This window comes from Hydrogenophaga flava NBRC 102514, from assembly GCF_001571145.1.
GTDB lineage: Bacteria > Pseudomonadota > Gammaproteobacteria > Burkholderiales > Burkholderiaceae_C > Hydrogenophaga > Hydrogenophaga flava.
The window spans coordinates 1-55641 of record NZ_BCTF01000003.1 but is presented as its reverse complement, the minus strand read 5'-3'; the positions used below and the strand labels follow the sequence as shown (position 1 = coordinate 55641).

General features: G+C 66.0%; 51 protein-coding genes, 1 tRNA gene, 1 pseudogene and 1 riboswitch (1 of these 54 only partly in view). Of the genes and pseudogenes, 42 read left to right on the top strand and 11 right to left on the bottom strand.

Annotated elements, in window-relative coordinates; translation table 11 throughout:
• The 25 genes from HFL01S_RS03575 to HFL01S_RS03455 all read left to right on the top strand — a co-directional run.
• Positions 1-766 carry the 3' portion of a branched-chain amino acid ABC transporter substrate-binding protein gene (locus tag HFL01S_RS03575; RefSeq protein ID WP_066254797.1) on the top strand. Its footprint begins 524 nt before the window's first position, so only the last 766 of its 1290 coding nucleotides appear in the window; its start codon lies beyond the left edge, outside the window; it ends in the stop codon at positions 764-766.
• A 15-nt stretch (positions 767-781) separates the two neighbouring features.
• Complete coding sequence (locus tag HFL01S_RS03570; RefSeq protein WP_066254795.1) at positions 782-1960, top strand: pyridoxal phosphate-dependent aminotransferase; 1179 nt, start codon at positions 782-784, stop codon at positions 1958-1960.
• 130 nt (positions 1961-2090) lie between these two features.
• Positions 2091-2357, top strand: a complete 267-nt coding sequence (gene rpsO / locus HFL01S_RS03565) for a 30S ribosomal protein S15 (RefSeq protein WP_066254793.1) — start codon at positions 2091-2093, stop codon at positions 2355-2357.
• Between the two features lie 231 nt (positions 2358-2588).
• On the top strand, positions 2589-4718 hold the full coding sequence (gene pnp / locus HFL01S_RS03560; protein ID WP_066254790.1) for a polyribonucleotide nucleotidyltransferase: 2130 nt from the start codon (positions 2589-2591) through the stop codon (positions 4716-4718).
• Between the two features lie 16 nt (positions 4719-4734).
• On the top strand, positions 4735-5724 hold the full coding sequence (locus HFL01S_RS03555) for an NAD(P)H-quinone oxidoreductase (RefSeq protein ID WP_066255449.1): 990 nt from the start codon (positions 4735-4737) through the stop codon (positions 5722-5724).
• Positions 5725-5742: 18 nt separating this feature from the next.
• Positions 5743-6486: a triose-phosphate isomerase gene (gene tpiA / locus HFL01S_RS03550; RefSeq protein ID WP_066254787.1), complete on the top strand. Its 744-nt coding sequence runs from the start codon at positions 5743-5745 to the stop codon at positions 6484-6486.
• Positions 6487-6519: 33 nt separating this feature from the next.
• A complete protein-coding gene (secG, locus tag HFL01S_RS03545) occupies positions 6520-6915 on the top strand; it encodes a preprotein translocase subunit SecG (protein WP_066254784.1) in 396 nt (131 codons plus the stop codon).
• A 153-nt stretch (positions 6916-7068) separates the two neighbouring features.
• A tRNA-Leu gene (locus tag HFL01S_RS03540) sits at positions 7069-7153 on the top strand.
• Positions 7154-7202: 49 nt separating this feature from the next.
• Positions 7203-7562: an NADH-quinone oxidoreductase subunit A gene (locus HFL01S_RS03535; protein ID WP_066254779.1), complete on the top strand. Its 360-nt coding sequence runs from the start codon at positions 7203-7205 to the stop codon at positions 7560-7562.
• A 27-nt stretch (positions 7563-7589) separates the two neighbouring features.
• Positions 7590-8069 carry a NuoB/complex I 20 kDa subunit family protein gene (locus HFL01S_RS03530; protein WP_066150065.1) on the top strand — a complete coding sequence of 160 codons (480 nt, stop codon included), beginning with the start codon at positions 7590-7592 and terminating at the stop codon, positions 8067-8069.
• A gap of 32 nt (positions 8070-8101) precedes the next feature.
• On the top strand, positions 8102-8716 hold the full coding sequence (locus HFL01S_RS03525) for an NADH-quinone oxidoreductase subunit C (RefSeq protein ID WP_066254777.1): 615 nt from the start codon (positions 8102-8104) through the stop codon (positions 8714-8716).
• Between the two features lie 2 nt (positions 8717-8718).
• The gene (locus HFL01S_RS03520) at positions 8719-9972 is read left to right on the top strand and encodes an NADH-quinone oxidoreductase subunit D (protein WP_066254774.1); all 1254 of its coding nucleotides are present in this window, start codon (positions 8719-8721) and stop codon (positions 9970-9972) included.
• The gene (gene nuoE, locus HFL01S_RS03515; protein WP_174525221.1) at positions 9969-10502 is read left to right on the top strand and encodes an NADH-quinone oxidoreductase subunit NuoE; all 534 of its coding nucleotides are present in this window, start codon (positions 9969-9971) and stop codon (positions 10500-10502) included. The genes HFL01S_RS03520 and nuoE overlap by 4 nt, the downstream gene beginning before the upstream one ends.
• Positions 10499-11866: an NADH-quinone oxidoreductase subunit NuoF gene (gene nuoF / locus HFL01S_RS03510; protein WP_066254770.1), complete on the top strand. Its 1368-nt coding sequence runs from the start codon at positions 10499-10501 to the stop codon at positions 11864-11866. Before nuoE ends, nuoF begins: the two co-directional genes overlap by 4 nt.
• Before the next feature lie 13 nt (positions 11867-11879).
• Positions 11880-14006 (top strand): NADH-quinone oxidoreductase subunit NuoG, encoded by a 2127-nt coding sequence (gene nuoG, locus HFL01S_RS03505; protein WP_066254769.1) that lies wholly within the window; start codon positions 11880-11882, stop codon positions 14004-14006.
• On the top strand, positions 14003-15085 hold the full coding sequence (gene nuoH / locus HFL01S_RS03500) for an NADH-quinone oxidoreductase subunit NuoH (RefSeq protein ID WP_066254766.1): 1083 nt from the start codon (positions 14003-14005) through the stop codon (positions 15083-15085). The genes nuoG and nuoH overlap by 4 nt, the downstream gene beginning before the upstream one ends.
• Positions 15086-15100: 15 nt before the next feature.
• Positions 15101-15610: an NADH-quinone oxidoreductase subunit NuoI gene (gene nuoI, locus HFL01S_RS03495; RefSeq protein ID WP_066254764.1), complete on the top strand. Its 510-nt coding sequence runs from the start codon at positions 15101-15103 to the stop codon at positions 15608-15610.
• Positions 15611-15629: 19 nt separating this feature from the next.
• Positions 15630-16268, top strand: a complete 639-nt coding sequence (locus tag HFL01S_RS03490) for an NADH-quinone oxidoreductase subunit J (protein WP_066254762.1) — start codon at positions 15630-15632, stop codon at positions 16266-16268.
• A complete protein-coding gene (nuoK, locus tag HFL01S_RS03485) occupies positions 16265-16582 on the top strand; it encodes an NADH-quinone oxidoreductase subunit NuoK (RefSeq protein WP_066254759.1) in 318 nt (105 codons plus the stop codon). The genes HFL01S_RS03490 and nuoK overlap by 4 nt, the downstream gene beginning before the upstream one ends.
• Before the next feature lie 4 nt (positions 16583-16586).
• Positions 16587-18629, top strand: a complete 2043-nt coding sequence (nuoL, locus tag HFL01S_RS03480) for an NADH-quinone oxidoreductase subunit L (protein WP_066254757.1) — start codon at positions 16587-16589, stop codon at positions 18627-18629.
• Positions 18630-18642: 13 nt separating this feature from the next.
• A complete protein-coding gene (locus HFL01S_RS03475; RefSeq protein WP_066254754.1) occupies positions 18643-20118 on the top strand; it encodes an NADH-quinone oxidoreductase subunit M in 1476 nt (491 codons plus the stop codon).
• A 35-nt stretch (positions 20119-20153) separates the two neighbouring features.
• On the top strand, positions 20154-21662 hold the full coding sequence (nuoN, locus tag HFL01S_RS03470) for an NADH-quinone oxidoreductase subunit NuoN (protein ID WP_066254751.1): 1509 nt from the start codon (positions 20154-20156) through the stop codon (positions 21660-21662).
• The gene (locus HFL01S_RS03465; RefSeq protein ID WP_066254748.1) at positions 21659-21961 is read left to right on the top strand and encodes a DUF2818 family protein; all 303 of its coding nucleotides are present in this window, start codon (positions 21659-21661) and stop codon (positions 21959-21961) included. The genes nuoN and HFL01S_RS03465 overlap by 4 nt, the downstream gene beginning before the upstream one ends.
• A gap of 9 nt (positions 21962-21970) precedes the next feature.
• Positions 21971-22567 carry an NUDIX domain-containing protein gene (locus tag HFL01S_RS03460; RefSeq protein WP_066254745.1) on the top strand — a complete coding sequence of 199 codons (597 nt, stop codon included), beginning with the start codon at positions 21971-21973 and terminating at the stop codon, positions 22565-22567.
• Between the two features lie 8 nt (positions 22568-22575).
• A complete protein-coding gene (locus HFL01S_RS03455; protein WP_066254742.1) occupies positions 22576-23043 on the top strand; it encodes a DUF1178 family protein in 468 nt (155 codons plus the stop codon).
• Between the two features lie 39 nt (positions 23044-23082).
• On the opposite strand, the gene HFL01S_RS03450 is transcribed toward HFL01S_RS03455, so the two are convergent.
• Together HFL01S_RS03450 and HFL01S_RS03445 are read right to left on the bottom strand one after the other, a co-directional pair.
• Complete coding sequence (locus tag HFL01S_RS03450; RefSeq protein WP_066254739.1) at positions 23083-24411, bottom strand: Glu/Leu/Phe/Val family dehydrogenase; 1329 nt, start codon at positions 24409-24411, stop codon at positions 23083-23085.
• Between the two features lie 132 nt (positions 24412-24543).
• Positions 24544-25521 (bottom strand): dipeptidase, encoded by a 978-nt coding sequence (locus tag HFL01S_RS03445; RefSeq protein WP_066254737.1) that lies wholly within the window; start codon positions 25519-25521, stop codon positions 24544-24546.
• A gap of 196 nt (positions 25522-25717) precedes the next feature.
• Here HFL01S_RS03445 and HFL01S_RS03440 point away from each other — a divergent pair, with 196 nt between their 5' ends.
• The 5 genes from HFL01S_RS03440 (at position 25718) to HFL01S_RS03420 (ending at position 31342) form a co-directional block, all read left to right on the top strand.
• Positions 25718-27310, top strand: coding sequence for an ABC transporter substrate-binding protein (locus HFL01S_RS03440; RefSeq protein WP_066254735.1), 1593 nt, complete (start codon positions 25718-25720; stop codon positions 27308-27310).
• 163 nt (positions 27311-27473) lie between these two features.
• Positions 27474-28502, top strand: coding sequence for an ABC transporter permease subunit (locus HFL01S_RS03435; protein WP_066254733.1), 1029 nt, complete (start codon positions 27474-27476; stop codon positions 28500-28502).
• Entirely contained in the window at positions 28499-29356 is an 858-nt protein-coding gene (locus tag HFL01S_RS03430) for an ABC transporter permease subunit (protein ID WP_066254730.1), read from the top strand. The genes HFL01S_RS03435 and HFL01S_RS03430 overlap by 4 nt, the downstream gene beginning before the upstream one ends.
• A 19-nt stretch (positions 29357-29375) precedes the next feature.
• The gene (locus HFL01S_RS03425) at positions 29376-30353 is read left to right on the top strand and encodes an ABC transporter ATP-binding protein (RefSeq protein WP_066254727.1); all 978 of its coding nucleotides are present in this window, start codon (positions 29376-29378) and stop codon (positions 30351-30353) included.
• Positions 30350-31342: a dipeptide ABC transporter ATP-binding protein gene (locus tag HFL01S_RS03420; RefSeq protein ID WP_218008593.1), complete on the top strand. Its 993-nt coding sequence runs from the start codon at positions 30350-30352 to the stop codon at positions 31340-31342. Before HFL01S_RS03425 ends, HFL01S_RS03420 begins: the two co-directional genes overlap by 4 nt.
• 238 nt (positions 31343-31580) lie before the next feature.
• Here HFL01S_RS03420 and HFL01S_RS03415 read toward each other — a convergent pair whose 3' ends face one another.
• Positions 31581-33368 (bottom strand): ABC transporter transmembrane domain-containing protein, encoded by a 1788-nt coding sequence (locus HFL01S_RS03415; protein ID WP_066254721.1) that lies wholly within the window; start codon positions 33366-33368, stop codon positions 31581-31583.
• Positions 33369-33518: 150 nt separating this feature from the next.
• Here HFL01S_RS03415 and HFL01S_RS03410 point away from each other — a divergent pair, with 150 nt between their 5' ends.
• A complete protein-coding gene (locus HFL01S_RS03410; protein ID WP_169802307.1) occupies positions 33519-34847 on the top strand; it encodes a GDSL-type esterase/lipase family protein in 1329 nt (442 codons plus the stop codon).
• Positions 34848-34853: 6 nt separating this feature from the next.
• On the opposite strand, the gene HFL01S_RS03405 is transcribed toward HFL01S_RS03410, so the two are convergent.
• The 3 genes from HFL01S_RS03405 to HFL01S_RS03395 all read right to left on the bottom strand — a co-directional run bounded on the left by HFL01S_RS03405 (position 34854) and on the right by HFL01S_RS03395 (position 38913).
• Positions 34854-35090, bottom strand: coding sequence for a hypothetical protein (locus HFL01S_RS03405; protein WP_157538754.1), 237 nt, complete (start codon positions 35088-35090; stop codon positions 34854-34856).
• A 155-nt stretch (positions 35091-35245) separates the two neighbouring features.
• On the bottom strand, positions 35246-36346 hold the full coding sequence (locus tag HFL01S_RS03400) for a lipocalin-like domain-containing protein (protein WP_066254715.1): 1101 nt from the start codon (positions 36344-36346) through the stop codon (positions 35246-35248).
• Positions 36346-38913, bottom strand: a complete 2568-nt coding sequence (locus HFL01S_RS03395; RefSeq protein ID WP_066254712.1) for an FtsX-like permease family protein — start codon at positions 38911-38913, stop codon at positions 36346-36348. The genes HFL01S_RS03400 and HFL01S_RS03395 overlap by 1 nt, the downstream gene beginning before the upstream one ends.
• A 94-nt stretch (positions 38914-39007) precedes the next feature.
• Here HFL01S_RS03395 and HFL01S_RS25355 point away from each other — a divergent pair, with 94 nt between their 5' ends.
• The 10 genes from HFL01S_RS25355 (at position 39008) to HFL01S_RS03350 (ending at position 48603) form a co-directional block, all read left to right on the top strand.
• The gene (locus HFL01S_RS25355; protein ID WP_169802306.1) at positions 39008-39178 is read left to right on the top strand and encodes a hypothetical protein; all 171 of its coding nucleotides are present in this window, start codon (positions 39008-39010) and stop codon (positions 39176-39178) included.
• 80 nt (positions 39179-39258) lie between these two features.
• Positions 39259-39360, top strand: a riboswitch (TPP riboswitch).
• Between the two features lie 60 nt (positions 39361-39420).
• Entirely contained in the window at positions 39421-40461 is a 1041-nt protein-coding gene (locus HFL01S_RS03390; RefSeq protein WP_066255441.1) for a thiamine ABC transporter substrate-binding protein, read from the top strand.
• 2 nt (positions 40462-40463) lie between these two features.
• The gene (locus HFL01S_RS03385) at positions 40464-42056 is read left to right on the top strand and encodes an ABC transporter permease (protein ID WP_157538753.1); all 1593 of its coding nucleotides are present in this window, start codon (positions 40464-40466) and stop codon (positions 42054-42056) included.
• Entirely contained in the window at positions 42049-42702 is a 654-nt protein-coding gene (locus HFL01S_RS03380; protein WP_066255444.1) for an ABC transporter ATP-binding protein, read from the top strand. Before HFL01S_RS03385 ends, HFL01S_RS03380 begins: the two co-directional genes overlap by 8 nt.
• A 177-nt stretch (positions 42703-42879) precedes the next feature.
• Positions 42880-43290, top strand: a complete 411-nt coding sequence (locus tag HFL01S_RS03375) for a MarR family winged helix-turn-helix transcriptional regulator (RefSeq protein WP_369407712.1) — start codon at positions 42880-42882, stop codon at positions 43288-43290.
• 49 nt (positions 43291-43339) lie between these two features.
• Complete coding sequence (locus HFL01S_RS03370) at positions 43340-44785, top strand: efflux transporter outer membrane subunit (RefSeq protein ID WP_066254706.1); 1446 nt, start codon at positions 43340-43342, stop codon at positions 44783-44785.
• A 34-nt stretch (positions 44786-44819) separates the two neighbouring features.
• Complete coding sequence (locus HFL01S_RS03365) at positions 44820-46070, top strand: HlyD family secretion protein (protein WP_066254702.1); 1251 nt, start codon at positions 44820-44822, stop codon at positions 46068-46070.
• A 2-nt stretch (positions 46071-46072) separates the two neighbouring features.
• A complete protein-coding gene (locus HFL01S_RS03360; RefSeq protein WP_066254699.1) occupies positions 46073-47677 on the top strand; it encodes a DHA2 family efflux MFS transporter permease subunit in 1605 nt (534 codons plus the stop codon).
• Positions 47678-47731: 54 nt separating this feature from the next.
• Complete coding sequence (locus tag HFL01S_RS03355) at positions 47732-48175, top strand: hypothetical protein (RefSeq protein WP_066254696.1); 444 nt, start codon at positions 47732-47734, stop codon at positions 48173-48175.
• Positions 48176-48255: 80 nt separating this feature from the next.
• A complete protein-coding gene (locus HFL01S_RS03350; protein ID WP_084383075.1) occupies positions 48256-48603 on the top strand; it encodes a heavy metal-binding domain-containing protein in 348 nt (115 codons plus the stop codon).
• Here HFL01S_RS03350 and HFL01S_RS03345 read toward each other — a convergent pair.
• Genes HFL01S_RS03345 through HFL01S_RS03325 form a run of 5 tightly spaced genes read right to left on the bottom strand, consistent with a single transcriptional unit; the run spans position 48575 to position 55220 of the window.
• Positions 48575-49846: a lytic murein transglycosylase gene (locus HFL01S_RS03345; protein WP_084383074.1), complete on the bottom strand. Its 1272-nt coding sequence runs from the start codon at positions 49844-49846 to the stop codon at positions 48575-48577. The two genes, HFL01S_RS03350 and HFL01S_RS03345, sit on opposite strands and share 29 nt — an antisense overlap.
• 16 nt (positions 49847-49862) lie before the next feature.
• The gene (locus tag HFL01S_RS03340) at positions 49863-51227 is read right to left on the bottom strand and encodes an MBL fold metallo-hydrolase RNA specificity domain-containing protein (RefSeq protein ID WP_066254695.1); all 1365 of its coding nucleotides are present in this window, start codon (positions 51225-51227) and stop codon (positions 49863-49865) included.
• Positions 51228-51268: 41 nt separating this feature from the next.
• Complete coding sequence (locus HFL01S_RS03335; protein ID WP_066254693.1) at positions 51269-52015, bottom strand: class I SAM-dependent methyltransferase; 747 nt, start codon at positions 52013-52015, stop codon at positions 51269-51271.
• The gene (locus HFL01S_RS03330; protein ID WP_066254691.1) at positions 52012-52986 is read right to left on the bottom strand and encodes a glycosyltransferase family 2 protein; all 975 of its coding nucleotides are present in this window, start codon (positions 52984-52986) and stop codon (positions 52012-52014) included. Before HFL01S_RS03330 ends, HFL01S_RS03335 begins: the two co-directional genes overlap by 4 nt.
• An 8-nt stretch (positions 52987-52994) precedes the next feature.
• Positions 52995-55220: a glycosyltransferase 87 family protein gene (locus tag HFL01S_RS03325; RefSeq protein ID WP_066254688.1), complete on the bottom strand. Its 2226-nt coding sequence runs from the start codon at positions 55218-55220 to the stop codon at positions 52995-52997.
• A 218-nt stretch (positions 55221-55438) separates the two neighbouring features.
• Here HFL01S_RS03325 and HFL01S_RS03320 point away from each other — a divergent pair.
• A pseudogene (locus HFL01S_RS03320) lies at positions 55439-55641 on the top strand (sulfate transporter subunit); the annotation flags it as partial.

The following is a 55641-nucleotide window of genomic DNA, read 5'->3' as shown; positions in this document are numbered from 1 at the left end:
GATGAGCGTGCTCAAGGAAGACAAGGCGCTCAAGGGCATCTACCTGATCGGCCAGGACTACTCCTTCGGCCAGGCGGTGCTCGCCGAGGCGCGCCAGCAACTGGCGGCCCAGCGGCCAGACGTGAAGATCGTCGGCGACGAGCTGCACCCCATGGCCCGCATCAAGGACTTCGCGCCCTACGCCGCCAAGATCAAGGCCAGTGGCGCGCAGGCCGTGCTCACCGGCAACTGGGGCAACGACCTGACCCTGCTGGTCAAGGCCGCCCGCGAGGCCGGTTTCGAAGGCAGCTTCTACACCTTCTACGGCAACGCCCTGGGCGCCCCGGCGGCCATGGGCGACGCTGGCATCGGCAAGGTGGTGGCCGTGGCGGACTGGTTCCCCAATGTGCCGACGCGCGAGTCCGAGGCCTTCTACCAGTCGTTCCGCCAGCGCTTTCCCAAGCCAGAGGACGACTACGTGCACATGCGCATGCAGCTGATGGTCGAAGCGCTGGCGCAGGCGATTGAGAAGGCCGGCTCGGTGAAGGCCGCTGACATCGCGGCCCAGCTGGAGAAGGTGCAGGTCACGCTGGCGGGCCAGACCGCCCGCATGCGCGCGGCCGACCACCAGTTCCAGCAGCCGCTGGCCGTGGCCGTGATGGACCGGCAGGGTGCGCCGGGCGTGAAGTTCGATGTCGAGGGCTCGGGCTACGGCTTCCGCGTCATCCGCCAGCTCACGCCCCAACAGGCCGAGATGCCGCACAGCTGTAACATGGCCCGTCCCTGATTGATTGGAGTGTTCATGCGGCCGGTGGTGGAGAGTCTGGAAGAGTCGCGCATCCGCGAAGTGGCCAATGCGGGCATGGGCCTGGAAGGCGTGCTCAAGTTCTGGTTCGGCGAGAGCGACGAGGTCACACCCGACTTCATCCGCGAAGCGGCGATTGCCTCGCTGAACGTGGGCGAAACCTTCTACGCCCACAACCTTGGTCTGCCCGAACTGCGCCACGCCATAGCCGGCTACACCCACACCCTGCACCCACAGCAGGCCACCGACCACTGGTTCGACCGCATCGCCGTCACCTCGGGCGGCGTCAACGGCCTGATGCTCGCCTCGCAGACGCTGGTGGAGGCGGGCGACGAGGTGGTCGTGGTCACGCCGGCCTGGCCCAACCTCGTGGCGCAGCCGCAGATCATGGGCGCCCGGGTGCGCACCGTGCCGCTGACGGTGGCCGCCGACGGTGCCTGGGTGCTGGATCTGGACGCCCTGCTAGCGGCGGTGACGCCCGCCACCAAGCTGCTGATCCTCAACGCGCCCAACAACCCGACCGGCTGGACGCTGACCCGCGACGAGCAGGCCGCGATCCTGGCGCATTGCCGCCGCACCGGCACCTGGGTTCTGGCCGACGAGGTCTACGAACGCCTTTACTTCGCCGGCGACACAGCCAACGGCGCGGCGCCCAGCTTCCTGGACGTGGCCGAGCCCGACGACCGGCTGATCGTCGCCCACAGCTTTTCCAAGAGCTTCCTGATGACCGGCTGGCGCCTGGGCTGGCTGCTGCTGCCCAAGGCGCTGACGCACCCTGTCGGCAAGCTGATCGAGTTCAACACGTCCTGCGCGCCGGTGTTCGTCCAGCGCGCCGCCACGGTGGCGCTGCAGCGAGGCGACGAGGTGACGCCGGGGCTGGTGAAGCACCTTCAACTCTGCCGAGACACCCTGGTGCCCCTGCTGCGCGAGGTCCCGGGTGTGCAGCTGGCCGAGCCCAAGGGCGGCATGTACGCCTTTTTCCGCCTCGAAGGCCGGGACGACTGCCTCGCCACCGCCAAGCGCCTGGTGCGGGAAGCGGGGTTGGGTCTGGCCCCGGGCAGTGCCTTCGGGCCGGAAGCCTCGGGCTGGCTTCGCTGGTGCTTTGCCAGCCGCGACCCGCAGCGCCTGGTCCAGGGCGCCGAGCGCCTGCGCCACTGGCTGCGCACTGTGTCCTGACCCGCTGGTCTATAATGCGCGATTGCCGCCCAAAGCGGGTGGCATCTTCACGCCCGTTGTGGCGGCCGGGTTTCCCCAGGGAAAGGTCGGCTGGCTGCGGCGGGTCGCACGTAACCAGACTGGAATCACCATGATCGAAAAAACCGTCAAGGCCGCTGTTGTGGCCGACAACGCCCGCGCTGCCAATGACACCGGCAGCCCGGAAGTGCAGGTCGCCATCCTGACCGCACGCATCAACGAACTGACCCCCCACTTCAAGCAGCACGCCAAGGATCACCACGGTCGCCGCGGTCTGCTGCGCATGGTCAGCCGCCGTCGCAAGCTGCTGGACTACCTCAAGTCCAAGGATGCTGACCGCTACGTCGCCCTGATCGCCAAGCTGGGCCTGCGCAAGTAATCTTGAGCTTGTCGTGACACGCTAAAACGCCTGAGTTGGCTCGCCGGCTCGGGCGTTTTTCACTTTGATTTTTCAATAACGTTTTTCGGACAAGGGGACGAGCAGAGCGAAGCTGTGTCATTCCAAGGGGCTTGCAACGGTGCAGGCCCGCTGGAATGGCATCGTGTTCTGCAGGTTTCCGGCTCCGGGCCGCGGGCGGCGCCAAAGACGCCCATTCAACAGGAGAGACACATGACCATGTTCAACAAAGTCACCAAGACCTTCCAGTGGGGCCAGCACACGGTCCGCATGGAAACCGGCGAAATCGCCCGCCAGTCCAGCGGCGCCGTGCTCCTCGACATGGAAGGCACCGTGGTGCTGGCCACCGTCGTGGCCAAGAAAGACGCCAAGGCTGGCCAGGACTTCTTCCCCCTGACCGTCGACTACCTCGAAAAGTCCTATGCCGCCGGCAAGATTCCCGGCAGCTTCTTCAAGCGCGAAGGCCGTCCTTCCGAGTTTGAAACCCTGACCAGCCGCCTGATCGACCGCCCGATCCGCCCGCTGTTCCCGGACGGCTTCTTCAACGAAGTCCAGGTGGTCATCCACACGGTGTCGCTGAATCCGGAAGTGGACGCCGACATCGCCGCCATGATCGCCACCTCGGCCGCCCTGTCGATCTCCGGCATCCCGTTCAACGGCCCGATCGGTGCTGCCCGCGTGGGCTACATCAACGGCCAGTACGTGCTGAACCCTGGTCAGACCGAGCGCCAGAACAGCCAGATGGACCTGGTGGTCGCCGGTACGCAAGCCGCTGTGCTGATGGTGGAATCCGAGGCCGACCAGCTGTCTGAAGAAGTCATGCTGGGCGCCGTGGTGTTCGGCCACGAGCAGGGCAACATCGCCATCGCCGCCATCAACGAACTGGTGCGCGACGCCGGCAAGCCCGAGTGGAGCTGGCAGCCGCCCGCCAAGGACGAGCCGCTGATTGCCAAGGTCGAAGCCCTGGGCAAGGCCAAGCTGGAAGCCGCCTACCAGATCCGCAACAAGCAGGCCCGCACCCAGGCCTGTCGCGAGGCCTACGCCGCCGTGATGGACGGCCTGAAGGCCGAAGGTACGGCCTTCGACAGCGTGGCCATCGAAGGCCTGCTGTTCAACATCGAAGCCGCCATCGTGCGTGGCCAGATCCTGGCCGGCGAACCCCGCATCGACGGCCGCGACACCCGCACCGTGCGCGCCATCGAAATCCGCAACAGCGTGCTGCCGCGCACCCATGGGTCGGCCCTGTTCACCCGCGGCGAAACCCAGGCCCTGGTGATCGCCACGCTGGGCACCGACCGCGACGCGCAGCGCATCGACGCCCTGTCCGGCGACTTCGAAGACCGCTTCATGCTGCACTACAACATGCCTCCGTTCGCCACTGGCGAAACTGGTCGCGTGGGTTCTCCGAAGCGCCGCGAAATCGGCCACGGCCGTCTGGCCAAGCGCGCGCTGATTGCTGCGCTGCCGACCAAGGAAGACTTCCCGTACACCATCCGCGTGGTCTCGGAAATCACCGAGTCCAACGGTTCGTCGTCCATGGCTTCCGTCTGCGGCGGCTGCCTGGCGCTGATGGACGCTGGTGTGCCGATGAAGGCCCACGTGGCCGGCATCGCCATGGGTCTGATCAAGGAAGGCAACCGCTTTGCGGTGCTGACCGATATCCTGGGCGACGAGGACCACCTCGGCGACATGGACTTCAAGGTGGCCGGCACCACCAACGGAATCACCGCCCTGCAGATGGACATCAAGATCCAGGGCATCACCAAGGAAATCATGCAGGTCGCCCTGGCCCAGGCCAAGGAGGCGCGCATGCACATCTTGGGCAAGATGCAGGAAGCCATGGGCGAAGCGAAGACGGAAATCTCCAACTTCGCACCGCGCCTGTACACCATGAAGATCAACCCCGAGAAGATCCGCGACGTGATCGGCAAGGGCGGCGCCACCATCCGTGCGCTGACCGAAGAGACCGGTACCCAGATCGACATCGGCGAAGACGGCACCATCACCATCGCCTCCACCGACGGCGCCAAGGCGGAAGAGGCCAAGCGCCGCATCGCCGAGATCACGGCCGAAGTGGAAGTGGGCAAGGTCTACGAAGGCCCGATCACCAAGATCCTGGACTTCGGTGCCCTGGTCAATCTGCTGCCCGGCAAGGACGGCCTGCTGCACATCAGTCAGATCGCCCACGAGCGCGTCGAGAAGGTCACGGACTACCTGCAGGAAGGCCAGATCGTGAAGGTCAAGGTGCTCGAGACCGACGAGAAGGGCCGCGTCAAGCTGTCCATGAAGGCGCTGCTGGACCGCAATGGCGGCGGCGAGCAGGCCCAGCAACAGCAACAGTAAGTCGCTGGGCCAAGGCATGCAAGCGGTCGAGATCAGCAGTTTCGGTGCGCCCGAGGTCCTGCGCCTGACGGACCGTCCGGCGCCGATGGCGGGGACGGGCGAGGTGTTGATTCGCGTGCGTGCCTCGGGTGTGAATCGCCCGGATGTGCTGCAACGCAGCGGCTCCTATCCGCCGCCGCCGGGTGCTTCCGACCTGCCGGGTCTTGAGGTGTCCGGCGTCATCGAATCCGGTGATGCCGACGCCATGGCCCAGGCGGGCTTCAAGGTCGGTGACCGGGTCTGTGCGCTGGTGGCGGGTGGCGGCTACGCCGAGCGGTGCGTTGCACCCGTGGGTCAGTGCCTCCCTGTGCCGGCCGGGTTCGACGATGTGCAGGCCGCGGCACTGCCCGAGACCTTCTTCACCGTCTGGAGCAATGTTTTCGACCGTGGCCGCCTGCAGGCTGGCGAAACTCTGCTGGTGCAGGGTGGCACCAGCGGCATCGGTGTCACTGCGATCCAGCTGGCCAAGGCCTTTGGCGCCACGGTGATCGCCACGGCCGGCAGCGACGAGAAGTGCGCCGCCTGCAAGGATCTCGGCGCTGACCACATCATCAACTACCGCACACAGGACTTCTCGGCCGTGGCCAAGGAGCTGACGGACGGGCAGGGCGTGAACGTGGTCCTCGACATGGTGGCGGGCGACTACGTGGCGCGCGAAGTCGAGTGTCTGGCCGAAGACGGCCGCCTGGTCATCATCGCGGTGCAGGGGGGCGTCAAGGCCGGATTCAATGCGGGTCTTGTGCTTCGCCGCCGGCTGGTGATCACCGGTTCCACGCTGCGGCCGAGACCGGTGGCGTTCAAGGCCGCCATCGCTGAGTCGCTTCTTGAGAAAGTGTGGCCGCTGCTGGAGCAGGGCGGGGTCCGGCCTGTGATCCACAGCACCTTCCCAGCGGCTCGTGCCGCTGAGGCCCACACATTGATGGAGTCCAATCAGCACATCGGCAAGATCGTGCTGACTTGGTCTTGATCCCTTTCGGAGACTGAGATGAGCAAGAAACTGATCGCCGGCAACTGGAAGATGAATGGCAGTCTGGCCGCCAACGAAGCTTTGGTTCGGGCCATGCTGGCGGGCATCGGTCAGCCGTTGGCCGAAGTCGCACTGTGCGCACCCGCGCCCTATCTGGCGCAGCTGCAAGCACTGCTGCTGGGCAGTCCGATCGCCTGGGGTTCGCAGGACGTGTCTGCCCACGAACAGGGTGCGTACACCGGTGAGATCAGCGTGTCCATGCTCAAGGACTTCGGCTGCCGCTACGCCATCGTCGGCCACAGCGAGCGCCGCCAGTACCACGGCGAGACCGATGAGATCGTGGCCACCAAGGCGCAACGCGCCCTGTCGGCTGGCGTCACGCCTATCGTGTGCGTCGGTGAAACCCTGGCCGAGCGCGAAGCGAACGAAACGGAGTCGGTGGTCAAGCGCCAATTGGCGGCGGTGATCCACACCGTGGGCCATTGCATCACCGAAATCGTGGTGGCCTACGAGCCCGTGTGGGCCATCGGCACCGGAAAGACGGCCACGCCGGAAATGGCGCAGGCTGTTCACGCCGTCCTGCGGGCCCAACTGGCCGCCGCGACCACGAACCCCAAGCGGGTGCACATTCTCTACGGCGGCAGCATGAATGCGGCCAATGCGGCCAGCCTGCTGGCCCAGCCCGACATTGATGGCGGCCTGATCGGTGGTGCATCGCTCAAGGCCGCAGACTTCCTGCAGATCGTCGCCGCGGCCGGCTGACGATCATTCCCCTCACGCATTTTCGGAGCAGACATGAACGTTTTGATGACCATCCTCCAGGCTGTCCAGATCCTTGCCGCCATCGGCATGATCGGCCTGATCCTCATGCAGCATGGCAAGGGCGCCGATGCCGGTGCCGCCTTCGGCGGTGGCGCGGGTTCTGCGAGCCTTTTTGGGGCTTCCGGAGGCGCCAACTTCCTTTCGCGCACCACGGCCGTGCTCGCAGGCGTCTTCCTGACCTGCACCCTGGGCCTGGCCTATTTCGGCAATCTTGTTCCAACGACGGCTCGCTCTGGAAGCGTGCTGGAAAGCGTTGTGCCCGCGACGCAGATCCCGGCAGATTCAGGTGCTCCGGCTGGTGCTCCTGCCGCACCGGTTGAGGCCCCGGCTGCACCGACCACCGGCGCAGCCCAGATCCCCGGCAAGTAATAGCTGGAGGTGTTTGCGGCCGCTTGAAGGGAGCATGGCGGCCGCCCCGAAAAAGCCCGGGAATTATCGAAAACCCGGATCGTTTCAGGGTAAACTCTATGGGTTGTCGAGAGCGCTCACACCAGCCCTCGTGAGCCAGACAATGCAGACCCAGCCGACGTGGTGAAATTGGTAGACACGCTATCTTGAGGGGGTAGTGGCGAAAGCTGTGCGAGTTCGAGTCTCGCCGTCGGCACCAGACAAAGGCAGGCAGGGCCATCGGGTCCTGCGCATCGAACCGACCCACGATGAATCTTGAACAATATCTCCCTGTGCTCTTGTTCATCCTGGTCGGTGTTGCCGTAGGCGTGATACCCCAGGCATTGGGCTACATCTTGGGGCCGAATCGGCCCGATCCCGAAAAAAACTCCCCTTACGAATGCGGCTTCGAGGCCTTCGAAGATGCCCGCATGAAGTTCGATGTCCGCTACTACCTGGTGGCCATTCTCTTCATCCTCTTTGATCTTGAAATCGCGTTCCTGATTCCCTGGGCGGTTGCGCTGACGGACATCGGTTCTACCGGCTTCTGGGTGGGCGTGATCTTCCTGATCGATCTGCTGGTCGGGTTTGTTTACGCTTGGAAGATCGGCGCCCTGGACTGGGAATGATGCGCCTGCTGGCGCTGTGGAGCACACATGATTGAAGGCGTCCTGAAAGAAGGCTTCATCACCACGAGCTACGACTCGGTGGTGAACTGGGCCAAGACCGGATCTCTATGGCCGATGACCTTTGGTCTGGCCTGCTGCGCCGTGGAGATGATGCACGCCGCCGCAGCGAGATATGACATCGGCCGTTTTGGCGCGGAGGTGTTCCGAGCCAGTCCCCGCCAGTCCGATCTGATGATCGTGGCCGGTACCCTGTGCAACAAGATGGCGCCTGCTCTGCGCAAGGTGTACGACCAGATGGCCGAACCCCGTTGGGTGTTGTCCATGGGGTCTTGCGCCAATGGTGGTGGCTACTACCACTACAGCTATTCCGTGGTGCGTGGCTGTGACCGCATCGTGCCGGTGGATGTCTACGTGCCGGGCTGTCCGCCGACGGCCGAGGCGCTGATCTACGGAATCATCCAGCTGCAGCAGAAGATCCGTCGCACCAACACGATTGCCCGCGCCTGACCGGTGCCAGGACTGAGTCAGAAAGACGGCCCATGAGCGACACAGCTTTCTCCATCCCTGCCGAGACCATTGCTGCCCAAGTAAGCCAACTGCTCGGCGAGCGCGCGCGGTCTGTCACCACAGATCGCGGTGAGGTCACCCTGGTGGTGGCGGCATCTGATTACCTTGAGGTCATGCAGACCTTGCGTGATGCGCCGCAAACGCGTTTCGAGCAGCTCATAGATCTGTGTGGCATTGATTACTCAACCTACGGCGACGGTCGCGGGGAGGGGCCTCGTTTTGCGGTGGTTGTTCACCTGCTGTCGGTGAGTCTCAATCAGAGGCTTCGCGTGCGCGTGTTCTGCGCCGAGGACGACTTCCCGGTGGTGGCGTCGGTGTCCGGTCTCTGGTCGGCGGCCAACTGGTACGAGCGTGAGGCCTTCGACCTGTACGGCATTGTGTTCGAAGGTCACAACGACCTGCGCCGCATCCTGACCGACTATGGATTCATCGGTCACCCCTTCCGCAAGGACTTCCCGCTGTCGGGTCATGTCGAGATGCGCTACGACGCCGAGCGCCAGCGCGTGGTCTATGAGCCGGTGACGATCGAGCCTCGCGAAATCACGCCCCGCGTGATCCGTGAAGACAACTACGGCGGACTGCACTGATCATGGCTGAAATCAAGAACTACACCCTGAACTTCGGTCCTCAGCACCCCGCAGCGCACGGCGTGCTGCGCCTCGTGCTGGAGCTCGATGGTGAGGTGGTGCAGCGCGCCGACCCGCACATCGGGTTGCTGCACCGCGCCACCGAAAAGCTGGCCGAGCACAAGACCTTCATCCAGTCGCTGCCTTACATGGACCGTCTCGACTACGTGTCCATGATGTGCAACGAGCACGCCTACTGCCTGGCCATCGAGAAGCTGCTGGGCATCGAAGTGCCGATCCGTGCGCAGTACATCCGGGTGATGTTCAGCGAGATCACCCGTCTGCTAAATCACCTGATGTGGCTCGGTTCGCACGGCAACGACTGCGGCAGTTCGACCATCCTGATCTACGCGTTCCGCGAGCGTGAAGACCTGTTTGACATGTACGAAGCCGTGTCGGGTGCGCGCATGCATGCGGCCTACTTCCGTCCGGGCGGTGTCTATCGTGACCTGCCGGACAGCATGCCGCAGTACAGGCACAGCAAGATCCGCAATGCCAAGGCGATGGCGGAGTTGAACCAGAACCGCCAGGGCTCGTTGCTGGATTTCATTGACGACTTCACCCAGCGGTTTCCGACCTACCTGGCCGAGTACCACACGCTGTTGACCGACAACCGCATCTGGAAACAGCGCACTGTCGGCATTGGTGTGGTCACGCCCGAGCGTGCCCTCAACCTGGGCATGACCGGTCCCATGCTCCGCGGTTCCGGCATCGCCTGGGATCTGCGCAAGAAGCAGCCCTACGACGTGTACGACCGCGTCGAATTCGATATCCCGGTCGGCAAGACCGGTGACACCTACGACCGCTACCTCGTCCGCATGGAGGAGATGAAGCAGTCCAATCGCATCATCAAGCAGTGCGTGGACTGGTTGCGCGCCAATCCGGGTCCGGTCATCACCGACAACCACAAGGTGGCGCCGCCATCGCGCGAGTCGATGAAGTCGAGCATGGAGGAGCTGATCCACCACTTCAAGCTCTTCACCGAAGGTTTTCACGTGCCCGAAGGCGAGGCCTATGCTGCCGTCGAGCACCCCAAGGGCGAGTTCGGCATCTACCTGGTGAGCGATGGCGCCAACAAGCCCTACCGGTTGAAGATCCGTGCCCCTGGCTTCACGCACCTGTCCACGCTGGACGAAATGGCCAAGGGCCACATGCTGGCCGATGCAGTGGCCATCATCGGCACGATGGACATCGTTTTTGGAGAGATTGACCGATGATCTCGACCCCCGCAAACCACGGCCCGGTGACGGCCATGGAACTGTCCGAGGCCACCAAGGTCCGCTTCGCCCGCGAAGTGGCCAAGTACCCCGCCGAGCAAGCGCAGTCCGCCGTGATGGCTTGTCTGTCGATCGTGCAGCAGGAGCAGGGCTACGTCAGCCATGCTGCCGAGCAGGCAATTGCCGACTACCTGGGCATGCCGGTGATGGCCGTCCACGAAGTGACGACCTTCTACAACATGTACAACCAGCGGCCGGTGGGCAAGTTCAAGCTCAACGTCTGCACCAATCTGCCGTGCCAGCTGCGCGACGGATATACCGCGTTGCACCACCTGGAAAAGAAGCTGGGCATCGCCATGGGCGAGACCACGGCGGACGGCCTGTTCACGCTCCAGCAGAGTGAATGCCTGGGCGCCTGTGCCGATTCGCCGGTGATGTTGGTGAACGACCGCCACATGTGCAGCTTCATGAGCAACGAGAAGCTCGACCAGCTGATCGACGGCCTCAAGGCAGCGGAGGGCAAACAATGAACGCCCAGCAAGTGCTCGCGCAGTTTGCCGCCACGGGCGTGCAGACCTGCTTTCACGGTCGCCACATCGAGCCGCAGATCTACAAGGACCTGAACGGCAGCAACTGGTCCCTCAGGGACTATGAGGCGCGTGGTGGCTACCAGGCCCTGCGCAAGGTCCTGGGCATGGATGGTTCGGCGCCGAACCCTGAAACCGGTGCTGTGGGCATGACCCAGGACCAGGTGATCGCCACCGTCAAGGAGTCCGCTCTTCGCGGCCGTGGCGGCGCCGGCTTCCCGTCGGGTCTGAAGTGGAGCTTCATGCCCCGCCAGTTCCCCGGCCAGAAGTACCTCGTGTGCAACTCGGACGAAGGCGAACCGGGCACCTGCAAGGACCGCGACATCCTCATGTACAACCCGCACATCGTCATCGAAGGCATGGCGATCGCGGCGTACGCCATGGGCATCAACGTTGGTTACAACTACATCCACGGTGAGATCTTCGAGGTGTACGAGCGCTTCGAAGCTGCTCTGGAAGAAGCCCGCGCTGCGGGCTACCTGGGCGACAACATCATGGGCTCGAACTACTCGTTCCAGCTCCATGCCCACCATGGTTTTGGCGCCTACATCTGCGGCGAAGAAACGGCGCTGCTCGAATCGCTGGAAGGCAAGAAGGGACAGCCCCGATTCAAGCCACCGTTCCCGGCCAGTTTCGGTCTCTACGGCAAGCCGACGACGATCAACAACACCGAGACCTTCGCGGCGGTGCCCTGGATCATCCGCAATGGTGGCCAGTCCTACCTCGAATGCGGCAAGCCGAACAACGGCGGTACCAAGATCTTCTCGGTCAGCGGTGACGTGAACCTGCCGGGCAACTATGAAGTCCCGATGGGCACGCCGTTCTCGAAGCTGCTGGAGCTGGCCGGTGGTGTGCGCACTGGCCGCCAGCTCAAGGCGGTGATTCCTGGTGGTTCGTCTTCACCCGTGCTGCCGGCCCACATCGTCATGGACTGCACGATGGACTATGACTCCATCAGCAAGGCCGGCTCCATGCTGGGCTCGGGTGCAGTGATCGTGATGGACGACACCCGCTGCATGGTCGAGTCGCTCAAGCGCCTGTCCTACTTCTACATGCACGAGTCCTGCGGTCAGTGCACGCCTTGCCGTGAGGGCACGGGCTGGCTCTGGCGCCTGGTCGACAAGATCCAGCGCGGTGAAGCCAAACCGGCCGACATGGACCTGCTGGACAACGTGGCCGAGAACATCATGGGCCGCACGATCTGCGCCCTGGGTGATGCAGCGGCCATGCCGGTGCGCGCCATGCTCAAACACTTCCGTCACGAGTTCGCGGCCATGATCAAGGCCGACACCGCGACCTCTGCCTGATCCGGAACACAACATGGTTGAAATCGAACTCGACGGCCAGAAGGTCGAAGTGCCCCCGGGCAGCATGGTCATGCATGCGGCCGAGAAGGCAGGCACCTACATCCCGCACTTCTGCTATCACAAGAAGCTCTCCATCGCCGCCAGCTGCCGCATGTGCCTGGTCGAGGTGGAGAAGGCGCCAAAGCCCATGCCCGCCTGCGCCACGCCGGTGACCATGGGCATGATCGTGCGCACCAAGTCCGACAAGGCCATCAAGGCCCAGAAGTCGGTCATGGAGTTTCTGCTGATCAACCACCCGCTGGACTGCCCGATCTGCGACCAGGGCGGCGAGTGCCAACTGCAGGATCTGGCCGTGGGCTACGGTGGTGGTGCCTCGCGCTACCAAGAAGAAAAGCGCGTGGTGTTCCACAAGAACGTGGGACCGCTGATCTCCATGGAGGAGATGAGCCGTTGCATCCACTGCACCCGCTGCGTGCGTTTCGGCCAGGAGATCGCCGGCGTGATGGAGCTGGGCATGTCCAACCGCGGCGAGCATGCCGAGATCGAGACCTTTGTTGGTCAGTCGGTCGACTCCGAGCTCTCGGGCAACATGATCGACATCTGCCCGGTGGGTGCGCTCACCAGCAAGCCCTTCCGCTACAGCGCCCGCACCTGGGAACTCTCGCGCCGCAAGAGCGTGAGCCCGCACGACTCGACTGGCGCCAACCTGATCGTTCAGGTGAAGAACCACCAGGTGATGCGCGTGGTCCCGCTGGAGAACGACGCCGTCAACGAATGCTGGATCGCCGATCGCGACCGCTTCTCTTACGAGGCCCTCAACGGTGAAGACCGCCTGACCCAGCCCATGCTCAAGCAGGGTGGCCAGTGGCAGGCCGTGGACTGGCAGACTGCGTTGGAATACGTGGCCAACGGCCTCAAGGGCGTCAAGGACAAGCACGGCGCGGCGACCATCGGTCTGCTGGCCAGTCCGCACAGCACGGTTGAAGAGCTGTCTCTTGCCGGTGCCCTGGTGCGTGGCCTGGGCAGCGAAAACATCGACAGCCGTCTGCGCCATGCCGATTTCGGCAACGCAGCGCCGGTCGGTCAGGCGCGGTGGCTGGGGCGCCCGATTGCCGAGCTGTCGCAGTTGCAGCGCGTGCTGGTCGTGGGCTCTAACCTGCGCAAGGACCACCCGCTGTTTGCCCAGCGCATCCGCCAGGCGGCCCGCAAGGGATGCCAGGTCAATGTGCTGGCTGCGCAGACCCCGGACTGGGCCATGTCGCTGAAAAACGTGTTGCTCGCCGACAGCAGCGTCTGGGTCAGCGCTCTGGCCGGAGTCGCTGCCGCAGTCGCAGCGGAAGCCGGCGTGCAACCGCCGGTTGCCGGCAGCATCACCGACGAGGCCCGTGCGGTGGCAAAGTCCCTGCTGGGAGGCGAGCAGAAGGCCATCCTTATTGGCAACGCCGCTGCCCACCACGAAAAAGCCTCCAGCCTGCTGGCACTCGCCAACTGGATTGCTCAGCAAACGGGCGCCTCGGTGGGCTACCTCACCGAAGCCGCCAACACCGTCGGTGCGCAGCTGGTGCGCGCCGTGCCGGGGCAGGGCGGTCTCAACGCCGCGCAGATGCTCGGTGGGCAGCTGAAAGCCGCGATTCTCCTGAACACGGAGCCGGCCTTTGACAGCGCCAAAGGAGCCGAAGGACTGAAGTCCGCCGACATGGTGGTCACGCTCAGCCCGTTCAAAGCCAACATGGACATTAGCGACGTCTTGTTGCCCATTGCGCCTTTCACGGAAACCTCCGGGTCCTTCGTCAACGCAGAGGGCCGGTTGCAGAGTTTCCATGCGGTGGTGCGCCCGCTGGGCGACGCCCGCCCGGCCTGGAAGGTGCTGCGCGTGCTCGGCAACCTGATGGGCCTGCCTGGTTTCGACGCCGACACCTCGCAGGCGGTACTGGCTGCCGCCTTGCCTGGCGTGGCGGGTGGATCGCTGATGGCGGCGTCTCGTCTCAGCAACGCCGATGTCGCTGTGGGACCGGCTGCTGCCGACCAGTCGCCCGCCCATACCTCGCCCTGTGTGGCGCCGATCTACCAGCTCGATGGGCTGGTGCGTCGCGCCACCTCGCTGCAACTCACGAGCGATGCCCGAGGAGCCCGCGCATGATCGACGCGATGTACAACGGAGGCCTTGGCCTCATCAACGCTTCCTGGTGGACCACCGCGGCTTGGCCAGTCATCTGGAGTCTGCTCAAGATCGTTGCCGTGGTGGCCCCGCTGATGGGGGCCGTGGCGTACCTGACCCTGTGGGAGCGCAAGCTGCTGGGTTTCATGCAGGTGCGCTTTGGCCCGAACCGCGTCGGCCCCGCCGGGCTGCTCCAGCCGATCGCCGATGCGGTCAAGCTGCTGACCAAGGAGTTGATCAGCCCCACCGCTGCCAGCAACGGGCTGTTCCGCCTGGGTCCCATCATGGCCATCATGCCGGCCCTTGCCGCCTGGGTGGTGGTCCCGTTCGGCCCCGAAGCTGTGATCGCCAACATCAATGCCGGCTTGCTGGTCATCCTGGCCATCACCTCGATCGAGGTCTATGGCGTGATCATCGCCGGCTGGGCTTCCAACTCCAAGTACGCCTTTCTGGGCGCGCTGCGCGCTTCTGCCCAGATGGTGAGCTATGAGATCGCCATCGGTTTCTGCTTCCTGGTGGTCGTTATGACTGCGGGCAGCCTGAATCTGGGCGACATCGTGGCCTCGCAGGCCAAGGGTCACGGCGTGAACATGGGGCTGGACTTCCTTTCCTGGAACTGGCTCCCGCTGCTGCCCATTTTTCTGGTCTACCTGATTTCGGGTGTGGCTGAAACCAACCGGCACCCGTTCGACGTGGTCGAGGGCGAAGCGGAAATCGTGGCCGGTCACATGGTCGAGTACTCGGGCATGGGCTTTGCCATCTTCTTCCTGGCCGAGTACGCCAGCATGTGGTTGGTGTCCATTCTGGCGGTGGTGATGTTCCTTGGTGGTTGGCTGCCCCCGATCGACAGCGCCCTGTTCAACTGGATTCCTGGCTGGATCTGGCTGGGTGCCAAGACCTTCTTCGTGGTGTCCCTGTTCATCTGGATCCGCGCCACCTTCCCCCGTTTCCGCTACGACCAGATCATGCGTCTGGGCTGGAAGATTTTCATTCCTGTGACGCTGGTCTGGCTGCTGCTCGTCGGCGGCCTGATGCAGACCTCGTGGAACCTCTGGAAATAAGCAAGGCGATCGATCATGTCCACTTCCGCCGTTGCCCCCTTTTCACTGAGCGACTTCTTCAAGAGCTTCATGCTGCTGGAGCTCTTCAAGGGCATGGCCCTGACGGGCCGCTACGCCCTGCGTCGCAAGATCACGGTCCAGTTCCCCGAAGAGAAGACCCCGCTGTCTCCTCGTTTCCGCGGTCTCCATGCCCAGCGCCGCTATGAGAACGGCGAAGAACGATGCATCGCCTGCAAGCTGTGTGAAGCGGTCTGCCCCGCCATGGCCATCACCATCGAAGCGGGTGAGCGCGAAGATGGAACCCGCCGCACCACCCGATACGACATCGATCTGACCAAGTGCATCTTCTGCGGTTTCTGCGAAGAGGCCTGCCCGGTCGACGCCATCGTCGAGACCCACATTCTTGAGTACCACGGCGAAAAACGCGGTGACCTGTACTTCACCAAGGAAATGCTGCTGGCCGTCGGGGACCGATACGAGCCCGAGATCGCTGCAGCCAAGGCGGCGGACGCGAAGTACCGCTGAGCCGGCGAAAGACAAGACCATGGATTACCAGACCGGCTTTTTCTATTTGTTCGCGGCGGTGATGCTGTTCGCCGCCTACCGCGTCATTACCGCGCGCAACCCGGTGCACGCCGTGCTGTTCCTGATGTTGGCGTTCTCGCAGGCTTCCGGCCTGTGGCTGCTGCTCAAGGCCGAGTTCCTTGGGCTGACCCTGGTGCTCGTGTATCTGGGCGCGGTCATGGTGCTGTTCCTGTTCGTCGTGATGATGCTGGATATCAAGCTCGATGGCGACCGTTGGGGCTTCTGGCAGAACTTCCCATTGGCGGCCACGCTGGGGGGGCTGGTGGCCGCTGAGCTGATCGCCGTGCTGTGGGTCGGCTTTCCGAACATGGTGGCGCCGGTGGCGGCACAGAGCGCCGAGGTGTCGAACACCAAGGCCCTTGGCACGCTGATGTACACCGAGTACCTGTACCCGGTCGAGATTGCTGCGGTGATTCTGCTGGTGGCCATGTTCGCGGCCATCGCACTGACACTGCGCAAACGCAAGGACAGCAAGGCCATTGATCCGGGACTGCAGGTTCGCGTGCGCGCCGCAGACCGGCTGGTGGTGGTGCCCATGGCTGCAACCAAAACACCTGCTGCCGCCAGCGCAGTTGCCGCGGAGGAGGGCAAAGCATGAGCTTCACCAGTCTGTCACTGGGTCATTTCCTGTCGGTGGGTGCAGTCCTTTTCGCCCTGTCCGTCATCGGCATCTTTCTCAACCGCAAGAACATCATCGTGTTGCTGATGGCCATCGAGCTGATGCTGCTGGCGGTCAATATGAACTTTGTCGCGTTCTCCCACTACCTTGGAGACCTGCACGGACAGGTGTTTGTGTTCTTCATCCTGACGGTGGCCGCCGCCGAGTCGGCCATTGGCCTGGCCATTCTGGTGCTGTTGTTCCGCAGCAAGTCCACCGTCAGCGCAGAAGAACTCAACACCCTCAAGGGTTAAGAACATGAGCACCACCCTTTCCGCAACGACCCTGCTGGCCGTGCCGCTGGCGCCGCTGGTCGGCTCGGCCCTCGCTGGCATTCTGGGCACCACGTTCGGCGGCAACGTGATCGGCCGCCGCGCCTCGCACTCTCTGACGATTCTGGGTGTGCTGGTGGCGTTCATCATCTCGGCCATGACGCTCAAGAGCGTGGCGCTGGACGGCGCCCGCTTCAACGCAACTATCTACGAATGGATGGTGGTCGGTGGCCTCAAGATGGAGATCGGTTTTCTCGTCGACGGCCTGACCGCCATGATGATGTGTGTGGTGACCTTCGTCTCGCTGATGGTCCACCTCTACACCATCGGCTACATGGAAGAGGATGCTGGCTACAACCGCTTCTTCGCCTACATCTCGCTCTTCACCTTCTCCATGCTGATGCTGGTGATGAGCAACAACCTGCTGCAGCTGTTCTTTGGCTGGGAAGCGGTGGGTCTGGTGTCGTACCTGCTGATTGGCTTCTGGTTCAACAAGCCGACAGCCATCTTCGCCAACATGAAGGCCTTCCTGGTCAACCGCGTCGGCGACTTCGGTTTCATCCTGGGCATCGGCCTGATCGTGGCCTACGGCGGCTCGCTGAACTACAGCGAGGTGTTCGCCAAGGCGCCCGAACTGGCCAAGCTGGGCTTCCCTGGTACCGACTGGATGCTGGTCACTGTGATCTGCATCTGCCTGTTCATCGGCGCGATGGGCAAATCGGCCCAGTTCCCGCTGCACGTCTGGCTGCCCGACTCCATGGAAGGCCCGACGCCTATTTCCGCGCTGATCCACGCCGCCACCATGGTGACGGCCGGCATCTTCATGGTCTCGCGCATGTCGCCCCTGTTCGAGCTGTCGGACACCGCGCTGAACTTCATCATGGTGATCGGTGCCATCACGGCGCTGTTCATGGGCTTCCTGGGCATCATCCAGAACGACATCAAGCGCGTCGTGGCGTACTCGACGCTCTCGCAGCTGGGCTACATGACCGTGGCGCTCGGTGCCTCGGCCTACTCGGTGGCCGTGTTCCACCTGATGACCCACGCCTTCTTCAAGGCCCTGCTGTTCCTCGCAGCTGGCTCGGTCATCATGGGTCTGCACCACAACCAGGACATCCGCTGGATGGGCGGCGTGCGCAAGTACATGCCCATCACCTGGATCACCTCTTTGCTGGGCACCCTGGCCCTGATCGGCACACCGCTGTTCGCGGGTTTCTATTCCAAGGACGCGATCATCGAGGCGGTGCATTTCAGCAACCTGCCGGCCGCCGGTTTCGCGCACTTTGCCGTTCTGGCGGGTGTGTTCGTGACTTCGTTCTACTCGTTCCGTCTCTACTTCCTGGTGTTCCACGGCAAGGAGCGCTACGACCAGAATCCGGACGCCCACCATGGGCACGATGATCACCACGCGCATGACGATCATGGCCATGGTCACCATGGCGACGGCAAACCTCATGAAACCCCTTGGGTGGTGACGGTGCCGCTGCTGCTGCTGGCCATTCCTTCGGTGGTGATCGGTTTCATGACCATCCAGCCGATGCTGTTTGGTGATTTCCTCAAGGACGCCATCACGATCAACTCTGCCGCTCACCCGGCGGTAGCGAAGTTCGCCGAAGAGTTCCACGGACCTCTGGCCATGGCTCTGCACGCCTTCTCCACCGCACCGTTCTGGCTGGCGCTCGCCGGTGCCGTGACGGCCTGGTACATGTACCTGGTCAACCCCGCGGTGCCTGCAGCCATTGGCCGTGCGCTCAAGCCGATCATCACGATTCTGGAGAACAAGTACTACATGGACTGGTTCAACGAGAACGTGCTGGCGCGCGGCGCGCGTGCGTTGGGCACCGGCCTCTGGAAGGGTGGTGATCAGGGCGTGATCGAGACCGGTGTTGTCAACGCCAGCTGGAAGCTCGTGGGTGGCTTCTCGTCCGTGGTGCGTGGTTTCCAGAGTGGTTACCTCTACCACTACGCGCTGCTGATGATCGTCGGCGTGTTCCTGTTCATGACGTATTTCGTGTGGCTCGCCAAGTAAGGAGAACAAGAAGATGGGTTTGCTGAGCCTCGCGATCTGGACGCCGATCTTTTTCGGCGTCGTCTTGCTCGCCCTGGGACGTGATGACCAGGCCAATGTGGTCCGCTGGATCGCCCTGATCGGCGCGCTGGTGTCGCTGGCGGTGACGATTCCGCTCTACACCGGTTTCGAGCTGGGCACGGCTGCGATGCAGTTTGTGGAGAAGATGCCCTGGATCGAGCGCTTCAATATCCACTACCACCTGGGCGTGGACGGCATCTCCCTCTGGCTGGTGCTGCTGACCGCGTTCATCACCGTGATCGTGGTGTTGGCCGGCTGGGAAGTGATCACCGAACGCGTGAACCAGTACATGGGCGCGTTCCTGATCCTCTCGGGTCTGATGATCGGTGTGTTCTCCGCGCTGGATGGCATGCTGTTCTACGTCTTCTTCGAAGCGACGCTGATCCCGATGTACCTGATCATCGGCATCTGGGGCGGCCCCAACAAGATCTACGCCGCCTTCAAGTTCTTCCTGTACACGCTGATGGGTTCGCTGCTGATGCTGGTGGCCCTGATCTACCTGTACAACCAGTCGGGTGGCAGTTTCGATCTCGCGGCCTGGCACAAGCTGCCGCTGGGCAGCACTGCTCAGACCCTGCTGTTCTTCGCCTTCTTTGCCGCCTTCGCGGTGAAGGTGCCGATGTGGCCGGTGCACACCTGGCTGCCCGATGTGCACGTCGAGGCGCCCACCGGTGGCTCGGCCGTGCTGGCCGCCATCATGCTCAAGCTGGGTGCCTACGGCTTCCTGCGTTTCTCCCTGCCCATCCTGCCCGATGCCTCCCATCAGTGGGCCTGGCTGATCATCACCCTGTCGCTGGTGGCTGTGATCTACGTCGGTTTGGTGGCCATGGTGCAGAAGGACATGAAGAAGCTGGTGGCCTACTCGTCGGTGGCCCACATGGGCTTCGTGACGCTGGGCTTCTTCGTCTTCAGCGACCTGGGTGTCTCCGGCGCTATCGTCCAGATGATCGCCCACGGTTTCGTCTCGGCCGCCATGTTCCTGTCCATCGGTGTGCTGTACGACCGCGTGCACTCGCGCAACATCGCCGACTATGGTGGTGTGGTCAACACCATGCCCAACTTCGCCGCGTTCGCGCTGTTGTTCACCATGGCCAATTGCGGTCTGCCGGGCACCGCGGGCTTCGTGGGTGAGTGGATGGTGATTCTGGCGGCCGTCAAAGCCAACTTCTGGATCGGAGCCGCTGCGGCATCTGCGCTGATCTTCGGGGCGGCCTACTCGCTCTGGATGTACAAGCGCGTTTACCTGGGCTCGGTGGGCAACCACCATGTCAAGGAGCTCACCGACATTGGTCGCCGCGAGTTCCTCATCATGGCCTTGCTCGCCATCGCGGTCCTGTACATGGGCGTGCATCCCAAGCCGTTCACCGACGTCATGGACGCATCGGTGGCAGAACTGCTGCGCCATGTCGCCATCTCCAAGCTGCCCTGATTGCTGCCTGAGCCCACACACGAACGAGTCTTCACATGATTGATCAACTCAGCTTGGTGGCGGTGTACCCCGAGATCTTCCTGTTGGTGATGACCTGCGTGATTTCGCTGGTCGACCTGACCGTCAAGTCGCCGACCCGTCGCCCCACCTATCTGCTCACTCTGCTCACACTGGCCTGTGTGGCCTTCCTGCAGGGCAAGAACGCCCTGGCCGGTCACTCGATCAGTGGCTTCGGCGGCATGATCGTGAGCGATCCGATGGGCCTGTGGCTCAAGTGCTTTGCCGCCATCGCCATGTTCGTGACGCTGGTCTATGGCCGCGACTACGCTTCCAGCCGCGACATGCTGCGTGCGGGTGACCTGTTCACGCTGTCGCTGTACGCGCTGCTGGGCATGTTCGTGATGATCTCCGGCCACAACTTCCTGGTGATCTATCTTGGCCTGGAGCTGTTGACTCTGTCGAGCTATGCCCTCGTGGCCCTGCGCCGAGACGATGGCAAGGCAATCGAAGCGGCCATGAAGTACTTCGTGCTGGGTGCGCTGGCCAGCGGTTTCCTGCTGTATGGCTTGTCGCTGGTCTACGGTGCTACCGCCTCGCTGGATGTGGCTGACGTGATGAAGGCCATTGCTGGTGGCCCTGAAACCCTCAAAGGTTCGTCGCAGGTGCTGATGCTGGGCCTGGTGTTCGTGGTGGCCGGTCTGGCGTTCAAGCTGGGTGTGGTGCCCTTCCACATGTGGGTGCCGGACGTGTACCACGGGGCTCCCACTTCGATCACGCTGATGGTGGGTGGTGCGCCCAAGCTGGCCGCCTTTGCCATCGTGATCCGCCTTCTGGTGGAAGGTATGGCCCCGCTGGCGGTGGACTGGCAGCAGATGCTGGCGGTGCTCGCTGTGGCTTCTTTGCTCATTGGCAACTTAGCGGCCATCGCCCAGACCAATCTCAAGCGCATGCTGGCGTTCTCCACGATCGCCCAGATGGGCTTCATGCTGCTGGGTCTGCTGGCCGGTGTAGTGCATGGGGACAAGGGGTTGGACACGGGTAATATGGTCAACGCCTACAGCGCCACGATGTTCTATGTCATCACCTATGTGTTGACCACCTTGGGCACGTTCGGCGTGATCCTGCTGCTCGCGCGCGAAGGCTTCGAGTCCGATGAGATTGCCGATCTGGCTGGCCTGAACCAACGCAGCCCGTTGTACGCCGGTGTGATGGCCGTGTGCATGTTCTCCCTGGCCGGTGTGCCGCCACTGGTGGGCTTCTACGCCAAGCTGTCGGTGTTGCAGGCCCTGCTGGCCTCGTCGCAGCCGGTCTACATCGGTCTGGCGGTGTTCGCTGTCGTGATGTCGCTGATCGGCGCGTTCTACTACCTGCGTCTGGTCAAGGTCATGTACTTCGACGCGCCCACGCAGACCGCTGGCATCACCGTCGGCATGGACGTGCGCTCGGTGCTGTCGGTCAACGGTGCGCTGGTCCTGGTGCTGGGCCTGGTCCCGGGTGGGCTGATGGCCCTGTGCGCCCAGGCCATTGCCTCACTGCTCACGTGAGCCCATCGGCTTCTGTCTGGCTGGTGCTGCTCGCGGCCGTACTGGCCGCCAACCTGCCCTTTCTCAACCAGCGCTGGTTCGGGGTGTTGCCGCGTTCGGCGCCCAAATCCCTGGGCATTCACCTGCTGGAACTGGTGATCTGCTACGGCCTGGTGGGAGCCCTCGGCCTGGCGCTTGAGAAGGCCGATGGCCAGATCTATCCCCAGGGGTGGGAGTTCTATGCCACCACGGGCGCGCTGTTCCTCACGCTGGCCTTCCCCGGCTTTGTCTACCGCTACCTGTACAAGCGCCACGGTTGAGGACGCTCCATGAGCCAGGATGCCCACCTGCGTGAAGAGCCTGTCTCCCGCGCCGAGCTGCTCAAAGGCCACTTCCTTCACGTCGTGCGCGACACCGTCCGCCTGCCTTCTGGACAAGAGGCGACGCGCGAGTACGTGCTGCACCCCGGGGCGGTCATGGTGATCGGACTGCTGGACGATGGTCGTGTGGTCATGGAGCGCCAGTTCCGGCATCCCATGCGCAGCGTCATCGTCGAGTTTCCGGCGGGCAAGCTGGACCCGGGGGAGGGCAGCTTGGCCTGCGCCCGGCGTGAACTTGCCGAAGAAACGGGCTACAGCGCAGCGGAGTGGGCGTTCGCGGGCAGGCTGGCCCCGACCATTGCCTACTCCGACGAGATCATCGACATCTGGTTTGCCCGTGGTCTCTCGCTGGGAGAGCGCCGTCTGGACGAAGGTGAATTCCTGGACGTGTTCACCGCCACACCCGATGAAGTGAATGCCTGGTGCCGCGACGGCAGCATCATCGACTGCAAGACCCTGGTGGGCGCCCTCTGGCTGCAGAACGTGCTGTCGGGCGCGTGGTCTCTGGACTGGACGGGGCGTATGCCGGCCGCCGTCGCACGATAATTTCGCCCATGAAGGTTCTGAACCTGCAATGCGCGCACCAGCACGATTTTGAAGGCTGGTTCGCCTCCGAAGACGACTTCCACCAGCAGCTCGAACGTGGCTTGCTGAGCTGCCCGCTGTGTGGTGATGCGCAGGTGCGCAAGATGCTGTCGGCGCCCCGGCTCAACCTCGGGCGCACGCGTGAAGAGACGCCCGTGGCAACACCTGCTGGCGACGGCTTGGTCGAGATGGGTCGCACGGCCCCCGGCTCCGAACTGCAAGGGCGACTGTTGCGCGCCGTGCGCGAGCTGATGAGCAAGACCGAGGATGTCGGCGAGCGCTTCGCCGATGAGGCGCGCGCCATGCACCATGGCGAGCTGGAACAGCGCAACATCCGGGGCCGCACCACACCCGAGGTGGCGATGGAGCTGATCGAGGAGGGCATCGAAGTGATGCCCTTGCCGACGTTGCCGGCTCTGAAGGAAACGCTTCAATGAAAAAGCCCCGCGACGCGGGGCTTTTTCGTGAAGGCCGGATCAAGGGTACAGGCCGCGCAGGTCGCGTGCGTGCAGGATGCGCTTGCAGGCCACGATGAAGGTGGCTGTGCGCAGGCTGACCTTGTTCTCTTCGGCCACTTGCCACACGGCAGCGAACGCGCCCTTCATGATGCGAACCAGGCGCTCGTTGATCTCGTCCTCGCTCCAGAAGAAGCTGGAGAAGTCCTGCACCCACTCGAAGTAGCTCACCGTCACGCCGCCGGCATTGGCGATCACGTCGGGCAGCACCAGGATGCCCCGGTCGTGCAGGATGTCGTCGGCCTGCGGCGTGGTCGGACCGTTGGCGCCTTCGATGATCATCTTCGCCTGGATGCGGCCGGCGTTGGCTTCGGTGATCTGTTGTTCCAGCGCGGCCGGAATCAGGATCTCGCAAGGCACGCCCCAGAAGGCGTCGTTGTCGATCACCTCGCCACCGGTGAATCCGGCAACCGAGCCGACCCGGGCCACGTGGGCGAGCAGGGCGGGCACGTCCAGGCCGGACTCGCGGTAGATGCTGCCACCGTGGTCTTGCACCGCCACCACCTTGGCACCGGCTTCGGCGAACAGCTTGCCGGCGACGCCGCCGACGTTGCCGAAACCCTGCACCGCGACACGGGCCTTGGAGATGTCCAGGCCGATGTGCTTGGCGGCCTCAACGCCCACCGTGAACACGCCGCGGCCGGTGGCCTCGCGGCGGCCGAGCGAACCGCCGAGGTCGACCGGTTTGCCGGTGACCACGCCGGTGGCGGTGGAGCCTTCGTTCATGGAATACGTGTCCATCATCCAGGCCATCACCTGTTCGTTGGTGTTCACGTCGGGCGCGGGGATGTCTTTGGTCGGGCCAATGATGATGCCGATCTCGCTGGTGTAGCGGCGCGTGATGCGCTCGAGCTCACCGGTGCTCAGCTGGCGCGGATCGACACGGATGCCGCCTTTGGCGCCGCCGTAGGGCACGTTGACCGCAGCGTTCTTGATCGACATCCAGGCCGACAGCGCCATCACCTCGGACAGCGTGACGTTCTGGTGGAAGCGCACGCCGCCCTTGCCGGGGCCGCGGCTGGTGTTGTGCTGCACGCGGTAACCCTCGAAGTGGGCCACGGTGCCATCGTCGAGGTGGATGGGCACGTCCACGATCAGGGTGCGCTTGGGGCGCTTGAGGGTGTCGACCCAGCGGGCGAGGCTGCCCAGGTAGGGCGCGACACGGTCGACCTGTTGCAGGTAGATGCCCCAGGGGCCGAGGTTGTTGGGGTCCAGGTAGGACGGCAAGGCGTTGGTGAAGGCTGCCGGGCTGTTGGCCGCGGCGCCGGCCGGGTGCGGTGCTTGTGACATGTGCGAGGTGTCCTTGTGGGTTGTCTCATCGTTCCACGGTGGAGCCGATGGGCGGGACTGTACGGACCGGGTACCGCTGCTGTCCAAGGCCGAGTTGCCATCCCTTTATGCATCAGGTGCATAACCTGGATTTCAGGCGGGTGATCGCTCCCAGACCTGCCGGGCCACCCGCGCCATGTTTCCACCGAGGATGCCGTCGATGTCGGTGCCGTTCATGCCCGTTGCACGCAGGGCTTCGGGCAGCTGTTTCCATGTGTCGACCGGCGCGTACCGCAGCTGCCGGATGCCTTGGCCGTAGCCCTCGCGGACTGGCCACCAGTGCTCCGGATCAAAGGGCGGGGGCGGGTCGTCGTCGAGGCCGGGCTCACCAAAGCCGATGTCCAGGCCCAGGCCGACATGCCGGGTTCCGACGAGCTCGGCGACGTGCAGCATGTGGCGCACGATGTCGCTCGTGGCTGGCGACTCGACGCCGAGAAAACGGGAGACACCGGAGATGCACACCACGCCGCCAGTGGCCGCGCAGGCACGGATCTGTTCGTCGGTGATGTTGCGACCGTGTTCGACCAGGGCCAGCGGATTGGCGTGGCTGAACACGACCGGCTGGGTCGAGTGGGCCATGATGTCCAGCGTGGTCTGGCGCTCGGTGTGCGAGCAGTCGATGACCACCCCCGCTGCGTTCATCGCTTCGACCATCCGGCGTCCCAGCGCCGTCAGGCCTTGCGGTGTGTCGTGACAGCCGCCGGCCACGCTGTTGTTGCGGTTGTAGGCGAAGTGGATCTGGCGCACGCCGAGGTCGCGGTACAGCGCCACCATCTCCGGCCGTTCCAGCAGCGGCAGGGCGCCTTCGAGGTCGAAGCCAACCGCGGGTTTTCCCTCGTGACGCGCGCGTTCGATGTCGGCTACCGTGTCTGGCAGGACGTATCGATCAGGCTCGGCAAGGAGCCTTGCGCGAAACGCCGCAATCACCGGCATGATCTGCGACAAGGGGTTCATGTCCATGCCCACATTGATGCTCACGTAGTGCACGCCCGCGGTGCGGTAGTGCTCCAGTGGTGCAAAGTTGGCGTCGGGGTGCAGGGGCAGGCAGGTATGGGCTTCCCAGCGAATCATGGGGTTCCTTGGGGGTTGTTGCGCTTTGAGCGAGGTGGCACCGATTTTGCAGTTCTTGATGCGGGTCAAGTGGACCTGTGGTTCGGCACCAGTGGCACCAACGCAGGTGACAGCGGCACAGGCATTTGTCTTGATAATGATTTTTCACCCGACGGGCGAGCACTCCGCTGCGCCCGCATAACTTGAGGAAGACCCTATGTTTGAAGTGAAGAAACTGGCGCTGGCGCTGAGCCTGACAGCCGTTGCCGCCGCGTCGCACGCCGCAGGCACGCTCATTTACTGTTCCGAAGGCAGCCCGGAAGGCTTCGACACCGCGCAGTACACGGCAGGCACCACCTTCGACGCCGCCGGCCACGCACTCTTCAACCGCCTGACCCAGTTCAAGAAGGGTGGCACCGACGTCGAACCCAGCCTGGCCGAGTCCTGGACCATTTCCGCCGATGGCCTGACCTACACCTTCAAGCTGCGCAAGGGCGTGAAGTTCCACACCACCGAGTACTTCAAGCCCGGCCGGGACATGACCGCGGATGACGTGATCTTCACCATCGAGCGCATGGTCAACAAGGAGCACGCCTTCAACAAGGCCTACCCGGCCCAGTTCCCCTACGCGTCCGACGTGGGTCTGGAAAGCAACACCGAGTCAGTCACCAAGACCGATCCCCTGACCGTGGTCGTGAAGCTCAAGAAGCCCGATCCCGACCTGCTGGTCAAGCTGGCGATGCCGTTCGCCTCCGTGCTGTCCAAGGAGTACGCCGACAAGCTGCTCGCCGAAGGCAAGGCCAGCATGATCAACCAGCAGCCGGTGGGCACCGGTCCGTTCGTGCTGCGCCGCTACGAGAAGGACGCACAGATCCGCTACGTGAAGAACAAGGACTACTGGAACGCCAAGGGCGTTCTGGTGGACAACCTGATCTTCGCCATCACCACCGACGCGTCGGTGCGCTTCCAGAAGCTCAAGGCCGGCGAGTGCCACATCATGTCCTTCCCCAAGCCGCAGGACATCGCCGCGATGAAGGCCGACCCCAACCTCAAGGTCGACACCGCCCCGGGTTTCAACATCGGCTACCTCTCGTACAACACCGAGAAGGCGCCCATGAACAAGCTGGAAGTGCGCCAGGCGCTGGACATGGCGATCAACCGCAAGGCCATCATCGACGCGGTCTACCAGGGCCAGGGCCAGGAAGCATCCAACCCCTTCCCGGCCTCGCTGTGGTCCTACAACAAGAGCCTTAAGAATGCCGCCTACAGCCCGGAGAAGGCCAAGGAGTTGCTGAAGAAAGCCGGAGTGGCCGAAGGCACCGAGATCACCCTCTGGGCCATGCCGGTGCAGCGCCCGTACAACCCCAACGCCAAGCTGATGGCCGAGATGATCCAGGCCGACTGGGCCAAGGTCGGCATCAAGGCCAAGATCACGCAGTACGAGTGGGGTGAGTACCTCAAGCGATTGAAGGCCGGCGAGCACGACACCGGCCTGATCGGCTGGACCGGCGACTACGCCTCGCCCGACAACTTCCTGGGCGTGCTGCTGACCTGCGAGGCCGTGGGTGGTTCCAACTACGCGCGCTACTGCAGCAAGGACTTTGATGGCTACACCCTCAAGGCCCGCAACAGCACCAACCAGAAAGAGCGCACCGAGCTGTACATGAAGGCGCAGGAAGTGTTCAAGAAGGACCTGCCCTGGACGACCATCGCCCACTCGACGGTCAACCAGCCGATGCGCAAGAACGTGTCCGGCTTCGTCATCAGCCCCTTCGGCGACTACAACTTCGAGGGCGTTGGCGTCAAATAAGCTCCCCCCGCGCCGCCTGCGGCGTCACCCCCCAGGGGGCAACGCGTGCGGCCCGGCAAAGCCGGTTCCGCCGCGTTCTCGAAAGGGGCACGATTTCCTCTGACAGGCGTCTCATGGCGCCTGTCTTTTTTCGCGTTTGCATAACAACAAGGAGCGTTCTCTCATGCTGAGATACCTTCTCCAAAGACTGCTGGTGCTCATACCCACCTTTCTGGGCATCACGCTGCTGACCTTCTCGCTCATCCGGATGATCCCGGGTGATCCGGTGGAGGTCATGATGGGCGAGCGCACGCTCGACCCCACATTGCACGCCGCGGCACTGCAGAAGCTGGGCCTGGACCAGCCGCTGTATGTGCAGTACGGCCGCTACCTGGCCGACCTTGCGCAGGGCAACCTGGGCCAGTCGCTCAAGACGCAGGCCAGCGTCTGGACCGAGTTCAAGTCGCTGTTCCCGGCCACGCTGGAGCTGGCGCTGTGCGCGCTGCTGATCGCACTGGTGTTCGGCCTGATCGCGGGTGTGCTGGCGGCCGTCAAGCGCGGCACCTGGCTGGACCACACGGTGATGACCGGTGCGCTCACCGGCTACTCGATGCCGATCTTCTGGTGGGGCCTGCTGCTGATCCTGATCTTCTCGGTCGGCCTGGGCTGGACGCCGGTGTCCGGGCGGCTCGACCTGATGTTCGATGTGCCGCCGCAGACCGGTTTCATGCTCATCGACGCCTGGCTGGCCGAACAGGCCGACCCCGAGCTCAACGCGGGCGCCTGGTGGGACGCGGTGCGCCACCTGATCCTGCCGGCCATCGTGCTGGGCACCATCCCGCTGGCGGTGATCGCGCGCATGACGCGCTCGTCCATGCTGGAGGTGCTGCGCGAGGACTATGTGCGCACCGCGCGCGCCAAGGGCCTCTCGCCCACGCGCGTGATCTTCGTACACACGCTGCGCAACGCGCTGATTCCGGTGCTCACCGTGGTTGGCCTGCAGGTCGGCACGCTGATGGGCGGCGCGGTGCTGACCGAGACCATCTTCTCCTGGCCGGGCATCGGCAAGTGGCTGATCGAGGCGATCGGCCGGCGCGACTACCCGGTGGTGCAGAACGGCATCCTGCTGGTCGCCACGCTGGTGATCCTGACCAACTTCACCGTCGACCTGCTCTACGGTGTGGCCAACCCACGCATCCGGGTGACCTCATGAACTTCAAGGAATTCTGGAGGGCGTTTTCGCTCAACAAGGGGGCGGTGGCCGGTCTGCTGTTCATGGCCATTGTGGTGCTGCTGGCGCTGTTCGCGCCACTGGTGGCGCCGCACAGCCCGGTCGAACAGTACCGCGACCATTTCCTGCAGGCCCCCGTCTGGGCCGGTGGCAGCTCGCAGTTCCTGCTGGGCACCGACGAGCTGGGCCGCGACCTGCTCTCGCGGCTGATCCACGGCGCGCGGCTGTCGCTGCTGGTCGGCCTGGTGTCGGTGGTGATGGCGCTGATCCCGGGGGTGATCCTGGGCCTGGTGGCGGCCTTCGCCGGCAAATGGGTCGACTCGACCATCATGCGCGTGATGGACATTGTGATGGCGCTGCCCTCGCTGCTGATGGCGGTGGCCATCATGGCCATCCTCGGCCCCGGTCTGGTCAACGCCATGATCGCGATCGCGCTGGTGTCGCTGCCGGCCTATGTGCGCCTGGTGCGCGCCTCGGCGATCAGCGAGCTCAAGCGCGACTACGTGACGGCCGCGCGCCTGTCGGGCGCGCGCACGCTGCGCCTGATGTTCGTGACCGTGCTGCCCAACTGCACCGCGCCGCTGATCGTGCACGCCACCATGAGCTTCTCGGCTGCCATCCTCGAGATCGCAGCGCTGGGCTTCCTCGGCCTGGGCGTTCAGCCGCCGCTGCCCGAGTGGGGCACCATGCTCGCTTCGGCGCGCGACTACATCGAGAGCGCCTGGTGGGTGGTGACGCTGCCGGGCCTGACCATCCTGCTGTCCGTGCTGGCGATCAACCTGGTGGGCGACGGTCTGCGCGACGCGCTCGACCCCAAACTCAAGTCGGCCTCATGAACGGGCAAGGAACACCAACATGAGCCTTCTGGACATTCAACAACTGAGCGTCGAATTCGGCGCCAAGGGCCGCGGTTTTCGCGCGGTCGATTCCCTCGACCTGCAGCTGAACCAGGGCGACGTGCTGGGCATCGTCGGCGAGTCGGGTTCGGGCAAATCGGTCTCGATGATGGCGATGATGGGCCTTCTCGCGGGGCAGGGGCGCGTGAACGCGCAGCGCCTGCACTTCGACGGCCAGGACCTGCTCAAGATCAGCGACCGGCAGCGGCGCAAGATCCTGGGCAAGGACATGGCCATGATCTTCCAGGACCCCATGACCTCGCTCAACCCCTGCTTCACGGTGGGCTACCAGCTTGAAGAGGTGCTGCGCGAGCACATGGGCCTGCGCGGCGCGGCGGCGCGCGCGCGGGCGCTGGAGCTGTTGCAGATGGTCGAGATCCCGGGCGCGCAGAGCCGGCTGGACAGCTACCCGCACCAGTTCTCCGGCGGCATGGCGCAGCGCGTCATGATCGCGATGGCGATCGCCTGCAACCCCAAGCTGCTGATCGCCGACGAGCCGACGACGGCGCTGGACGTGACCATCCAGGCGCAGATCATGGAGCTGCTGGTGCAACTGCAGCAGGCGCACCACATGGCGCTGATCCTGATCACGCACGACCTGGCGGTGGTGGCCGAGGTGGCGCAGCGCGTGGCCGTGATGTACGCAGGGCAGGTGGTCGAGCAGGGCCCGGTGGACCGGCTGTTTGCCACGCCCTCGCACCCCTACACCGCGGCGCTGCTGCAGAGCGTGCCCGAGCACAGCCGCGGCGCGCGCCGCCTGCACACGCTGCCGGGCATCGTGCCCGGGCAGCACGACCGGCCGGCCGGTTGTCTGCTGTCACCGCGCTGTCCGAAGGTGCAGCCGCGCTGCCAGAACGAACGCCCCGGGCTGCTCGCCCACGAAGGCACCGAGGTGCGGTGCTTCTTCCCCCTCGTGACCGAGGAGGTGGCGCAATGAACAACGCAAATCAAACGCCGATGAATCCGTCCGCTGCACCGGTGATGCAGGCCGAGTCGCTGACCCGCCATTACGGCGTCTCACAGGGCGCGTTCAAACCGGCGCTGACCGTCAAGGCCCTGGTCGACGTGTCCTTCTCGCTGGCCGCCCGGCAGACGCTGGCGGTCGTGGGTGAATCGGGCTGCGGCAAGAGCACGCTGGCGCGCCAGCTCACGCTGATCGAGGAGCCGACCGCGGGCCGCCTGCAGGTGGGCGGCGAATGGGTGGTGCCGGGCGACCGCGCGCAGTACAAGCGGTTGCGCAGCCAGGTGCAGATGGTGTTCCAGAACCCCTATGCGTCGCTGAATCCGCGCCAGAAAATCGGTCACCAGATTGCGGAGCCGCTGCTGCTGAACACGACCATGTCGGCGGACGAGCGAAAGCAGAAGGTGCAGGCGATCCTGAAGCTCGTGGGCCTGCGCCCCGAGCACGCCGACCGCTACGCCCACATGTTCTCGGGAGGCCAGCGACAGCGCATCGCGATTGCGCGCGCGATGGTGCTGCAGCCCAAGATCCTGGTGGCGGACGAGCCGACTTCCGCACTGGATGTGTCGATCCAGGCGCAGGTGCTGAACCTGTTCATGGACCTGCAGGAGCAATTGCAGACGGCGTATGTGTTCATCTCGCACAACCTGGCGGTGGTGGAGCACATCGCGGACCATGTGATGGTGATGTACCTGGGGCGCGTGGTGGAGTCGGCGCCGAAGGCGGCGCTGTTTGCGGGCGCGCTTCACCCGTACACGCAGGCGTTGCTGTCGGCGACGCCGTCGATCGATCCCGCGCAGCGGCAGAAGAAGATTCCGATCACGGGCGAGCTGCCGAGTCCGCTGAACCCTCCCTCTGGCTGTGCGTTCCACAAGCGGTGTCCGCGCGCGGATGCGCGCTGCTCTGCCGAGTTGCCGTTGCTGCGCGAGGTCGAAGGGCGGATGGTGGCTTGTCACCACGTCTGAGCTTCTTTGGTCTGACGGTTTTCCTTCGGCGCTCTGGCCTTGCTGGCAAGGGCAGGTGGTGCGGGTGGTCGTTCTCCGTCCCACCTCGCGGGTGTCTGTGCGGGTACGCCTGCTGCATTTCGTCAACGACTCTGTGGTGATCCGCCGTGCGGGCAACCGCGAATGGGGACTGCGCCCGCCCACCCGCACCACCTGCCCTGCGCGAGGCGCAGGCAAGGAACTCAAAGAAGCAAAAGACTCAGGCAGAAAACTGCAACGCAGCGAGCCGCGCATACACCCCACCGAGCGCCACCAGCTCGGCGTGCGTGCCTTGCTCCACCAGCCGCCCGTGGTCCAGCACCAGGATGCGGTCGGCCTGCTGCACCGTCGCCAGGCGGTGTGCGATCACCAGTGTCGTGCGGTCCTTCATAGCCGACTCCAGCGCCGCCTGCACCATGCGCTCGCTCTGCGCGTCCAGCGCACTCGTCGCCTCGTCCAGCAACAGCAGCGGCGGGTTCTTGAGCATCGCACGCGCGATCGCGATGCGCTGCCGCTGGCCGCCCGACAGCCGCACGCCGCGCTCGCCCAGGAAGGTGTCGTAGCCCTCGGGCAGGCGCACGATGAACTCGTCGGCAAAGGCTGCCTTGGCCGCGGCGCGCACCTCGTCGTCGCTGGCGCCGGGTTTGCCGTAGCGGATGTTCTCCATCGCGCTGCTGGAGAAGATCACCGGGTCCTGCGGCACGATGCCGATGCGCTCGCGCAGCGCCTGCAGGTCCATGTGCTGGATCGGCGTGCCGTCCAGTGTGATGGTGCCTGCGGCCGGGTCGTACCAGCGCAGCAGCAGGCCGAAGACCGTGGTCTTGCCGGCGCCGCTGGGGCCGACCAGGGCCACGGTCTGTCCCGGACGCACGTCCAGGCTCAGACCGGACAGCGCGGGCTGGTCCGGGCGCGAGGGGTAGTGGAAGGTGATGCCGTCAAAGCGCACTGCGCTGCCGCCGGTCGGCCACGGCACCGACACCGGTTGCGCCGGCGACTGCACCGGCGACTCCAGCACCAGCAGCTCCATCAACCGCTCGCTTGCACCGGCCGCGCGCAGCAGGTCACCGTAGACCTCGCCCAGCACCGCCACCGCGCCGGCCAGGATGATGATGTAGACCACCGTCTGGCCCAGGTGGCCGGCGCTGATCTGGCCGGCGATCACCGCCTGCGTGCCCTGGTACAGACCCCAGAGCAGCAGGGCCGCGGTGCTGATGATGATGAAGGCGATCAGCGCGGCGCGCGCCTTGCTGCGCCGCACGGCGGTGAGGAAGGCGCTGTCGGTCGAGGTTGAGAAGCGCTGCGCCTCGCGGTCTTCGGCGGCGTAGCTCTGCACCACCGGGATCGCGTTGAGCACCTCGGCGGCGATGGCGCTGGAATCGGCCACGCGGTCCTGGCTGGCGCGCGAGAGCTTGCGCACCCGCCGGCCGAACCACATGCTGGGCGCCACCACCAGCAGCAGGATCAGCAGCACCTGCGTCATCACATAGGGGTTGGTCCAGATCAGCATGCCCAGCGCGCCGATGCCGGTGACGGCGTTGCGCAGGCCCATCGACATCGACGAGCCGACCACGGTCTGCACCAGCGTGGTGTCGGTGGTCAGGCGCGAGAGCACCTCGCCGGTCTGCGTGGTCTCGAAGAACTGCGGGCTCTGGCGCAAGACATGGCTGTAGACCGCGTTGCGCAGGTCGGCCGTGACGCGCTCGCCGATCCAGCTGACGAAATAGAAGCGCACTGCCGACGAAAGGCCCAGCAGCACCGCCACGCCGAACAGCTGCAGGAAATGGCCGCGCAGTTCCATGGTCTGGTCGCCGCGGTCGGCCGACACCAGCCCTCCGTCGATCAACTGGCGCAGCGCCAGCGGGGACAGCAGGGTGGCCACGGCGGCCAGCGTCAGGAACAGCAGGGCCCCGGCGATCTGCCAGCGGTAGGGCCGAAGGAACGGCAGCAAGCCGCTGAGGGATGTGGGGGTGGTGGCGCGGGGGCGGTCTGCCGACAAGGGGGTGCTCATGGTGTGCAGTGTGCCCCGATAATTCGAAGCTCATCGACAGGCGCGCAACAGGTTGGTTGTATGCGGCTGTCCGTTGCGCCATCTGGACAAGTCTCTCTCATGCCTGCTTCCCGGTTTCCCCTTCTCTCACGTGTTGCCCTTGGTCTTGTGGTGGCCCTGCTGTCAGCCTGCGGCGGAGGCGCCGATCAGGACACGGAGCCGTCCACCAACTCTGCGACCAGTGCTGACGCGCCGTCTGGCACCCCATCGTTGCTGGACGAGTGGGCGCGCCATGCAGATTCGGGGCAACCGTTGGTGGTGGATGGCGAAGACGCCACAGAGGCCCACCTCGGAAAAGCCGCTCGACTCAACAGTGAACAGCTGGGCGAGTTCCAGCGCAAGTCCGCCTACGCACAGAAGTCCGGTGTGCTGACGCCCAAGGCCTTCACCGGGCTGGTGTCTGTCTACCGCTTTCTCAACCGGCAGACCGGTGCCCACTTTTACACCAGCAGCGAGTCGGAGCGCGACACCGTCATTGCCACGATGCCGCAGTTCGTGTTTGAGGGTGCAGCCTTCCTCGTCAGTCCCGTCGCACAAGATGGCCTGCTGCCGGTGCACCGGTTCTTCAACACGGTCAATGGCGTGCATCTCTACACCATCAGCGAGGACGAGAAGAACTACATCCAGGCCAACCTGCCGCGCTATGTCTACGAAGGCGTGGCCTACCACGCCAGCCCGGTCGGCGGTGTCGGGCTCAAGCCGCTGTTCCGCTTCTACCGTTCCGACCGGGGTTTCCACTTTTTCTCCGCCGACCACAACGAGCGGGACAATGTGATCGCCAACCTGTGCGCTTACCGCTACGAGGGCTCCTCCTACTATGTGATGGACCCCGCGGCTGTGACCGAGCCGCCGGCGGCCACGCCCAATGCGGTGGTGCTGGTGGTGGGCGATTCCCTGTCCCAGGGCTACGGCGTCAGCATCAACGGCAACCCCTACAGTTTTGTGTCACCGGGCAAGGTGTGGACCCAGAAACTAGCCACGGAGATCAGGGCCCGTACAGGACGGGCCTGCAACCGGCTGGTCAATGTCAGTGTGGGCGGCATGCGCACCGACCACGGGCTGGCACGCATCCAGGGGTGGTTGAACCAGTACGCGCCCACCCACGTCATCCTTGCGCAGGGGGCCAACGACGCCTGGCAAAACCGCGGGGTGTGGTCCATGGAGGCCAACCTGGGCGCGATGGCACAGGCCAGCCTGGCGGCGCACGCCAGGGTGTATGTGATGGACTTTGCCTTCTACCCCAAGGGCAGCGCGTACCGCCAGGGCATGACTGAGATGTACCAGCGCGTCGCGACCAACAATGCGGGCACCTACTTCGCCGGATCGGGTGGCATTCCGTTCACCAGCACCTACTACCACCCGGACCAGGTGCACCTGAAGGACGCTGCGCAGCCGGCCATCCTGGAAAACGTCTGGCAGACGCTCTTGCCGTCGTTTTGATTGCGTTCAGTGGGGGGCTGGTGACCGGGCCAGCACCCGCGAATGGGCGCGCTCCAGTTCACCAATGAGGTCGTCGATCTGTTCCATGAACTGGTCGCGGCTGGCGTACGGGTGGCGGGTGATCAGCTCGGTCGAGCGGTCGGCCAGCTCGGGTTCACCGGCCTGGCGGGCCCAGCGGCGCACCTCGCAGTAGGCCAGCAGGGCAAGGCGGCCCATGTCGCCGGTGCGGCGGGCGTGTTGCATGTCGCCGAGGAGGTCCTCAAGGCCGACTTGCAGGGGAGCAGTGGTGGTACCCATGGTGCAGTGCAGCATTATGGGTAAAACCGTTATGGGTTGCAACGAGTGAGCGCGTTTTAGGGGTTTCTCCCTTTTTGCGACGGTCTGACGCACGCATGTGCTCAGAGCACCAGGCGTTTCGCGTAGCCGGTCATCTCCAGGTAGCCGCGGCCGACGTGTTTTCCGTTGCTGTCGAACAGGTTGGACAGGCCCTCCCAGTACACGGTGCCGGTGCTGCCCTGGGCGTCCAGCTCCTGCGGGTCGATCACTGCCTTGACGGTGTAGAAGTCGGCCGGGGTGCGCACCATCCATTCGACGGGATAGCGCGCGCGGGTGCGCGGGCTGGTCCAGTGACGCTGTGGCACCCAGTCCAGCTCGCCGGGCCGGAAGCGGTAGATGTCGGTGGGGCTCTGCGCGCTGCCGGCGGCGCGGAAGGAGCCGCCCGCCCAGAGCTTGCTGCCGTCCTGGCGGCGCAGCTGGAAGGCGGTGACGCAGTGGCCGTCGAACAGGTTCATCCCGAACCAGTCCCAGCCCACGGCGTCGGGGTGCATCAGCGCTTCGCTCCACTCGTGGTCCAGCCAGGCCGTGCCCTGGACTTCGAAACGCTGGCTGTTGACGCCGAGCGTCCCTCGCACCGCCAGCTGCGGGTGGCTGACATAGAAGCTGGCCTGGGATGGCTCGGGCCCTTTGCGCGAGAAACCCTTCTCGCCCTGCAGCAGCCAGGCCTGTGTGGGCGTGGCCTCCAGGTCGATCTGCAGCTCGTCGCCTGGGGCGCGGGTGGTGTAGCGGCCATCGGCCTCTCGGCGCAGGAACCAGTCGCGGATGGCCACGTGGGTGTCTTCGGCGCTGGCGAATACCGCGCGCTCGGTGCGCGCCGGTGGTTCGCCGTTCCAGCGCGCCAGGCGCTGGTCGTGCAGCAGCCGGCCGCTGCGCACGTCGGTGATGGCGGCATGCGCGAACAGCAGCTGGCGCGCGGCCAGGCGGCCGGGCAGGGCTTCGGTGCCGTCGACGCGGCTGCGGAAGAAGGTGATCTGGAAGCCGAAGTCCCGCCCCGATGCGTCCTTCGCGTGGCCGGTCAGGTACCACCACTCGGTGCGGGTCTCGTTGTGGGTGCCGTGGTCGCGCGGGAACACGAGCGGGCGCGGCACCAGGTCGCGCGCGAACGCAGGCCACGGCACCGCCAGGCCGGCCGCGATCAGCGCCCGGCGTGTGAGACCGTTCATCACCAGTCCTCCTTGACGGCTTGCACCGCGTCACGGCCGGCGGCGGCGCGCCCGGCCAGCCAGGCCGTGACCGTCCCGGCGGCGATCACTGCGGTGCACAGCGCCAGCAGGCGCCACCAGGGCAGCGAGAGCTGCATAGTCCAGTGGAAACTCTGCGGGTTGACCACGTGCACCAGCACCACGCTGACCGCCAGTCCCAGCATCAGACCGGCCAGCGCACCTAGCGCGGTCCACGACAGGCCTTCGAGCGCGACCACGCCAAGGATCTGCCGGCGTGTCAGCCCCAGGTGCGCGAGCAGCCCGAACTCCTTGCGCCGCGCCAGCACCTGGGCGCTGAAGCTTGCGGCGACGCCGAACAGGCCGATGCCGATTGCCACCGCCTGCAGCCAGTAGGTGACGGCGAAGCTGCGGTCGAAGATGCGCAGCGAGGTGGCGCGGATCTGGCCCGCCGAGGCGAACTCGATGAGGTCTTGCGCACCCGCGGACTGGGCCAGCGCACGGATGGCCTCACGCACCGTGTCTTCGTCGGCGCCGGGTGCCAGGTGCAGCGCGAGGTCGTTGACGCGGCGGTCACCCGACAGCCGCTGGTAGTCCGCCAGATCAATGACCACGCTGCCTTGCTGGCGCGCGTAGTCGCGCCACACGCCGGCCACGAAGAGTCGCGTGCCGGAAGGCAGCGCCGGGAACGCCGGGGCGAGCGCGTCCAGCGAGCCGCCCGGGCGCGCGCCGTGCAGGTCCACCATGGCCTCGCTCACGTAGACCGTCACCGCACCCGCCGGCGGGGGTACCGCGTCGCCCACGAGCGGGAGGCGCTGGCCGGGCTCGCCGGTGTCGTCGTGCACCAGCGGCCGTGCCAGCAGGGTCACCGCCGGCCGGGCCGGGTCCACCAGCACCTCGGTGGCGCGCAGCGGGTCCACGCGGTCGACGCCCGGCACCGCGCGCACCGCGGCCACGAAGTCCGCCGGCAGGGTCTGCCCTTGCGCGCCGCTGCCCGCGCTGCGCACATACAGCGGCGCCGGCAGCACGCCGTCGAGCCACTGCGCCACCGAGTCGCGGAAGCTCGCCACCATCACCGTCAGCGCCACCGACAGCGCCAGACTCGCGACCATGCCACTGGTGGCCACGGCGGCGGTCTCGCGCAGACGCCGCGAGCGTTCGACCGCCAGCAGGGGCAGGGCCAGCCTGGCCGCACGGGGCGCCACGCGGTCCAGCAGGGCGCCCACCGCCAGCGGCAGGGCCGCGATGCCGCCCACCAGCAGCAGGCCCACCGACACATAGGCCGCCAGCGGAATGCCCGCGACAGGCGGTGCCCAGGCCAAGGCGGCGGCCAGGACCATCAACCCCAGAGCAAGCCGGTGGTTTCGACGGGACATCGAACCGGAGGCCCCCAGCCCCTTGAGCGCCAGCGCAGGCGCCATCGCGGCGGCGGTGCGCGCCGGCCACCAGCCGCCGGCCAGCGCGGCGACCACGCCCAGCGCACCGTAGAGCAGGGCGGCCGGCGTGCTCCAGTGCAGCGCGGGTGCGACGCCCGAAAAGTAGCCGCCGCCCAGATCACCGCCCAGCAGCCGCAGCGCGGCCACGGCCAGGCCGGTGCCCATCGCCACGCCCAGCGCGCTGCCGATCAGGCCCAGCAGCGCCGACTCGGCCAGCACCAGGCGCAGCCGTTCCGGCGCCGACAGGCCCAGCACGCCCAGCAGCGCGATCTGCTGCTGGCGCCGTGCGACCGACAGCGACAGCACCGAGAACACCAGGAAGCCGCCGGTGAACAGCGCCACCAGCGCCAGCACGGTCAGGTTGACCCGGTAGGCACGCGAGAGGTTGTCGGCGCGCTCACCCGCCTGGCCCGGCGGCTGGGCGATCACGTGGGGCGGCAGGGCGAGGGCGCGCACCAGCGACGGGGCATCGGTGCCGGGCTGCAGCCGCAGGTCGATGCGGCTGACCTCTCCGATGCGGTCCATCAGCGCCTGCGCCGCCGCAATGTCCATCACCAGCAGGGGCGCACCGGGTGCGTTGACGCTGCCGGCCACCCGAAAGGTCGCGCGCTCCAGGCCGCGCTGCACCTGCAGCGTGGCCGGCAGTTCGCCCGAGGGCGCCAGCACCTGCTGCGCCGCCGGGTTGAGGAACACCGCATCGGGGGCGAACAGCTCGAAGCGTCCCCGGCCCGCCGGATCGTCGCCCGGTGTGGGCAGCGGCATCAGCGCGGGCGAAACGGCGGCCACCGACAGGGCGTCCACACCGACCAGCCGCACGCCCTGGCGCTGGTCATTGGCCAGCAGCACCGAAGTGGACACCTCCAGCACCGGACTCGCTGCGGCCACGCCTGGGGCCTGCGCCACAGGCTCCAGCAACGCGTCGTCCAGCCCGCCCTGGCGCGCGCGCAGCGAGAGGTCGGGCTGGCCGTTCACCGCGCTCACCGCCCCGGAAAACTCCGCCAGCGCCGACGCATTGATCAGCTGCACCGCCAGCGCCAGCGCCACGCCCAGCATGACCGCCACCACGGCCGCGGCCGTGCGCCAGGGGTGGTGGCGCAGTTCCTGCAAGGAATAGGTCTTGAGCAGCGCAAACATCGTGCGAGCTTAGCGCTGCGGCCAGGGCCCCCATGGGGGACGTGGGCATGTGGTCCAATACGGGGTTTCCAACCAACTTCCCCTTGAGACCGACATGGGCAACAAAATCTTCACCGAAGCCGACCGCAAAGCCACCCCCCGTCCCACCGCCGCCAACGGCGTGGTGCTGCCCACGCCCGGCCGTGGCCAGCGCGTGAGCCTGGAGCGTGGTGTCGCCACGCGCAGCAAGAAGAACCCCGGCAAGCGTTCGAAGAAGGGCGGCTGATCGCCCGGAGGGTTTGTCCCTCGTCAGAAAGGCCCCTCGCGGGCCTTTTTCTTTTTCCGGCCCCGGCCGACTAAAATTCGTGCCTTCACCGGGGGTGCCGGTCCCGACGGGACGCGGCTGAGAAATACCCCTCTCACCTGATCTGGGTTGTGCCAGCGTAGGGAGCGTGACAAGCCGGTCCGCCGTTTGCCGTGGTCCGTCCTGCTCAAGCCCTCGCGGGCGTATTGACAAGGCGGATGCACATGCAACGGCGGTTTCTCTTTTCGGCGCTCTTCTCCCTCTCTTCGTTGTCGCTAGCGGGCCTGGCCCAGGCGCAGGCCCCCATGCCCCTGCGGGTGCTGACCCACAGCTCGTTCGACCTGCCCAAGGAGCTGCTGGCGCAGTTCGAGAAGGACTCGGGCGTGCGGCTGCAGATCGTCAAGGCCGGCGATGCGGGCGAGATGACCAACAAGCTGATCCTGACAAAATCCAAGCCGATCGCCGATGTCGCCTACGGCATCGACAACACCTTGCTGCCGCGCGCGCTGGCGGCGGGCGTGATCGAACCCTACACCGGCCCGGCGGCGCAGCGCGCGGCCGCAGTGACCCTGGAAGGCGGCGTGGTGCCGGTCGACTTCGGCTACGTCAACCTCAACATCGACAAGGCCTGGTTCGCGAAGAAGGGCCTGGCGCTGCCGGCCTCGCTGGACGACCTGGCCAAGCCCGCCTACGCCAAGCTGCTGGTGGTGCAGAACCCGGCCACTTCGAGCCCCGGTCAGGCCTTCCTCTACGCGACCATCGCCGGTCTGGGCGAGGAGGGCGCGTTCCAGTGGTGGGGCCGGATGCGCGGCAACGGCGTGAAGGTGGTCAAGGGCTGGACCGAGGCCTACTACACCGAGTTCACGCGCAACGGCGGCACGCGCCCCATCGTCGTAAGCTACGCCAGCAGCCCGGCGGCCGAGGTCTTCTACAGCAAGGAGAAGATCACCGAGTCGCCCACAGCCAACCTGTTCCTCAAGGGCGGCGTGTTCCGCCAGGTCGAGGGCGTGGCCCTGGTCAAGGGCGGCAACCCCGCCGCGCGCGAAGCCGCCGGCAAGTTCATCGAGTTCCTGCGCTCCGCCCCGGCGCAGCAGGCGCTGCAGACCACGATGTGGATGTACCCGGCCGAGGCCGGCGCGGCGCGGGTGGACGTGATGAAGACCCATGCGGTGGAGCCGACGGCGTTTGACAACCCGAACCCTGCCGACATGACTGCGAAGGGCAAGACCTGGCTGCAGCGCTGGACCAAGACCGTCCTGAAGTGAGGATGACCCGCCGCTGGCTGCTGCCTGCGCTGCCGCTGGTGTTTCTGGCGGTGGTTCTGGTGGCGCCGGTGCTGCGGCTGCTGGCCGAGGGGCTGGCGCCTGGCGCGGCCGACGGTGTCGAGCCGCTGCGCTGGCTCGACGTCTGGCAGGACGATTATCTGCGCTGGCGCGTGCTGTGGTCTTTCGCGCAGGCGGGCATCACCTGTGCGCTGGCGCTGCTGCTGGGCCTGCCTTGCGCCTGGGTGCTGGCGCGGCGCGAGTTTCCGGGGCGGGCGCTGGTGCTGCGCCTCTTGATGCTGCCCTTCGTGGTGCCGACCCTGGTGGCGGCCATGGGCGTGCTGGCGCTGTGGGGGCCGCGCGGACTGATCGGCGGGCCGCTGGCCGACGCCGGCATCGAACTCACCGACACGCCCTGGCTGCTGCTCTACGGCAACCTGTTCTTCAACCTCTGCCTGGTGGTGCGCGCCGGGGTCGACGCGCTGGAGCAGGTCGGCGCGCAACGGCTCGCAGCCGCGCGCACCCTGGGCGCCACGCCCTGGCGCGCGTTCTGGCGCATCGAATGGCCGGCCATCGCGCCCTGGCTGGCGTCGGCGCTGTGCCTGGTGTTCCTCTACTGCTTCGCGGGTTTCGGACTGGCCCTGGTGCTGGGCGGCCAGCGCTACGCCACCGCCGAGGTCGAGATCTACACCCTGGTGGCGCACGAGCTGGAGCTGGGCCGCGCGGGTGTGCTCGCGGTCTGGATGATGGTGCTGACCGGCGCTGTGGCCCTGGCCTACGCCTGGCTGGAGCGGCGACTGGCGGCGCCGGCGCGGGTCACGCCCGTGCTGCGGCAGCGGCCGGCCACGGTGGCGCAGTGGCTGGGCGTGGCGGGCGCGATGGGCTTGCTCGCGCTGGTCTGTGTCGCGCCGCTGGCGGCCATCCTCTGGCATGCCGCGTCGGCGCTGTTCGTCGGCCAGGGCGCGGCCGTGCTCACCGACCCCGACACCCTGGCCGCGCTGGGCAACACGCTGCGCTTCTCGGTGCTGGCCGTGGTCTTCGCCACCGCGCTCGGCCTGTCACACGCCTTCGCCCTGCAGGCTTCGGTGACCTGGCGCGCGCTGGCCTTCCTGCCCTTTGTTGTCTCGCCGGTCAGTGTGGCCTTCGGGCTGCTGCTGCTCTATCCGGACTGGAGCGCAAGCCTGGTCGTGCTGCTGGCGGCCTACGCGCTGCTGGCCTGGCCCTTCGTCACCAAGTCCGTCACCGCCGCGCTCGACGGCCTGCCGGCCCACTGCGCGCAGGCCGCAGCCACGCTCGGCGCCACGCCATGGCGCGTGTTCCGGCGCGTCACGCTGCCGATGATCGCGCCTGCGCTGCGGCGCGGCATGGCCTTCGCGGCCGCCACCGCGCTGGGTGAGTTCGCGGTCACGCTGTTTCTCTCGCGGCCCGAATGGACCACGCTCACCACGCTGATCCACCAGCACCTGGGCCGGCCCGGCGCCGCGCAGCTTGACGCCGCTTTCGTGCTCGCGGCGCTGCTGATGGCGCTGGCGCTGCTGGCCTTCCTGCTGATCGAGGGCCGCGACCGCCGCGCCGGGGACAATGCCCGCCATGCTTGAACTGCGCGACATCCACAAACACTGGCACGACGCACCCGAATGGCCGCTGCTATCGGGCGTGAACCTGCGCGTGGACGCGGGCGAGACGGTGGCGCTGCTCGGCGCCTCGGGCAGCGGCAAGAGCACGCTGCTCAAGATCGTGGCCGGGCTCGAAGCGCCGGAGCAGGGCAGCGTGTGGTTCGACGGCGTGGACATCACCGGCTGGCCGCCCGAGCGGCGGGGCTTCGCGCTGATGTTCCAGGACTTCGCGCTGTTCCCCCACCTGAATGTGCGCGACAACGTGGCCTTTGGCCTGATCGAGCAGCGCGTGCGCAAGGCCGAGGCGCGCGAGCGCGCGCAGGCCATGCTGGCACGCTTCGGCCTGGCCGGTCACGGTGACGCGCGCGTCTGGACCCTTTCGGGCGGCGAGCAGCAACGGGTGGCGCTGGCGCGGGCGCTCATCACCCGGCCCAGAGCGCTGCTGCTGGATGAGCCTTTCAGTGCGCTGGATGCCCACCTGCGCGAGCAACTGCGCGACGAGTTTCGCGAGCGTATCGCCGAGGCCGGCATGACGGCCATCCTCGTCACGCACGACGCGCAGGAGGCCCGGGCCATGGCGCAACATGCGTGGACCTTGCGCGAGGGGCGCCCGCAGTCCCTGTGGTGAGCGTTCGACAGAGGCCCTGACGTTGTTCGGGTTATAAGGTGCCTGGTCATTAATTGACTAGGCAGTTATATACTTGGGCCCCCATCGTCGACCGCCGCTGCCATGCCCAGACCTCCGAAACCCGTCCAGTTTTACAAGGCGGAAACCTACAACGCCGAGGAAAGCCTGGGCTTTCTCATGAAGCGGATCTTGCTGTCCGTCGTTCAGCAGGTGGACAAGCGGCTGGTCGAGCACGACCTCACCACCGCCCAGTGGGGGCCTCTCAAGCACCTGCAGCTCAATGGTGGGCGCAGCACGGTGGCTGAGCTGGCCCGCTGGACGAATTCCGATGGCGGCGCCATGACACGCCTTCTAGACCGTCTGGAGAAAAAGGGCCTGTGCAAGCGGGTACGGTCGACCGAAGACCGGCGGGTGGTGATGGTCGAGCTCACACCGGAGGGCGAGGCGGCGCTGGTGCATGTGCCACAGGTCCTGTCGGACGTGCTCAACGCCCACCTGGCAGGGTTTTCAAAGTCGGAATGGGAGTCCCTCAAGGGTTACCTGACACGCATGGCCGAGACCGGGGATGCATTGCGCGATGCCGGGTGAAGGCGGCACCGGTTCGCCGTTTTTTTTGGCTAAAAAATTGACTAAGCAAATGAAGCCTGATCAGTTAATTGCTTTCCGCCTCGGCTCCGCCGCGGTGGTTCTGGCTGCGGCTGGCCTTCTGGCTGGCTGTGCCAGCACGGAAGGGATTTCCGCATCTGCACAGCCGCTGAACGCCTCCGACGTGGGTTTGGCGCAGACCGCGGCGCCCGCCCCGCTGGCCACCGACTGGTGGAGGGCCTGGGGCGACGACACGCTGTCGGCTCTCATCGAGCAAGCCCTGCGATCGCAGCCCAGCCTGAAGGTGGCGCAGGCAAGGCTGGCCCGGGCGCAGGCCGCGGTGGAGGGCGAGCAGTCCACCAGCGGCCTTCATGTGAATGCGTCGGCCGACACCACCCGCGAGCATTTCAGCGCCACGAGCATCTACCCGGCTCCGCTGGGGGGCTCCATCCGGACCCTGGCGAACGTGCCGGTGGCCGCCCAGTGGGAGTTCGACTTCTTCGGGCGCCACCGGGCCGCCCTGGACGCAGCGCTGGGCCAGACCCGCGCTGCGCAGGCCGACCTGCAGGCGGCCCGCAACCTGCTGGCCAGCCAGGTGGCACAGACCTGGGTGCAGCTGGGACGGCTGCAGGCGCAGCGCGAGGTGGCGCAACGCACCTTGACCCAGCGGCAGGAAATGCTGGCCGTGATCCGCCAGCGCGTGGACGCGGGGCTCGACACCCGTGTCGAACTGCGCCAGGGGGAGGGGGCGTTGCCCGACGCGCGCCAGCAGATCGAAGCGGTCGATGAACAGATCGCGCTTGCGCGCCATGCGCTGGCCGCGTTGGTGGCACAGCCACCGAACGCATTCGAGACACTCAGGGTGGACCTGTCGCGGTTGCAGGCCGGTGATCTGCCAACCGGGGTGCCGGCGGACCTGCTGGGCCGTCGGCCCGACCTGGCCGCCGCGCGCTGGCGCGTGGAGGCCGCCACGCGCGGAGTGGACGTGGCCCGTGCGCAGTTCTATCCCAACGTCAACCTCACCGCGTTCATCGGTCTCTCCAGCATCGGGCTGGACCGTTTGATCGAGGCGGACAGCCGCCAGTTCGGCGTGGGGCCGGCGATCCGCCTGCCGATCTTCGACAGTGGGGCCCTGCGCGCCAACCTGCGGGGGCGCACCGCCGAGCTGGACGCCGCCATCGAGGGCTACAACAGCGCGCTGCTGGAATCGGTGCGCGACGCAGCCGACCAGCTCAGCAGCCTGCAGTCGGTGCAGCGCCAGCAGGCCGAGCAGGCCCAGGCCCTGGCCGCCGCCGAATCAGCGTACGACATCGCGCTGCAGCGCTACCGCGCCGGGCTGACCGGCCACCTCACCGTGCTGACCGCCGAGACCACGCTGCTCACCCAGCGACGCCTGGGCGTGGACCTGCAGGCCCGAGACCTGTCCGCCCGCATCGGTCTGGTGCGTGCACTGGGCGGTGGCTTCACGGACGACACCCCCACACCTTCGCGAGGCTGAGAACGCGTGCTCCCAACGCTCAAGGAAACCCGACATGAACACCCCCAACACCACCACTCCTGAACCCCAGGGCAACAGCGCCCGCCGCCGCAAGGCACTCACCGGCGTGGCCGCCGCCGTGGCGCTGGCAGCCGTCGGCTACGGCGCCTACTGGGCGCTTGTGCTCAATCACTACGAAACCACCGACAACGCCTACGTGCAGGGCAATGTGGTGCAGCTCACCCCGCAGGCTGGTGGCACCGTGGTGGCCATCAATGCCAACGACACCGACCACGTCAAGGCCGGCCAGTGGCTGGTCCGCCTGGACCCGGCGGACGCCAAGGTCGCGCTTGACCAGGCCGAGGCCCAGCTGGCCCAGACCGTGCGCGAGGTGCGCACGCTGTATGCCAACAACCGCACCCTGGCCGCGCAGATCGCCTTGCGCGAGGCCGACCTGGCCCGCGCACAGAGCGAGCAGGCCCGGTTGCAGGACGACGTGAACCGCCGCCAGCCGCTGGTGGCCACCGGCGCAGTGGGGCGCGAAGAGTTCAACCACGTCAGCGCCCAGCTGGCCGCGGCCCGCAGCAGCGCCGAGGCGGCGCGCTCGGCCCTGCTGGCCGCGCGCGAACAGCTCGCGTCCAGCCAGTCCCTCACCGAGGGGGTAGCCTTCGACCAGCACCCGAACGTGCAGCGCGCTGCGGCGCGGGTGCGAGAGGCCTTCCTGGCGCTGCGCCGGGTGGAGGTGCAGGCGCCTGTGGACGGCTATGTGGCGCGCCGCAACGTGCAGCTTGGCCAGCGTGTGCAGGCCGGCGCACCGCTGCTGTCGGTGATCGCACTCGACCGGGTCTGGGTCGAGGCCAATTTCAAGGAAAGCCAGTTGCAGAAGCTGCGCCTGGGCCAGCCGGCCGAGCTCACCGCCGACGTGTACGGCGCCAGGGTGGTCTACCACGGCCAGATCGATGGCCTCGGCGCCGGCACCGGCGCCGCCTTCGCCCTGCTGCCGGCGCAGAACGCCACGGGCAACTGGATCAAGGTGGTGCAGCGCGTGCCGGTGCGCATCAAGCTCGATGCCGCCGAGCTCCAGCAGCACCCCTTGCGCGTGGGCCTGTCGATGGAAGCCCGTGTGGACGTGAGCCAAACCGATGGCAGCGTGCTGGCTGCCGACACCCGCACCGAGCCGCCGGCCGAGACCAAGGTGTTCGAGCAGGACAGCCGCGAGGCCGATGCCCGCGTGCATCAGATCATCGCGACCAACAGCGGCGGCGCCCGTGTCCACGCCGCCGCGGCGGGTGGCAACGGAGCCTGATCATGTCGGCCGCCGTCACCGCGCAGCCGGACGCCGCTGCGCCACCACCACCGCCTTCGCCTCCCGCGCGGCCGGTGGCCTACCCGCCCCTGCAGGGGCGTGAACTGGTGCTGGGCACATTGGCGCTGTCGCTGGCCACGTTCATGAACGTGCTCGACACCTCCATCGCCAACGTCTCCATCCCCGCCATCGCGGGCGACATGGGCGTGAGCCCGGCACAGGGTACATGGGTCATCACCTCGTTCGCGGTGGCCAACGCCATTGCCGTGCCGCTGACCGGCTGGCTCACGCAGCGCTTCGGTCAGGTGCGCCTCTTCACCATGAGCGTGCTGCTGTTCGTCGTGGCGTCCTGGCTCTGCGGCCTGGCGCCCAACATCGAGCTGCTGATCGCCTTTCGCGTGCTGCAGGGCCTGGTGGCCGGTCCCATGATCCCGCTGTCGCAGACCCTGCTGCTGGCCAGCTACCCGCCGGCCAAGGCCGGCATGGCGATGGCCATGTGGGGCATGACGGTGCTGGTTGCGCCGGTGGCCGGCCCACTGCTGGGGGGCTGGATCACGGACAACATTTCCTGGCCCTGGATCTTCTACATCAACATTCCTGTGGGCCTCTTTGCCGCCGCGCTGACCTGGTCGATCTATCACAAGCGCGACCCGGGGCCGCGCCGCGTGCCGCTGGACGTGGTGGGTCTGTTGCTGCTGGTGCTGTTCGTCGGGACGATGCAGATCATGATCGACAAAGGCAAGGAGCTCGACTGGTTCGAGTCCGGCGAGATCATCGCCCTGACCGTTGTGTCGGTGGTCAGCTTCCTGTTCTTCCTGGCCTGGGAACTGACCGACCAGCACCCCATCGTCGAACTGCGCCTCTTCGCGCGCCGCAACTTCCTCACCGGCACGCTGTCGCTGTCGGTGGCCTATGGTCTTTTCTTCGGCAACGTGGTGCTGCTGCCGCTGTGGCTGCAGCAGTTCATGGGCTACACCGCCACCTGGGCTGGGCTGGCCACGGCGCCGGTCGGGCTGCTGGCGATCGTGCTCTCGCCCTGGGTCGGCAAGAACGTCAGCCGCATCGACCCACGCAAGCTGGCGACGGTAGCGTTCGTGGGCTTCGGACTGGTGCTCTGGATGCGCTCGCACTTCAACACGCAGGCCGACTTCACGACGATCCTGATCCCGACGGTTCTACAAGGCGCTGCCATGGCGTTCTTTTTCATCCCGTTGCAGGCCATCGTGTTTTCGGGGCTGACGCCGCAGCAGATGCCCTCGGCCGCCGGGCTGTCGAACTTTGTGCGCATCACCGCGGGTGCGGTCGGCACCTCGCTGTTCACCACCCTGTGGGACAACCGCGCCGCCATGCACCATGCACAACTGGTTGAAGCCGTGCACAACGGCAGCGCCACCGCCGTGGGCACCCTGGACCAGCTCATGGCCTCCGGCATGAGCCGTGAGCAGGCGCTGGCCAGCATTGATCGCATCCTCAGCCAGCAGGCCTACACCCTCGCGGTGACCGACCTGTTCTATCTGTCCTCGGGCCTGTTTTTCCTGCTGGTCGGCGTGGTGTGGCTTTCCAGGCCTTCGCGCGGTGCTGCGGGCGGCGGGGGCGGGGCGCACTGATGCCGGCAGCAGGTGCAGCGCGGCAGGGCCGCCGCGCTGCATGAGAATGGCGGCATGGACGCATACCTGCTCATCGGCAACGCCAACACCCGCAAGACTTCCGTCATCCGCAGCCTCACCGGCTGCTTCAACCGCAGCGTGCGCGACATCCAGCTGCAATCGGGCAAACCGGTGCGCTTCTATGCCCGCGTCGGTGCGCTGCAGAACACCCGCACGACGCTGGACGATTTTGTCCAGGAGGTGAACCGTTCGCGCTGCCAGGCGGTGCTGTTCGCCCTGTTGCCGAATGCCGTGCACACCGACCTCATGGGCTACCCCGACGCCCTGACCTATGTGGCCGGTCTGCGCGAGCGGGGCTGGCGCATCAAGGGCGTGGCGGTGCTGGGGCAGGACGGTGGCGGTGTGCGTGCGACCAACCTGCGCCAGTACATCCAGGCCGGCACCGCGCCGGTCAACGTCACGGCCCGCGAGGTGCGCGCCCAGTTCGGCTGGCTCTGATCGCCGCACCCGGGCCGTGTGGTCACAATGATCGGGCACCGTGCCGCACGGTGCGTTCTCAACTCAAACGGAGTACACAGATGGGCTGGTTTTCCAAAAGCACCGATGGCTTTTTCCTCTCGACGACCACACCACCGGACATCAAGCAGAGCCAGTACCTGGGCGTGGTCAATGGCGAGGCCATCATCGGCGCCAACATCTTCCGCGACATGTTCTCGTCCGTGCGAGACGTGGTCGGCGGCCGGGCTGGGGGCTACGAGCGGGCGCTGTCGGGTGCTCGCGATGCGGCGCTGGAAGGCCTGATCGAGGCCGCGAAAGAGCTGGGCGCCAACGGCGTGATCGGCATCGACTTCGACTACGAGGTCATGGGCGAGACCAACGGGATGATGATGGTGGCCGTCAGCGGGACGGCGGTGAAGCTGGGGTGATTTCCTCGGCAGGCGCGGCAGGCAATGAAGGCGGCGTCTCCCCGCGCAGCGCTTGCAACAACTTCATCCCCCCACGCCCGTTGACCTCTTGGCCCAGCCGCTCCTGCTCGGCGCGGATCGCACTGCGGCTCTTGTCGCCGAGCATGCCGTCGACCAGCCCCACCTCGTGGCCGGCTAGCAGCAGCAGGACCTGCAGTTCGCGCCGTTCGGCGCGCGAGAGGCCGGGGTCGTCGGTGGGCCAGGGTGTGGTGAACGGACCGGCGCCGCGCAGCCGGTCGCTCAGGTGGGCAATGGCCAGGCCGTAGCTTTCGGCGGCGTTGTAGCTGTAGATCGCGTCGAAGTTTTTGAACACCAGGAAGGCCGGGCCGGTGGGGCCGGCGGGCGTCATCAGGCCAGCGCTGCCCAGGCTCGCGGGCAGCGCCGAGCCGTCAACCTTGCGCAGCCCGCGCGCCGCCCATTCGCTGACCGGCCGCTTGCTGCGCCGGCCTTCACCGTCGGTGCTGAAGCCGGGCGGCAGCTGCACCTCGAAGCCCCAGGTCTGGCCGCTCTGCCAGCCGGCCTTGCTGAGGAAATTGGCGGTGGAGGCGAGCGCATCGGCGGTGTTGTCCATCAGGTCGCGCTTGCCGTCGCCGTCGCCGTCCACGGCCAGGCGCTCGAAGGTGGTGGGCATGAACTGCGTGTGGCCGAAGGCGCCCGCCCAGGAGCCGAGCAGGCGCTCGGGCGTGATGTGGCCGGCCTGCAGGATGCGTATGGCCGAGTACAGCTCGCCCTGGAAGAAAGTCTGGCGCCGGCCGTAGCACGACAGCGTGCCCAGCGCCTGCACCAGCGGGTACTTGCCCTGGCTCTGGCCGAAGTTGCTCTCCACCCCCCAGACCGCGACCACGGTGGCGGGGTCGACGCCAAAACGCTGCTGCACACGTTCAAGCACCGCTGCGTGCTGCTGCAACATGGCCTGGCCCTGCTGCACACGTTCGTCGTCCACCAGGCCGCTGAGGTAGTCCCAGATCGGCATGCTGAACTCGGGCTGGTAGTTCAGCTTGTCGATCACGCTCATGTCGGGCGTGAGGTCGCGGGTGAGGAAGCGGGAGGTGGTTTCCGACACGCCGTTGCGGCGCGCGTCGTCGCGCAGGCCGTCGAGGCACTGGGTGAACTCGGGCGGGATGGCGGTGGGTTCGGTCTGCGCGAAGGCGGGCAGGGCGATGGCCAGCGCGGCAGCCGGCAGAAGCGAGGAGAGACGGTTCATGAAAACGGAAAAGGAATCAGACAGCCCAGGTGGAACCGTGTTCGGGAACGAGAGCGCGCCAGCCGAGTTCGCGCTCGATGCGCTGGCGCAGTGCGTCGGAGGCGCCCATGTCGCCGTGGGTGACGAACACGCGGTGCGGTGCGTGCGGTGAGGCGCGCAGCCAGTCCATGAGCTGGCTGGCGTCGGCGTGGGCCGAGGCGGACTGCAGCTGCACGACCTCGGCGCGCACCTGCACGTCCTGCCCGTGAATGCGGATGGCCTTGTTGCCGCGGGACAGCGAGTCGCCGCGCGTGCCCGGTGCCTGGTAACCGGTGAGCACCACCATGTTGCGGTGGTGGCCCAGGTACAGCGCCAGGTGGTGCAGCACGCGGCCGCCGGTGGCCATGCCGCTGGCCGAGAGGATCACCTTGGGGCCGTGCTGCTGGGCGATGGCCTTGGACTGGTCGACCGAGGTGATCATCTTCGCCACATGCTCCATGTCGCGGCACTGCGCGGCGTTCAGGCGGTGTTCGCCCAGGTGGCGGTCGTAGAGGTCGGTGGTGTGCACCGCCATTGGACTGTCCAGGTAGATCGGCAGGCTGTGTGGCAGCACGCCGTTGGCCTTGAGCAGGGCGATGGCGTGCAGGATCTCCTGCGCGCGGCCGACGGCGAACACCGGCAGCACCGCGGTGCCGCCCCGCGCGGCCACGCGCTGCAGGGCCGGGCCGAGTTCGGCCAGCACATCTTCGTCGGGGTGCTCGCGGTCGCCGTAGGTGGACTCGATCACCACCGCGTCGGCGGCCAGCGGTTTTTCGGGCGGCAGCATCAGCATGTCGTCGGGCCGGCCCAGGTCGCCCGAGAACAGGATCTTCTTGCCGCCCACTTCCAGCAGCAGGCAGGCGGCGCCGAGGATGTGGCCGGCGCGGAGGAAGCGGGCTGTCCAGCCGTGCAGCGGCTCGAAGGCACGGTCCATAGGCACGGTGTGCAGCAGCTTGAGCGAGTTGAGCGCGTCGGCCTCGGTGTACAGCGGCAGGGCGGGCGCGTGTTTGCTGAAACCCTTGCGGTTGGCGAAGGCCGCGTCTTCTTCCTGGATGTGGCCGCTGTCGGGCAGCAGGATCTGCGCGAGGTCGCGCGTGGCCGGCGTGCACCAGACCTTGCCGTGGAAACCTTCCTTGGCCAGCAGCGGCAGGTAGCCGCTGTGGTCCAGGTGGGCGTGGGTCAGCAGCACGGCGCCGATGTGGTTGGGCTGCACCGGCAGCGGGTCGCGGTTGCGCAGGCGCAGCTGCTTGTAGCCCTGGAACAGACCGCAGTCGACCAGCAGGCTCTGGCCGTTGAACTCGACGAGGTACTTGGAGCCGGTGACCGTGCCCGCGGCACCGAGGAAGCGGATGTGGACGTTCATCCGAGGCATGTTACCCCGCAGATCGTGTCGTGCCTCGCGTCTCAGCCCTGCTTGCGCAGACAGGCGTAGTAGGAGAGTCCCCAGCTTCGCGCTGTGCCGGGGTGGGTCGCTCGGACTTCCCACCGGAAGACAGCCAGCAGCAGGCGACTGACCAGACCCTGGCGCGGGACGGGTTGCTTGTCGATCTGCTTTGCAGGCGCGATGCGTGTCTTCAACACCCAAGCCAGCCGGGACGCGATGGCCAGGGGGAACAACAGGGTGTTGAAGTGACTGTCGGCCAGCAGTTCGAGGCCGGGTGGAACGACCGAGCGGAAGGCCTTGCGTGTGTACCGGCGGTGGTGCCCCAGTGCCACGTCGTGCCGTGTGAAGAACCAGGGGTGCGCGGGTACGGTGATCAGCAACAGGCCTCCCGGGTTCAGTTGTTCCTTCATCCACTCCAGCGCCATCCGGTCATCCTCGATGTGTTCAATGACATCGAGAGCACAGACGATGTCGTAGCGGCGGTCGAGTCGGCTCGGAATGCCCGCGTGAATGACGGTTCGCACGTCGTCGCGCTGGCGCAGCGCCTGAACACCCATGTCTGCGATCTCCATGGCGTCCACGCTGCCGAACTGCCTAAGTGCGGGCACGTTCTGTCCGGCCCCCGCACCCACTTCCAGCACTTCCAGCGCACCACGTGCGCTCTCGGGGATGAAGAACCCGAGCACACGCGCCACCATCTCGCTGCGGCCCGCGTGCAGCCAGCCCGTCGACTCTTCGACATAGCGGCCATAGGCTTGTGCTTTCATGGCGTGGCGTCCGGCGACTTTGCCGGGAGCGGTGGCACCGTTCGTTCGGCCACGAAGATCGCATGGTCCCTGGGTTGGTTGAGTTTGATGAAGAACTCGGCAATCACACCCAGCGACACGAGCTGGACCGACATCACCGACACCAGTACACCGAACATCAGCAACGGCCGGCTGCCGATGGGCCCAAGCCCCAGCAGCCAGAGAATGGACAGGTAGAGCAGCACACCAAAGCCCAGCAGACCCAGCAGGATGCCCAGCCCTCCGAACAGGTGCCCGGGCTTGTTCAGCCAGCGCGTGATGGCAACCACAGTGATCAGATCCAGCGCGCCGCGTGCGTAGCGCTCCCATCCGTAGTGCGAACGTCCGTGGGTTCGGGGGTGGTGCTCGACAGCCAGCTCGGTGACCCGGAACCCCAGGTCGTGGGCCAGCACCGGGATGAAGCGGTGCAACTCACCGTAGAGCACGATGTGGTCGATGACCTCGCGGCGGTAGCACTTGAAGCCGCAGTTGAAGTCGTGGAGGCGAATGCCCGTGATGGTCGATGTCACCCGGTTGAAGAACCGGGAGGGCAGGGTCTTGGTCCGGGGGTCGTGGCGCACCCGTTTCCAGCCGGAGACGAGATCAAAGCCTTCTTTGATCCTGGCGACGAAACGCGGGATTTCCTTGGGGTCGTCCTGAAGGTCGGCATCCATGGTGAACACCAGCTTTCCACGGCTTTCGCGGAACCCGGCCGACAGTGCGGCGGCTTTGCCGAAGTTGCGCCGCAGCCGGATGCCTCTCACCACGCCATGGTGTCGCAGCGCCAGCTCGTCGATCACTGACCAGGTTCGGTCCGTACTCCCGTCGTCCACGAGGAAGATGTCGAACGAGTGCATCTCAGGCTCCTGGCGTACGGCCTCGCAGATCTGCTCGACCAGGGTGGCGAGCGTGGCCTCTTCGTTGTGTGCGGGGATGATGAAGCTTGTGTCCATGGGGCATCCTATCGGGTGTTCGCTGCGCCAGCGGAAAGCGTCAGCCCCTGCAGCCCGAGCCCCAACGCGCGGGGGTCCTTGCCCAGTGCAAGTTCTGCGGGCGAGGCGGGACGGCGGACGCGGAAACCGAGCACCACCTGACCTTCAGGGAACTGCTCGACCCGCAGCCGCAGTGTCTGAGCGTTCGTCTGTCTGAATTCCCAGATCTGCACCAGGCGCCCGTTCACCGACACCTCCACCGATTGCAACGGATGCGCCAGTGTGACCAGGGCATGGGCCTGCAGGGTGATGTCCAGCGGCGGGCTTGCGCCAGGGGGCAGGGGAATCAGCAGCTCGGCGTAGACGCCCTGTGTCCACTGGCCCCAGGGTTCGACTTCTCCCCAATGGAACCGGCTGGCGATGCCCTGTGACGAGAACATCGCTGGCGTGATGAACTGGTCCATCCTGGGGGACCCTGTCAGCGGTGGGGTCTCGAAACCAACCGATCCAAAGCGCTCCTGTTCGCTGCCCGTGGCTGCGCCCCACTTGACCGAGAAGCTGTCCCAGCGGATGGGGCGTTGTGAGAACAGATCGTAGGCATGGCCTTGCAGCATGTCTGATGTGATCGGCAGCGGCTTAGGCGCGCCTGGCGTGACCCACCCCTCCCAGAGCAGGAAGGCCCCTTTGTGGACCTGTGCATGTGTGCGCGCGGACGCGAACAGCATGACCATCGGCAGCGCTTGGTTCGCGTCGTGCTGGTGCACGACGAAACGGCCACTCGCCCCTTTAGGGCCCATGACCTGCAGCCCCTGCTCGAAGCCACTGGTGAGGAACACGCTCGCGGTTCCCGTTGGGTTTGTTTGAGTGAATTGCCGGTCCGACACAGGTAGCGAGGGAAGCAACGAAGGCTCCAGCGGAAACCACGCCAGCGGAGGACGGAAGAGGGCACGGGATGGGTCGGCAACCGTGGCGGCAGAGGGCGGCAGCGTCGAGTGCTGCAACACCAAAGTGAGCAACACAGCGGTGGTACCCAGCCAGGGGTGTGCCCGCCCGACCTTCGTGGTCCCAGACTGGTCGTCAGCGCGGCCGACCAGCAGCGCCAGTGGCAGCAAGGGCAGGGACTGCATCAGGTAGCGGGATCCGTAGCTCTGCCCGCCACCGAATCCGTTGGTGGGGAAGGCCAGGGTCTGCAGCAGATAGTGGGCGAGGAAGCCCGCCAGCAGCCAGAGCCCCGCGCGATGGCGCCGGGCCAGCACGCCAACCATCAGGGCCACCGCGACCGGGAAGTAGGGCAGCAGTCCTGTCTGTCGACCCCAGAAAAGATCAAACAGCTTTTCTGGCACGAGATGAAGGTTATGCACCAAGGTGTTTGACAGGGCGGCCATGTCGAAAACGTGTCCAAACGCGTTAGGGGCTGGGGGTACCCAGCCCTCCTCCAGCGGAAATGGCGGATCGGCCAGGACGAATCGCAGACCCTGGTAGCTGAGCAACTGGCCGTCCAGGGACATCTGCAGGGCAGCAGGAAGCAGCCATCCCAGCGCCAGGCCGACACCCAGTGCGACCAAGGTAGTGACGCGGCTGTGGCGTGCTGCGAGCAGCAGAAAGGGAAGCAGCAGTGCGAACGTGGGCTTCTCGGACACCGCCAGCCCGAGCAGCACGCCAGCCATCGCGCGGGCCGCTCCATCGTTTCGGGTCAGGAGCAGATAGCCACCCGCATAGAGCAGCAGCGCGATCAGCAGGTCCGGGTGCGCCACCATGGACCAGGCGATGAAGGGCCCCAGCAGAAACAGGGCAGCTGTCATCAGGTGCGGCAGATGTGTTCCGTAGCTGGTGCCGATGCAGCGCAAGGTCAGGCGGACCATGATGGCCAGCGCCAGCAGGTTGAGCACCACCAGGCCCGATGTGCCCATGAGGCCGTAGAAGGGGGCGGCCAGCAACGCGTACAGCGGCGGCTTCGCGAAGAACAGATCGCCTTGCGCATTGAGCTTCAGAAAGCTGCCCCGCGGGCCACCGGCGGCGGGAAACCGGGCGTTGAAGCGATCCAGATCTTCCAGCGTGTACCTGAGGTCGTGGTCATGCCACAAGCTCATGGTGGCCATGATGTGCGACGACTGGTCGCCAAAGGGTTGCCATTCGGCATCGGACCGATGGTTGGTCAGGGCGCTGACCAGCACCAGCGCCGCCAGTGCCACCCAGAAGAGTGGCCGTAGGGGAAGGTGCAGGAGGTGAGGCGGCCAGATCGCGCGGACATTCATGCGGCTGATGGTAGTCGCCGCATGTACATCGCCTCTGATAGGGCTTCCGTGGGCGCTGCTCAGTTGATTTGGTAATAAACAACTGAAAACGTATTTTTTCCAGTTTTGAAGACTGGCGGTCCTGACCCACTGCATTGATCGCCCAATCCGGAGCAACACCATACGCGCCCGCCCCTCAGTTCCCTCATTCCCTCTTCACCGCAGCCGCCCTGACCGCCGACACGGGTGTGCGCGGTTCGTCGGTCACCTTCGTGCAGCGCAACCAGGGCGACGTGTTCATCAGCTGGGAGAACGAGGCCTACCTGCTGGAGAAGGAGTTCGGCAGCAAGGTGGACTTCGTCTACCCCTCGCTGTCCATCCTGGCCGAACCGGCCGTGACCGTGGTTGACAAGAACGTGGACAAGAAGGGCACCCGCGCGTT

What these genes read in the sequence shown, in the direction of transcription:
- HFL01S_RS03340 (WP_066254695.1), bottom strand. Translation starts at nt 51,227, where the DNA reads ATGAACGTCCACATCCGCTTCCTCGGTGCCGCGGGCACGGTCACCGGC.
- HFL01S_RS03425 (WP_066254727.1), top strand. Translation starts at nt 29,376, where the DNA reads ATGAGCCTTCTGGACATTCAACAACTGAGCGTCGAATTCGGCGCCAAG.
- nuoH (WP_066254766.1), top strand. Translation starts at nt 14,003, where the DNA reads ATGATCGACGCGATGTACAACGGAGGCCTTGGCCTCATCAACGCTTCC.
- HFL01S_RS03520 (WP_066254774.1), top strand. Translation starts at nt 8,719, where the DNA reads ATGGCTGAAATCAAGAACTACACCCTGAACTTCGGTCCTCAGCACCCC.
- HFL01S_RS03415 (WP_066254721.1), bottom strand. Translation starts at nt 33,368, where the DNA reads ATGAGCACCCCCTTGTCGGCAGACCGCCCCCGCGCCACCACCCCCACA.
- nuoG (WP_066254769.1), top strand. Translation starts at nt 11,880, where the DNA reads ATGGTTGAAATCGAACTCGACGGCCAGAAGGTCGAAGTGCCCCCGGGC.
- HFL01S_RS03355 (WP_066254696.1), top strand. Translation starts at nt 47,732, where the DNA reads ATGGACGCATACCTGCTCATCGGCAACGCCAACACCCGCAAGACTTCC.
- HFL01S_RS03430 (WP_066254730.1), top strand. Translation starts at nt 28,499, where the DNA reads ATGAACTTCAAGGAATTCTGGAGGGCGTTTTCGCTCAACAAGGGGGCG.
- pnp (WP_066254790.1), top strand. Translation starts at nt 2,589, where the DNA reads ATGACCATGTTCAACAAAGTCACCAAGACCTTCCAGTGGGGCCAGCAC.
- HFL01S_RS03385 (WP_157538753.1), top strand. Translation starts at nt 40,464, where the DNA reads ATGACCCGCCGCTGGCTGCTGCCTGCGCTGCCGCTGGTGTTTCTGGCG.
- HFL01S_RS03555 (WP_066255449.1), top strand. Translation starts at nt 4,735, where the DNA reads ATGCAAGCGGTCGAGATCAGCAGTTTCGGTGCGCCCGAGGTCCTGCGC.
- nuoE (WP_174525221.1), top strand. Translation starts at nt 9,969, where the DNA reads ATGATCTCGACCCCCGCAAACCACGGCCCGGTGACGGCCATGGAACTG.
- HFL01S_RS03475 (WP_066254754.1), top strand. Translation starts at nt 18,643, where the DNA reads ATGGGTTTGCTGAGCCTCGCGATCTGGACGCCGATCTTTTTCGGCGTC.
- HFL01S_RS03570 (WP_066254795.1), top strand. Translation starts at nt 782, where the DNA reads ATGCGGCCGGTGGTGGAGAGTCTGGAAGAGTCGCGCATCCGCGAAGTG.
- HFL01S_RS03455 (WP_066254742.1), top strand. Translation starts at nt 22,576, where the DNA reads ATGAAGGTTCTGAACCTGCAATGCGCGCACCAGCACGATTTTGAAGGC.
- secG (WP_066254784.1), top strand. Translation starts at nt 6,520, where the DNA reads ATGAACGTTTTGATGACCATCCTCCAGGCTGTCCAGATCCTTGCCGCC.
- HFL01S_RS03390 (WP_066255441.1), top strand. Translation starts at nt 39,421, where the DNA reads ATGCAACGGCGGTTTCTCTTTTCGGCGCTCTTCTCCCTCTCTTCGTTG.
- HFL01S_RS03380 (WP_066255444.1), top strand. Translation starts at nt 42,049, where the DNA reads ATGCTTGAACTGCGCGACATCCACAAACACTGGCACGACGCACCCGAA.
- HFL01S_RS03440 (WP_066254735.1), top strand. Translation starts at nt 25,718, where the DNA reads ATGTTTGAAGTGAAGAAACTGGCGCTGGCGCTGAGCCTGACAGCCGTT.
- HFL01S_RS03345 (WP_084383074.1), bottom strand. Translation starts at nt 49,846, where the DNA reads ATGAACCGTCTCTCCTCGCTTCTGCCGGCTGCCGCGCTGGCCATCGCC.
- HFL01S_RS03435 (WP_066254733.1), top strand. Translation starts at nt 27,474, where the DNA reads ATGCTGAGATACCTTCTCCAAAGACTGCTGGTGCTCATACCCACCTTT.
- HFL01S_RS03490 (WP_066254762.1), top strand. Translation starts at nt 15,630, where the DNA reads ATGGATTACCAGACCGGCTTTTTCTATTTGTTCGCGGCGGTGATGCTG.
- nuoK (WP_066254759.1), top strand. Translation starts at nt 16,265, where the DNA reads ATGAGCTTCACCAGTCTGTCACTGGGTCATTTCCTGTCGGTGGGTGCA.
- HFL01S_RS03405 (WP_157538754.1), bottom strand. Translation starts at nt 35,090, where the DNA reads ATGCAACACGCCCGCCGCACCGGCGACATGGGCCGCCTTGCCCTGCTG.
- HFL01S_RS03395 (WP_066254712.1), bottom strand. Translation starts at nt 38,913, where the DNA reads ATGTTTGCGCTGCTCAAGACCTATTCCTTGCAGGAACTGCGCCACCAC.
- HFL01S_RS03370 (WP_066254706.1), top strand. Translation starts at nt 43,340, where the DNA reads ATGAAGCCTGATCAGTTAATTGCTTTCCGCCTCGGCTCCGCCGCGGTG.
- nuoF (WP_066254770.1), top strand. Translation starts at nt 10,499, where the DNA reads ATGAACGCCCAGCAAGTGCTCGCGCAGTTTGCCGCCACGGGCGTGCAG.
- tpiA (WP_066254787.1), top strand. Translation starts at nt 5,743, where the DNA reads ATGAGCAAGAAACTGATCGCCGGCAACTGGAAGATGAATGGCAGTCTG.
- HFL01S_RS03445 (WP_066254737.1), bottom strand. Translation starts at nt 25,521, where the DNA reads ATGATTCGCTGGGAAGCCCATACCTGCCTGCCCCTGCACCCCGACGCC.
- HFL01S_RS03350 (WP_084383075.1), top strand. Translation starts at nt 48,256, where the DNA reads ATGGGCTGGTTTTCCAAAAGCACCGATGGCTTTTTCCTCTCGACGACC.
- HFL01S_RS25355 (WP_169802306.1), top strand. Translation starts at nt 39,008, where the DNA reads ATGGGCAACAAAATCTTCACCGAAGCCGACCGCAAAGCCACCCCCCGT.
- HFL01S_RS03365 (WP_066254702.1), top strand. Translation starts at nt 44,820, where the DNA reads ATGAACACCCCCAACACCACCACTCCTGAACCCCAGGGCAACAGCGCC.
- HFL01S_RS03530 (WP_066150065.1), top strand. Translation starts at nt 7,590, where the DNA reads ATGATTGAAGGCGTCCTGAAAGAAGGCTTCATCACCACGAGCTACGAC.
- HFL01S_RS03525 (WP_066254777.1), top strand. Translation starts at nt 8,102, where the DNA reads ATGAGCGACACAGCTTTCTCCATCCCTGCCGAGACCATTGCTGCCCAA.
- HFL01S_RS03325 (WP_066254688.1), bottom strand. Translation starts at nt 55,220, where the DNA reads ATGAATGTCCGCGCGATCTGGCCGCCTCACCTCCTGCACCTTCCCCTA.
- rpsO (WP_066254793.1), top strand. Translation starts at nt 2,091, where the DNA reads ATGATCGAAAAAACCGTCAAGGCCGCTGTTGTGGCCGACAACGCCCGC.
- HFL01S_RS03375 (WP_369407712.1), top strand. Translation starts at nt 42,880, where the DNA reads ATGAAGCGGATCTTGCTGTCCGTCGTTCAGCAGGTGGACAAGCGGCTG.
- HFL01S_RS03460 (WP_066254745.1), top strand. Translation starts at nt 21,971, where the DNA reads ATGAGCCAGGATGCCCACCTGCGTGAAGAGCCTGTCTCCCGCGCCGAG.
- HFL01S_RS03535 (WP_066254779.1), top strand. Translation starts at nt 7,203, where the DNA reads ATGAATCTTGAACAATATCTCCCTGTGCTCTTGTTCATCCTGGTCGGT.
- nuoL (WP_066254757.1), top strand. Translation starts at nt 16,587, where the DNA reads ATGAGCACCACCCTTTCCGCAACGACCCTGCTGGCCGTGCCGCTGGCG.
- HFL01S_RS03335 (WP_066254693.1), bottom strand. Translation starts at nt 52,015, where the DNA reads ATGAAAGCACAAGCCTATGGCCGCTATGTCGAAGAGTCGACGGGCTGG.
- HFL01S_RS03330 (WP_066254691.1), bottom strand. Translation starts at nt 52,986, where the DNA reads ATGGACACAAGCTTCATCATCCCCGCACACAACGAAGAGGCCACGCTC.
- nuoN (WP_066254751.1), top strand. Translation starts at nt 20,154, where the DNA reads ATGATTGATCAACTCAGCTTGGTGGCGGTGTACCCCGAGATCTTCCTG.
- nuoI (WP_066254764.1), top strand. Translation starts at nt 15,101, where the DNA reads ATGTCCACTTCCGCCGTTGCCCCCTTTTCACTGAGCGACTTCTTCAAG.
- HFL01S_RS03450 (WP_066254739.1), bottom strand. Translation starts at nt 24,411, where the DNA reads ATGTCACAAGCACCGCACCCGGCCGGCGCCGCGGCCAACAGCCCGGCA.
- HFL01S_RS03420 (WP_218008593.1), top strand. Translation starts at nt 30,350, where the DNA reads ATGAACAACGCAAATCAAACGCCGATGAATCCGTCCGCTGCACCGGTG.
- HFL01S_RS03360 (WP_066254699.1), top strand. Translation starts at nt 46,073, where the DNA reads ATGTCGGCCGCCGTCACCGCGCAGCCGGACGCCGCTGCGCCACCACCA.
- HFL01S_RS03400 (WP_066254715.1), bottom strand. Translation starts at nt 36,346, where the DNA reads ATGAACGGTCTCACACGCCGGGCGCTGATCGCGGCCGGCCTGGCGGTG.